The sequence below is a fragment of the Fructobacillus pseudoficulneus genome (genome assembly GCF_900108455.1).
Lineage (GTDB): Bacteria > Bacillota > Bacilli > Lactobacillales > Lactobacillaceae > Fructobacillus > Fructobacillus pseudoficulneus.
Genome location: NZ_FNWS01000002.1, coordinates 57,672 through 115,342 on the forward strand (window position 1 = coordinate 57,672; position 57,671 = coordinate 115,342).

Below are 57,671 nucleotides of genomic sequence, written 5' to 3' on the forward strand. Positions count from 1 at the left end.
TCATCAGTAAAGCTCAAACGAAGCGGCAGTTATTCCTCTTTCTGCTTTTGGCGGCCTTTTTTGGATCAATGGTGGTCACAAACGATATTGCGATTCTTTCGCTGCTCCCCCTCTTCTTTGCTATTAAAAGGAAGATTTCGCTCTCTACCCCATTAACCGCAACCCTAATTGCCGTTTATGCCAACCTTGGTTCAGCCGTTTCACCAATCGGCAACCCACAAAATCTTTACCTCATCACTTATTACCACTGGCCGCTGATTCTTTTCCTACAAAGCGCACTCGTTCTGTTGCTATTTGGCTTGGTTAGCCTTGCAATCTGGCCACTGCTCATACCAAAAACATCCATCATTGATTCAACCAAGCCAACTTTACCGCTTAGCAAAAATCGATTAATACTAATTGCACTCGGTTCGACGATTGCCCTGATTGCCTTACTAGGGCTCCTTCCAATCTGGTGTGGCCTGGCCGCCGTTCTAGTCTTAGCGCTTTTATTGGAACGGCAAGTTTTCCTGGCTGTCGATTATGGTGTGGTTCTCACAATTCTAAACTTCTTCGTACTAGTTGCCGCGATAACGACCATTCCGGCCATCCAATCCTTTCTAACGAGCGCTACCAAGACACCGGTTCAAACCTTCTTATCCGCCGTCATTAGTAGTCAGTTGCTTTCAAATGTGCCAGCAGCTGCCCTGCTGGCGCCGTTTACTAGCTGGAAAGTCGCGCTTTACCTTGGCGTCTCCATCGGTGGCTTTGGTACCCTAATCGCATCGTTAGCCAACTTATTGGCCTACCGACAGGTTCGTCTGAATGATTCCGCTCTGCCTTTTAAGTCCTTCTTTTGGGTTTTCACCACGATCAACCTAATCTTTTTGCTCAGCGGAAGTGTTTTGATATTATTCCTTCTATAAGAAGAAATAAAAAAGCTAGACATTACTGTCTAGCTTTTATTTTGCTAATATTTGCCGAACTCGGCGCTGCAAATCAGGTACAATTTTTTCTTCGAACCATGGATTCTTCTTTAACCAAATGTTATTACGTGGTGATGGATGCACAATTGGTAGGTATTTAGGCCAAAATTGTTCAAAGTTACGGACCGTCTCCGTCAACGTCGCTGACTTGGGCAAGTCCAAATAATACTTTTGCGCATATGAACCAACCAAAATGGTCAATTGGACGTCAGGCATGCCAGCCAGCAAACGTGGATGCCACTTTTCGGCCTGTCCCTTCCGCGGTGGCTTATCGCCCGACTTGGCCTTCCCTGGATAGTAAAAGTCCATCGGAATCACCGCAATGTCACCGGAATCATAAAATTCTTCTTTGGAGACACCCAGCCATTCTCGCAGCCGGTCACCTGAAGCATCGTTCCACATAATGCCACTTTGTTGAACTTTAAGCCCGGGTGCTTGCCCAATAATAACAATTTTTGCAGTTTTGGGTGCACTAAAAATTGGATTCCAACCCTGCTTTGTATAGATGGCATTGGCTGGATCTGCCTTGATTTCATCAAAGATTCCCATACAATCACTTCCCTCTACTTTGACGCACGGCTTCAATAGCCGTTGGCTTAAAATAAACTTTCTCTGCATTATTGTACAGCACATCTGCTAATTCATCATCCGTCAAAATCTGACTTTCTTCCAACCAATTTGCAAGGTGGTCATAACAATTAAAGGTGGCCGACCATGGTGAATCGGTTCCCCAGATTAATCGTTTGGCGCCCAAAACCTCTTTGGCCAAAGTAACGACCTGCTGGCTTTTAACAAAGGGGTAGGTAGTTTCGCCCAAGATATCCTGAATGGCTGCGATATCCGTATAGATGTTGGCATAAGGCTGCCACTGTTGGAGGGTAGCCTTCAGATAGTCTAAGCGGTCCACATTTGGAAAAGATAAGTGACAAACGACGAAGTCTAAATCAGGATAGCGCTGTGCCAAATGCGTCACAGCCTCCGGCTGGTGACTTACCTGCTCCTCAGCGCCGTAATCAATCGCTACTGTAAAACCTGGATACTGACTGATGATATCGAAAATCTTTGTGACCCGGGCATCCTGGTCCAATCGAAACGGTGGCTGGTGATAGCCATGCAGACCGCCACCTTCACTAATCTCAAATTTAATTGCTCGAAAGCCAAGTTCTTCAACATGGCGCTGCACAATTTCTAAGTAGTTTTTCGCAAATGGGTCAACGGCAAAAGCGCCAATAAATCGGTCTGGATAGGATTGAACTGCTTGATAAGTATAGTAATTTTGATAGCCATTCAAACTACCTTGCAGCAAAACCGCCTTGTCAATTTGGTTCTCTGTTAAGACCTTTAAGGCCGAATTAACTGTAAAGTTACTATCGCCCCAACCATCAGGAATCAGCTTGATCTTGGTCCCATCATCCCAAATGGCCTCACCATTGCCAAGTGCGTTCAAGCGGCCTTTACCATTTAAGCCTGCAATGACTTGAACCAGGTGCAGGTGTCCATCAATTTTTTTCATCAAACCGCATCCTCTCTACTATTAATCTAGGAATAGTATAGCGCAGATTTTTGTCGTCATTGGCAAAGAACAACTAAAAAAGCCAAAACCTGGAAAGATTTCGACTTTTTCATACTAAGATTGATTATCAAGGAGCTAGCGGGATTTGAACCCGCACACCGCCATACGACGGCTCGACGGATTTCGAGTCCGCTGCAGTACCAGATTGTGCCATAGCTCCAAAATAATAGTGACATGACGGTTGGTCCATGCCACTACATTTGTTTTAAATTAAAGATTACTTACGACGCTTTGCAGCTTTTTCACGCTCTGCAGTGTTCAAAATAGCCTTACGGATACGAACATTTTCAGGCGTTACTTCAACGTATTCGTCATCGTTCAAGAATTCCATTGATGCTTCCAAGTTCATCTCACGAGGAGTCTTGATTGAAGCAGTTTGGTCCTTGTTAGAAGAACGAACGTTTGACTGTGGCTTCATCTTAGTAACGTTAACTGAGATATCGTTGTCACGAGCGTTCATACCCACAACCATACCTTCATAAACGTCAACACCAGCGCCAACGAACATTTGTCCACGATCTTCAACACCCATGATGGCGTAGTTAGTCGTTTGTCCCTGATTGATTGAGACCAAGGCACCGTTACGACGACCTGGTTCCCAATTCTTAACCATTGGACGGTATTCAGCAAATGTGTGGTTATAGATACCATAACCGTGAGTTGCTGTCATAAATTCAGTGGCGTAACCAATCAAACCACGTGAAGGTGCCATATAAGTCAAACGAGTTTGACCGTTACCGACAGCTTCCATGTTTTGCATTTCACCCTTACGTTGGTTCAATGAGTCGATAACAGTTGATGAGTATTCATCAGGAGTATCGATTTGGATTGATTCGTAAGGTTCTGTGGTTTGACCATCTTCCTCACGGAAGATAACTTGTGGACGTGAAGCTTGCAATTCGAAGCCTTCACGACGCATGTTTTCAATCAAGATTGAAAGGTGCAATTCACCACGTCCTGAGACCAACCAAGCACCGGCTTGATCAGTGTCTTCAACACGCAAAGACACATCAGTGTGCAATTCGCGCAACAAACGGTCTTCGATTTGACGGGCAGTCACGAACTTTCCTTCACGACCAGCAAAGGGGCTGTCGTTTTGACGGAAAGTCATTTGCAAAGTTGGTTCATCGATACGAAGCAAAGGCAAAGCATCGTGGTGGGCAGGGTCAACAACAGTTTCCCCAACAGAGATGTCTTCCATACCAGAAACGGCAATCAAATCACCGGCCTTGGCTTCTTGGATTTCAACTTGGTCCAAAGCGATGAAACCAGAAAGCTTCGTAACACGGAAGTTTTGTGATGAACCATCAAGCTTCAAAACATCAACGTTGTCACCAACCTTGATTGTTCCACGCTTAACACGTCCAATACCAATACGACCAACGAAGTCATTATAGTCCAACATGGCAACTTGGAACTGCAATGGTTCGTCTGAGTTGTCAACTGGGGCTGGGATTGTTTCAAAGACCGTCTTAAAGATTGGGTCCATTGTGTGTTCTTGCTTTGAAACATCAGGATCAAATGATGATGTTCCGTTCATTGCTGAAGCATAGATAACTGGGAAGTCCAAATCATCTTCATCAGCACCCAATTCGATGAACAAGTCCAAGACTTCATCAACGACTTCTTCTGGGCGGGCACCAGGACGGTCAACCTTGTTGACAATCACGATTGGTGTCAAGTGTTGTTCAAAGGCCTTCTTCAAAACGAAACGAGTCTGAGGCATGGTACCTTCAAAGGCATCAACAACGAGCAAAACCCCATCAACCATTCCCATGATTCGTTCAACTTCTCCACCGAAATCGGCGTGACCTGGGGTATCCAAGATGTTGATTTGCTTGTCGCCAACACGGACAGCCGTGTTCTTTGACAAGATCGTGATTCCACGTTCCTTTTCAATATCGTTGGTATCCATCACACGGTCGCCCAAAGCTTCTTCCTTACGGGCATCCAATGTGTCAGACTGCTTTAACAGTTCGTTAACCAACGTCGTCTTTCCGTGATCGACGTGGGCGATAATAGCGATATTACGAATATCTTCGCGAAGATTTGCCAATTTTATGTGCTCCTTTGTCTTTGCTACTCACAAGAAAGACTAGGGCTTCTCTCCCTAGTCTTTCACTATCTTGACTGACTCGCGATATGTCTTGGTTGTAGCGATTAATACTGTGTTTGATGATAGCATATTTAGCGGACTTCCGTCAAGCGTTTTAACCACGTAGCCGAGCGTTTCAGCCAGGACTCGACCGGCCGCCAAATCCCATGGCGAAAGCTTCGATAAGTAACCCGTCGCCTGCTGCAAAAATAGGCGGCTAAAGGAAATTCCAGCCGACCCAACTACCCGGTATGCCAGCGCTGCTTCAGCAAGCTTTTGATAAATCATTTCTCCTGCTACAAGACGCCGGCCAGACAGAATCAAAACCGCTTCCTGCAAGGCTAAATCGTTGGCCACCGGTGCCAGCCGCTGGTCGTTTACAAATGCGCCCAAAGCAGGGCCACCATGGAAGACCTGGTTTGCCATCACTTTGATAATCCAGCCCAAAGTTGGCTGGCCATCAACATACAGGGCGACCATAATGGCAAAATCGGTTCCCTCATGGACGAAATTCATCGTCCCGTCAATTGGATCAATGAACCAAACATGGCCCGCCATTGTTTCCGGTCGGGCATCGTCCCCTTCTTCCGAAACGAAATGGGCGTCTGGATCAATCATTTGAATGTGTTCTAATAACCAGGCTTGGTTTTCAGTATCGACGTTGGTAACGAGGTTGCGGAAATCACCACCCTTCGTCTGAACATGCAAATCCTCTTGCTGGTTGGTCCGCAACTGCCGACCAAGGTCTGCTAACCAGCGGGTCATCGTCTGGTCAACTTGGGCTAATTTGTCCGTTGTCCACTCAGTCATTCACCACTACCCGTCTAGCATTACCCTGTGCCAGTTTCATTGTTTGGTAAATTGACCGCCCTGTTTGATTTTCAAAGTCACGATCAAAGGTCTTTTGTTCAGACTTAGCAGGCAGCACCTCACAAAACAAGCGGTAAGTCGTCAGCAAGTATTCCTGGTCACAACCGCCCTCATAGACCTGCAAAACAGCGTCAACTAAGTTCGAAACAGCAATGATATCGTCCTTCGTCCAATTGCCATCAATTGGAAGTTGGTATTGTTCTGACATCACGAAATCCTTTCCAAATCCATCAAGTTTATCTGCCACCATTTTAACAAGCTTTGCCTAGTCTTTCCAGTCACTCCAGCTGAATTTGCCCTTTTTCGAATCGCACACCATCTTGTAAGCAAATTTCAAGAACCAACGCCCAAAGGCCCTTTTTCTGCTATACTAGATTGGTATAGAGAAATTCTAGGAGTGTTGTTATGACCATTCGTTTTACCATGGATAAAATCACTCGTGATGGTAATCCAGTCCTGCGCCAAGTCGGTGCAGAGGTACCTTTCCCACTTAGTGAAGAGCACCAACAATTAGCAAAAGATATGATGACTTATTTAGAAGTCTCACAAGATGAAGAAGAAAATGAAAAGTACGGTCTGCGCCCAGGCGTCGGACTTGCCGCGCCACAGGTCGGTGAATCATTACAAATGACGGCCATCTTGATTCCGTCAGCGGACCCTGCCGAAGATGCTGAAGACGAGCCTTACTTTAAGGGCGTTGTTTTCAACCCAGTGATCATTTCTGAAACGGTTGGACGGGCGGCCTTGGAAACCGGTGAAGGTTGTTTGTCAGTTGACGAAGACGTTCCCGGCTTTGTTCCGCGGTCAAAGAAAATTACGGTCCGCTACCAAGACGAAACCGGTAAAACCCAACAAAAGACCTTACGCAACTACCCTGCCATCGTTTTCCAGCACGAAATCGATCATTTGCACGGTAAGCTTTACTACGACCACATTAATCAGACTGACCCTTGGGGCGTCGATGACAGTACGAAGTACATTTAACCTAAGCTCAAACATCAAACAAAAAAGCCGACTCAATCGAGTCGGCTTTTTCTTTACTTATCAAAGATTGACTTCTTCTTGTTAACTTTAGCGCCGGAAGCTTGTGCAAAGGACTCAAGCGCAGCCTTTTGTTCCTTGTTCAACTTAGTTGGTACAACCACGTTGACAATCACGTATTGGTCACCATGACCATTATTGTGCAAACGTGGTGCTCCCTTGCCAGCCAAACGGAAACGACGGCCGTTTTGCGTTCCAGCCGGAATCTTCAAATTCACTTCACCGTGAACCGTCTTAACTGGGATTTCAGCCCCCAAGGCCGCCGTGATAAAGTCGATATCTTGTTGCAAGAAGATATCAGCACCATCACGTTCAAAGCCTTCATTTGATGCCCCAACCGAGAAGACTACGTACAAGTCACCCTGTGGGCCACCATTGACTCCGTCTTCACCCTGGCCGGACAAGCGCATTTGCTGACCAGTTTCAACACCGGCTGGGACCTTGACCTTCACTTCGTGTTGGCTACGGTCGCCCTGTGAACGCGTATACTTAACGTTCTTTTCAGTTCCAAAGATAGCTTCCTCAAAGGTCAAATGCATCCGATACTGCAGGTCACGACCCTTGCGTGGTGCATTCGGATCCTGGAAGCCACCACCAAACATCTGTGAGAAAATGTCACCCAAATCAGAGAAGTCGCCAAAGCCACCTTGAGCGCCACCAAAACCACCTTGACCGCCAAAGCCGCCTTGCGCACCAGCAGCACCAAATTGGTCATACTGTTGCCGCTTTTGAGGATCACCTAAGGTTTCAAAGGCTTCTTGAACTTCCTTATACTTATCTTCCGCCCCTGGTTCATGGTTCAAATCGGGGTGGTACTTCTTTGACAGCTTACGATAAGCCTTCTTAATTTCATCTTGACTCGCAGTCTTAGATACACCAAGACGGTCATAAAATTCAGTGTTATTCACAAGCGGACTCCTTTGATTCTAGTATGTACGGACCAAGCATAGCTGGTCCATTTTATCAGTTTTACTAAGTAAAGAAAAGATTATTTCTTGTCGTCTGGGTTAACTTCTTCGAAGTCACCATCAACAGTGTTGTCATCCTTCTTTGCTTCAGCTCCTTCAGCACCGCCTTGAGCCTGTTGTGCTTGCTGGTACAACTTCGTTGCTAATTCAGTCGCAACCTTTTGCAAGTCATCAGTCTTAGCCTTCAAGTCAGTCAAATCAGCGTCAGCATCATCTGATGTATCTTCCTTGGCCTTCTTCAAAGCAGCCAAAGCGTCTTGTGTTGGCTTCTTGTCGTCATCAGACAACTTGTCCCCAACTTCTTCCAAAGTCTTTTCAGTTTGGAAAATCAATTGATCGGCGTTGTTGCGCGTTTCAACCGCTTCCTTCTTCTTGTTGTCGGCTTCTTCGTTAGCCTTGGCGTCGTTCATCATCTTTTCGATTTCTTCGTCAGACAAACCACCGGCAGCTTGGATAGTAATCTTTTGTTCCTTTTGTGTTCCCAAATCCTTAGCAGAAACGTTGACGATACCGTTACGGTCAATATCAAATGTCACTTCGATTTGTGGCACACCACGCTTTGCAGCAGGAATATCAGACAATTGGAAGCGTCCCAAAGTCTTGTTATCAGCGGCCATTGAGCGCTCACCTTGCAAAACGTGAATGTCAACGGCTGGTTGGTTGTCTTCTGCAGTTGAGAAGACTTGTGACTTTGATGTTGGGATGGTCGTGTTACGATCAATCAACTTTGTGAAGACACCACCCATGGTTTCGATACCAAGTGACAAAGGCGTAACATCCAACAAGACAACGTCCTTCACATCACCAGTAATCACACCACCTTGAACAGCGGCACCCAAGGCAACGGCTTCATCAGGGTTGATTGAGTGGTTTGGTTCCTTACCAGTCATCTTCTTCACTGATTCTTGAACAGCAGGAATACGAGTTGAACCACCATTCAAGATCACTTCATCGATGTCGTCAAATGACAAACCAGCATCCTTCAAGGCGTTCATCACAGGTGCTTCGGCCTTCTTGACCAAATCAGCTGTCAATTCGTTGAACTTTGCCCGAGTCAAAGAAGTTTGCAAGTGCAAAGGTCCTTGGTCGCCAGAAGCGATAAATGGCAAGTCGACTTGGGCTTCAGTTGCTGAAGACAAAGTCTTCTTAGCAGTTTCAGCGGCATCCTTCAAACGTTGCAAGGCCAACTTGTCTTGCTTCAAGTCGATGCCGTTTTCCTTCTTAAATTCATCAGCCAAGTAATCGATAATCTTAGCATCGAAGTCATCTCCACCAAGGTGCGTATCACCATTTGTTGACAAAACTTCAAAGACACCATCACCCAATTCAAGGACAGAAACATCAAATGTTCCTCCACCAAGGTCATAGACCAAGATCTTTTCATCCTTGTCCAACTTGTCCATTCCATAAGCCAATGAAGCGGCCGTTGGTTCGTTGATGATACGTTCGACTTCCAAACCGGCAATCTTACCAGCATCCTTGGTAGCTTGACGTTGGGCATCGTTAAAGTATGCAGGAACCGTAATGACGGCCTTGTCAACCTTTTCACCCAAGTAGTCTTCTGCATAACCCTTGATGTATTGCAAAATCATCGCTGAGATTTCTTGTGGTGTGTAATCCTTACCATCAACGGTTACCTTGTAACCTTCCTCACCCATGTGAGACTTAATTGATGAAATCGTGTCTGGGTTTGTGATTGCTTGACGCTTTGCCACGTCACCAACCTGGGTCTCCCCATTCTTAAATGAAACAACTGAAGGAGTCGTCCGACCACCATCAGGGTTTGTAATAATCTTTGGCTTGCCACCTTCCAATACGGCGACAGCTGAGTTAGTAGTTCCTAAATCGATTCCAATAATCTTTGACATAATATCGACCCTTCCTATTTTTAAATCACATTTTTAAGCTTTTTTAGGTGTGGTGCGCCAGGCTGAATCACCATCAATCTGTTCTTGAGTAGTTTATTGTGCAACCGCGACCATTGCTGGACGGATAACGCGGTCTTGTAAGACATAACCCTTTTGCAAGACTTGTGCGACCTGGTCAGCCTTAATTTCACCTTCGGCCGGCACTGATTGCACACCTTGCATGGTATTTGGATCAAAGTCATCGCCAACTTGGCCAACTTCTTGGATGCCGTTTGTTGTCAATGCTTGCTTCAAAGTCTTCAAAGTAATTTCAACACCTTTGTGGATTTGAGCCACTTGGTCGTCATCACCAACTTCAACAGCCAATGCCCGTTCCAAATTATCAACTACCGGTAAGATGGCTTCGGCCAACTTTTGGCCGTCGTACTTGCGGATATTTTGAATTTCTCGGGCATTACGAGCTTGAATATTTTGAATTTCAGCCTGTGCTCGCAGCAAGGCATCATCCTTTTCCGCCAGCTCATCCTTTAATGCTGCAGTTGGATCAGCCTCAACTTCTTGGTCAGCTTCCTGAGCCTTTTCGGTTGTCGCTGTCTCCTCAGTGTCATCCAAAACTTCTTCAGCTTCGGTTTCCTCCGTAATGTCAGCTTGCTTCAAATCTTTTTCTTCTTTAGACTTCGCCACGGGCGTTCCTCCTTTGGGTTAAACATACTCAATTAATTTGTTATCCAATGCTTTTGCAAAGGCTGACAGTAATCTGGCAACCTTTGAATACGGCAAACGGATTGGACCAACTAAGGCAATGATGCCGCCCTGACTGTCCCCTAAACGGAAGGGAGCAGATAAGATGGCATAATCTTGCAGCAGTGGTGTTGCTAATTCTTGGCCCAAACGAATCGTAACCCCATTCGTTTGTGGTACAGCCAGCTGCCTGACTGAATCTGGCGTATCAAATAACTCCAGAACAGAACGAGCTTCCTTCAAATTGAGATAAGCATCGTCTGCCACCTCCAAGAGGTTCAGTCGGCCACCGATGTGAACTTGTTCCTCCACCGAACGGGCTAGGACTTCACCAAAGAGCTGCAAGAAAGCCGCTGGGCTTTCAATATTGCGTGTCAGCATCACTGGCAACTCCTCGGAGTTCATCATCGACAACACGTCTTGCACTGGTCGGCCAACCATTTGGGCATTGATGTAAGCCACCATGTCCGATAACGAGCTCACCGCCATATCCTTTGGCAAACGGAAGGTCTGGGAAGTGACCTTCCCATCCGACGTCGCCAAAACCGCTAAGACTTGCTGCCGTTCCAGCTGAATCAACTGAAATGATGAAATCTTCAGGTTAACCACCTTCGGCTTTAATACCAAGGCAGTTAAGCCAGTCAAATCCGCCAATTGCTTGGCAGTTTGTTCGAGCAAGTCGTCTAATTCATGGAAGTTACCACGAATTTGATTGGCAATCCGAGCAATGTCGACCTCCGACACCTGGTCAGCCACCATCAAATGGTCCAAATAATACCGGTAACCCGCCTTAGATGGAATTCGGCCCGCCGACGTATGTAACTTTTTGATTAAGTCTGCCTCTTCCAAAAACATCATTTCGTTTCGGATAGTGGCCGGCGAAAATTCCAAGTCGAGTTGGTCGTGCAGCGTTTTAGACCCAACCGCGCGGGCGGTTTGAGTATATTGATAAATAATCGCCGCTAAAATCATTTGCTGTCGATCAGTTAGCATGAACTCAAACCTCCTACCTGTATTTTGTGTTAGCACTCAACATCTTCTACTGCTAACAACTATATTATACAAGATTTTTACAAGAATGCAAACCTTTTTAGCACTCTTTTATCTAGAGTGCTAAAAACCATCAGAACGGCTGCTGTTACACGTTTTATCGCTGAACACATTTGTAATGGTCAAAAGAAAAAAGATAGATTAATCATTAATCTATCTTTTCACGAAAGTATTCTAGTGTAAGTTCTTTATCGATTTGTAATTGATCAACCAGCGCTTCGACCGTCGTAAATTTGACTTCATCGCGAAGCTTCAAGTGCCATTGAACCTTGACGTTTTCACCATAGACCTGGTCATTAAAGTCAAAAAGGTTAATTTCCACCGTGACCGGTCGATTGGCTTCAAAGGTCACATTCCGACCAATGGAAGCCATCCCATCATACCAGCGGCCATCCACAAAGGCGCTCACGGCGTAGACACCAATGCCGGGCAAGGATTCAAGTTCCGGCGTCCAAATATTAATCGTTGGGAAGCCCAGGGTCCGCCCCCGCGCATCCCCATGCACAATCAAACCGGTCGTTTGATGAACTCGTCCCAAACTTTCGGTCACTTGCTCCAACCGACCATCAGTCAACTGTTGGCGAATCACCCGAGACGAAATTTTGTCATCCGTCCCCTTGAGGCTCGTCTTACCAACCGTCACAACTTGAAAACGATTTTTAGCAAAGTCTGGCAAATGAGCCATATCGGCTTGGTATTTCTTCGCCCCGTACCAGTGATCATAACCGGCCACCACCGTTTCAGCACGTAATGGCAATAAGACATCCTGAATAAAGTCTTCCGGTGCCAACTCCGAGACGTGTGAGGTTAACTGCAAGCAGTAAACACGGTCTACCCCTAATTTGCCAAGCAGCTTCACCTTTTCTTCAAGCGGTGTTAGATAATGCCAGGGTTGGTTCATTTTTTCAAACACCAAGCCTGGATATGGATTATAAGTCAAAACAACTAAGGGCAAATCCTTGCGATGAGCAACCTTAGCAGCTTCCTGAATGACCCGCTGGTGTCCAAGGTGAACCCCATCAAAGAAGCCCATCACGACCACCTGCTGAGTTGCCGGGGAGGTGAAATTATTTAATGGATAATGTAAGCGAATTAGTTCTGTCATATTGTTATTATAGCAAAATCAGTTGCCAATGCCCCTCTTAATCTTGACACTTTACGCAAAGAAATACCGTGACCGCCACAAGTCTTGGTCGGCATCAAAGGCGTAGACCGCCACCAATTGTCCCTGGTCATAGAGCTGGTAATAGCCGGTTTCCGTGGCTGGCCATTGGTCTATCGTTATCTTTTGGCCATTGCGAACGGCAAAAGCCTCTGCCTCGGTCAAATCCTTCTTTGGCCAAGTCAACACCGACTCAATCGGCTGAATTCGTTGGCAGAGACTATCAAAGTTCATTTCAAGCAGGTCGTCAAGGTCTGTTGCCTGGTCCAAGCTGTAGCCCGAACCAGCCGTGCGCTTTAAGGCCGTCATCGTCGCTGGCAAGCCCAGCTTCTGGCCCAAGTCATAGGCTAAGGTGCGAATATAGGTCCCCTTGGAGACTTGTGCCACAAAATCAAAGGCTTGGTAAGGTTGGTTTGGCAACCAGCGTAAGGGGCTAGTGGCCTCAAAGCGGTAAATTGTCGCTGGCCGCTTTGGCAGCTCAACTTCTTCCCCGGCCCGGACATACTCGTACAAACGCTTGCCGTTGACTTTAACCGCTGAATAAATTGGCGGAATTTGAATAATGTCACCAGTCAGGCTGGCCATTGCTTTTTTAATTTCAGTTTCATCCAGGCCAGTCGTCAGCGCTTGTTCCGCCACCACTGCCCCATCAGCATCCTGGGTCTCGGTTGCAAAGCCAAAGGCCACCGTACCCGTATAGGTTTTGGGCCGGCTTTGTAAGAGGTCAATCAACTTTGTTGCCTTCCCCAGGGCCACCACCAAGACACCCTCAACATTGGGATCCAAGGTACCGGCATGGCCAATCTTTTTTTGACCGGTCACGCGCCGTAACCTTGCCACGACACCAAAAGAGGTCATTTCCTTTGGTTTATTCACAACGAGTAAACCAGATAATTCCGGGTGTTTGCTTCCTGCCATTTTGGCCTCCAATTTCAAAATAAAAACCGACCAAAACGGTTTTCATCCGTCTTCAGTCGGTTATTATTTTACCGATTTGCCCGCGCCTTTTCAACGTAAGCTTTCAGCTTGGCAAAGCCTTCCGTCAATTGTTCTTGACTGGCCGCATAAGAAATTCGAATATATTGGTTAGCATCCTCGAAGTGGGAGAAGGCTGCGCGGGGAATGACGGCGACTTTTCCCTCATGGGCGAGCTTTTCAGCAAAGGCCCAGCCATCTGTGCCAAAGTCAGCCGGAATCTTAGCAAAGAGGTAAAAGGCCCCTTCCGGATCAACCACATCAAAGCCAAGTTCTTCCAACGCTTGTCTTGAAAAGTCACGACGCTCTTCATAGCTATCGGTCATATACTGCAAGTCTTGCCGCGACATCTTTAAGGCGGCCACCGCACCATCTTCAATGAAGGTTGGCGCAGAATAGGTTAATGAACCATGCACCTTTTGTACATATTGAATCACATCAGCCGAGCCCAAGATAAAGCCGAGCCGGTAGCCCGTCATAGCATGTGACTTTGACAAGCCATTCACGACCAAAGACTGTTCTGGCAACAACTTTCCAATTGAAAAGTGTTCTTGTTCGTAAGTCAGTTCCGAATAAATTTCATCAGAAATTACCCAGATACCATGCTTTTTAAAACAAGCAGCCAAGGCTGTGATTTCGGCCTCTGTATAAGTAACCCCGGTCGGATTGCTAGGATAGTTCAGCAAAACCGCTCGAACTGGGACCGTCGCTTTTGCAACGGCTTCGTCAACTAAAGCAGGTGTCAACTTAAAGCCGTTGTTCGTCGTGTCAACCGACACGGCCACTCCCCCGGCCAAACTAAGTGAGGCAAAATAAGAACCATAAGCCGGTTCAGGAATCAGCAAGCCATCGCCACGCTGAAGTAAAGTCTTGAAAATGGCTTGCATCGCTTCCGTCACGCCCAGGGTGATGACTACATTTTCAATTCCCGGATAGTCTAAGTCGTAACGGTCTTTCATATAGTCCAAGACCGCTTGGCGCACCGCTGGTTCTCCCTGAGAGTTACCATAGTGGGAACGGTTGCCATCAATGGCGGCCTTCGTCGCTTCTTTCACCACGGTTGGTGTATCAAAACCAGGTTCGCCAAAGGTCAAGAAGGTAATCCCTTCAATCCCAGCAACACTCATTTGAAAGCCCAATAACTTATCGGCCTCCAAATCTTTTACTTCGCGATTAATTGGCAACACTGGTTCTGTCATACACTCTTCCTTTCAACAGCCAAACCTGAAATTTGGCAACAATCATCTTTCAAATATTTTACAGGAAAAATTACTTTTTTTAAAGACAAATGTCAGTAAAATGAGATTGTATACATTTATTATTAATTTTTTCTATTAAAAAGCAGCAGGACTGCCGCCCCGCTGCCAATTTCATCATTATTTTTGTCGCTGTTGTTCGACATAGGTCGCAATTCGCTTGAGTCCTTCTTGCAATTGCGACATTTCTGACGCATAAGAAATGCGAATAAATTGGTTAGCTGACTCAAAGAGAGAGAACCCAGCCCCCGGAATAACCGAGACCTTGGCCTCCTGGGCCAGTTTTTCCGCAAAGGACCAACCATCCGTCCCAAAATCAGCTGGCAGCTTGGCAAAAAGGTAAAAGGCTCCCTGTGGTGCTACTAATTCAAAGCCTAAGTCTTCCAAGAACTTAACCGCATAGTCGCGTCGCTCCCGGTAGCCTTCAATCATATAGGCCAAATCAGCCTTTGGAATCTTCAAGGCCGCCGTGGCCCCATCCTGAATAAAGGTTGGGACGGCAAAAACTAAGGGTCCATGAACCTTTTGAATTTCGGCCATTAAATCCAAAGGACCTAAGATGAAGCCCAGTCGGTAACCAGTCATCGCGTGTGACTTTGACAGGCCGTTGACCACGATTGTCCGGTCTGGCAAGAGCTTGCCCATTGAAAAGTGGTCCCCATCATAAGTCAATTCGGCATAAATTTCATCCGAAATCACCCAAAGGTCATTTTCTTCAAAGCACTGAGCCAATTCGGCCAGTTCAGCCTCGTTATAAGTTACCCCAGTGGGGTTACTTGGGTAGTTAAAGAGAATTCCCTTGACTGGGACCGTTGCCTCTGCCAAAGCCTGGTTAACCATTGCCGGCGTCAACTTATAAGCATTTGCCTCGGTGTTGATGGGCACAGCCGTCCCACCAGCCAGGCTCAAAGCCGAAAAGTATGAGCCGTAGGCTGGATCTGGAATCAACAGGCCATCACCGCTAGCAAGCAGGGTCTTAAAAATTGACTGCATGGCTTCGGTGACCCCAACCGTGACCACTACATTGTCAATGCTTGGATAATCTAAGTCATAGCGGTCTTTCATGTAGTCAAGGACAGCCTGCCGCAATGCTGGCTCACCCTGTGAGTCACCATAATGGGAACGATTTGAGCGAATTGAATCAATTGTTGCTTCTTTAATAACGTCTGGGGTGGCAAAACCCGGTTCACCAAATGTTAGTGAGACCAAGCCTTCGATATTGGCGACTGCATGTTGAAAACTGAGTAGCTTATCGGGCGTTAGGTTTAAAACACTTGGGTTTAATGGTTTTGTCATGATGATTCCTCTCTGGTTGTTCTGAACAGCGGGCATTTTTGTTTCAATACCTTGTCTTTCAGTCTACACAAAGACCGAGTATTTTTGAAGATGATAAAGATGAAACTATTGTAAGTTATCGTGAGTATTACTCACCTTGATTCTAATTTTATCCCCAGGACCTTAAAATAAAATAAAAACGGGACTGCTATCGCAGTCCCGTTTTATCGCAACCAACAGCGGTTGCCCTTAATCTTTTTGATGCAATTTACGAATTAAATCTTCAATATGATCACCATATTGGATTGAATTATCCAAGATAAAATGAAGCTCTGGAATCTTATAAACAGTTAACCGAGCCCCTAATTCGCGACGAATCAGACCTGAAGCTGCTTCTAAGCCCGCTTGGGACTTCTTTCGATCAGAAGCATAGTCAGACAAAATCGAGTAGTAAATATTAGCGATTTGAAGGTCACCTGAAACTTCAACAGAAGTAACGGTCACGTCCTGCACGCGTGGATCATTTACCCGCTTTAAAATCAAATCAGTTACATCTTTTTGGATTTCCTGAGCCAAACGCCCAGCACGTTGCGCATTTGCCATGCTAACCTCCTATCCACAAAGCTTACTTAGGCTTTACTTCTTCCATAATATAGGCTTCAACAGTATCGCCAGGTTGGATATCGTTAAACTTGTTAACAGTAAATCCGAATTCATAACCAAACTTAACTTCGTTCACAGCATCCTTACCACGCTGCAATGAAGCCAAGGCACCATCATAAATCACTGTACCGTTACGAACGATTCGAACCTTAGAGTCCTTGGTAATCTTACCTTCTTCAACGCTGGCACCGGCAATGGTTCCAACCTTTGAGAACTTAAAGAGTTCCTTAACAACAATTTGTCCGATAACCTTTTCTTCGTAAACTGGTTCAAGTTGACCCTTCATAGCGGCCGTTACATCGTCAATGGCGTCATAAATGACAGAGTAGAAACGCATGTCAATCTTGTCATTATTAGCTTGTGACTTTGCAAATGGCGTTGGGCGAACGTTAAATCCTAAGATAATCGCACCAGAAGCTTCCGCCAAAGAAACATCTGATTCGTTAATCGCACCAACGGCTGAGTGAACAACATCAACCCGAACACCATCAACTTCAATCTTCTTCAATGAACCAGTCAAGGCTTCAACAGAACCCTGAACATCGGCCTTAACGATAACTGGAACCGTCTTCATGGCCTTTTCAGCCATCGTGTTGAACAAAGTATCCAAAGTAACCACTGAACCAGCGTTACGGACTTCTTCACGGGCACGCTTTGCTCGTTCTTCACCAGCAGCACGGGCAGTCTTTTCATCGGCCATCACAATAAAGCGGTCACCAGCCAAAGGTACTTCGTTCAAACCAGTAATTTGAACAGGAGTAGCTGGCTTAGCAGCATCAATATCGTGACCCTTTTCGTTAGTCATTGTTCGAACACGACCATAGGTATTTCCAACAACAATTGGATCACCCACATGCAAAGTACCTTGTTGAATCAACACAGTTGAAACCGGACCGCGGCCCTTGTCCAAACGAGCTTCGATCACTGAACCACGAGCTGGTTGTGTTGGGTCGGCCTTCAATTCCAAAACATCGGCTTCCAACAGAATCATTTCAAGCAACTGGTCAACATTCTTTCCAAACTTAGCTGAAATTTGAACGAAGATCGTGTCACCACCATATTCTTCAGGAACCAAATCATGGGCCATCAATTCGTTCATGACTTGTTCAGGGTTAGCCCCTTCCTTATCAATCTTGTTGACAGCAACAATCACAGGCGTTCCAGCGGCCTTGGCATGGTTGATTGCTTCGATTGTCTGAGGTTGAACCCCATCATCGGCCGCAACAACCAAGACCGTGATATCCGTCACGTTGGCACCACGAGCACGCATTTCAGTAAAGGCCGCGTGACCAGGGGTATCCAAGAAGGTAATCAACTTGTCATTCAAACGAGCCTGGTAGGCACCAATATGCTGGGTGATTCCACCGGCTTCACCGGCAGTCACGTTGGTCTTACGCAAGTAATCCAACAAAGTTGTCTTACCGTGATCAACGTGTCCCATGATTGTTACAACAGGAGCGCGTGGTTCCAAGGCTTCTTCGTTAATTGTTTCATCATCGAAGAAGCGATCGATATCGGCCACGTCTTCTTCTTCTTTTTGCTTAGCTTCGATTCCATAATCGGCAGCCAAGACTTCAATGGTATCTTCATCCAAAGATTGGTTTTGGTTGGTCACCACACCCAACAAGAACAACTTCTTGATGATTTCAGTGGCGTCACGGTGCAACAACTTAGCCAAGTCTTGCACGTTCATACCAACCTTATATTCCAAAACTTCTGGCAATGGCTGTTCCTTACGAACTGTTACTGGCTTCTTTGGTGCTTGCTTAGCAGCAATACGGCGAGCCTTCTTCGAACCATGTGGCTTGTCATTACGACGAGGCGTTTGTTGCCCAGTTCCGTTAGTATTACGCTTACGAGTATTGTTACGAGCTGAGTTATTGCCTGAAGCCAATGACCCACCAAAGCGACCCGTACCGGCGTTACCGTCAGTCTTCGCTTGACCAGCAGGTGCGACAGTTTGAGCCGCTGCTGGCTTAGCAGCCGGCTTCTTAGCGGCTGGCTTTTGTGCTGCTTGTTGCTTTGCCTGCTTAGCCTTGTTGTTTTCAGAAACGTATTCCTTCAAACTGTCATCTTTTTGTGCAGAATAGTTAATCTGGCCTTCACGAGGCTTCGTTGACCAAGACTTCTTTTCACGCATCATTGGACGACCGGTATTAGCGTTCGCATTGCGGTTATTGTTTTGACGACGGTTGTTGTTTTGACCGCCTTGACCGTTTGGACGGCTGCCATTGCTATTATTATTCCGGCGGGCGTTTTGTCCCCCTTCATTAACGTTTGGACGGGGACGTCCATTGGTATTGGGCTTCGCGTCATTTGACAACTTGGCGGCATGCCGACGCTGGGAAGCTGGCAATTCTTTTCGTTCAGGGACTGACTGCTTACGGGCAGGCCGGTTTGATCCTGAGAATTTCTTTTCTTCTGCCATTAATTCCGCTCCTTTTCTTCAAGTAATTGTTTCATTTTTTTAGCAAAGCCTTGATCCGTGACGGCCATAATTGAACGGTTCAGTCCAATTGCTTGGCTGAGCTCTTCTTTTGTAAAAGTTTCAACCAGGGTCACGTGATAAAAATTGGCTTTATCCCGAAATTTTTTCTGCTGACTGGCCCCGCCATCCACAGGGAAAAAGGCAATCTTTGCCTTTCGCTTTTGGATAGCTGTCAAAGTATCCCCTGTTCCAAAAACAAGGTTACCTGAACGGCGGGCTAGGCCAAGAAGTTGTAAGAATTGATCCTTACTGTTCATTTTCAAACAACTCTTTTCGGGCTTGCTGGTGATCGACATAGGCAAAAAGTTCCTCATAAAAAGCCGGATCAATCGGCTGAGAAAATGCCTTTTCAAAGACACGTTTTTCCTGTGCTTGCTTGGCCACATCACGGTCTAAGGAGATATAAGCTCCCCGACCATTCTGCTTACCGGAAGGATCTAAAAAGACCTCCCCTTCCTTATTTTTAACGACCCGGACCAGGTCCTTTTTAGCCAGCATTTCACCGGTCACAATATCTTTTCTCAAGGGTACCTTCCGTGTTTTCATGAAAGAACCTCCTTTAATTGCTTAGTCTTCTGAGTCAGTTGAAGCAACATCACCATCAACTTGGTCATCAGCTGCTTCATCTTCTGGAACAACTGCCTCATCGTCTAAGTCAGTTGCTGGATTAGCAGCCTGTGCTGCCAAATTTTGGGCTTCGCTTTCTGCCTTGATATCAATCTTAAAGCCAGTCAAGCGAGCAGCCAAACGAGCATTTTGCCCCTTCTTACCGATTGCCAATGACAATTGGTCGTCTGGAACAATCACCGTCACGGCTTGTTCATTTTCAGGATCAAAAATGACGTCAGTCACTTCGGCTGGGTTCAAAGCGTTGGCAATGTATTGCGCTTCATCTTCGACCCATTCAACGATATCCATGTGTTCGCCACCAAGTTCAGTGACAACTGCTTGCACACGGGCACCACGTTGTCCAACCAAGGCCCCAACTGGGTCAAGGTCAGCATCGTGCGTGTAAACCGCAATCTTTGACCGGTCGCCAGCTTCACGGGCAATCGAAACAATTTCGACAGTTCCATCATAAACTTCTGGTACTTCTTGTTCAAACAAACGCTTAACCAAATCAGGTGCCGTCCGTGAAACAAAAATTTGTGGCCCCTTCAAAGAGTTATCAACCTTGCTGACCAAAACCTTGATTCGATCACGCATCCGGTACGTTTCCGTTGGCATTTGGTCGGCCGGTGTCATCACCGCTTCTTGCTTACCTGGCAACATCACGTACAAGAAACGACTGTCTTGTCGTTCAACTTCACCCGTGATGATTTCATCTTGGTAATCTTGGTACTTATCATAGATGGCTTGGCGAGTAGCTTCACGCATCTTTTGTACGATGACCTGCTTAGCCGCTTGAGCAGCCATCCGGCCAAAGTCCTTTGGCGTGACGTCAAAGCGAATTTCATCGCCGGCTTCATAGGCCTTGTTAATCTTGAGGGCTTCTGTCAATGAAATTTCAGTATCAGGATCAACCAAGTCATCATCCAAGACAACCAACTTGACCTGTTTGATGGTCATTTGACCCTTCTTATCATCAAAAGTTGCTTCAACATTTTGAGCAGCGTTGTACTGCTTCTTGTAAGCAGCCTTTAGAGCGTTTTCCAAAGCTTCTACGACAACCGCCCGATCAATACCACGTTCTTGCTCTAGAGCATCTAGGGCTTGTACTAATTCTTTACTCATCTGCTTTCTCCACTTTCAATCAGATTAAAATTGGACGGCCACAATGGCCTTGGCAATTTCATCAAAGTTTACTTCTAACTTTTCTTGGTCCGTTTGCAAAGTCAAACCGGTATCACGCAAATCCGTAATTTCACCAGTCCACTTCTTTTGACCATCCTTTGCAGCAAACAGTGCTAGCGTCACCGCTAAATCGCCATCCTTTGCCCAGGCAAAGTGCCAAGGCAAAGCAAGTGATCGATCCATCCCTGGCGAAGCAATGTCTAACATATACTCACCGGGCACCGGATCAACTTCAGCACTATCCAGTGCCTCGTTGACTGCTTGGGTAAATTCAGTAATCTGGGCCATCGAAATGTTTTGATGCTCTGGTAAGTCAACCAGGACCTCAACCGTTTTTTGGCCGCCAACTTGCTTAATATTTAAGTCCCATAACAGCAAACCTTGGTCTGCAATAATTGGTTCTAAAATATCCAGCAAGGCTTGATTTTTTGCCTGTGCCATCCAAACTCCTTACTTTCTATCATAAAAAATGAGCCGGTCAAATCCCCCTGACCCGCTCACTTACAATTTCTATGTAAATTAACTTACTTCTATAATAGCCGATTTTCATTACAAAAGCAAGGTTAGCAGCCCAAAGAAAAAAACCACAGCAATGCTGTGGTTTTTCGTGGTATTTCAACTTACCAAGAAGCCTTACGAACACCAGGAATCTGGCCCTTGTGAGCTAATTGACGGAAGTTAAGACGTGACATACCAAATTCACGCATGTATCCGTGAGGGCGACCATCGATTTGGTCACGGTTGTGGACACGAACTGGTGATGAATCCTTTGGCAAAGCTGCCAAACCGATGTAATCACCTGCAGCCTTCAAAGCAGCACGCTTGTCAGCATACTTTGCTACCAAAGCTTCACGTTGCTTTGCCTTTGCAATCTTTGATTTCTTAGCCATTACTTAATCTCCTTGAATGTTACCACTTTACGAAGTTTTGGTGAGTACTTCTTCAACTCCAAACGATCAGGCGTATTACGACGGTTCTTTGACGTCAAGTAAATACGCTCTCCAGTTTCATCATTGCCTAATACGACATGAATACGCATATTCCCTGCTCCTCAGTGTTAGATTTTTTTATAAAAATTTATTTGCTTGTCAATACAAGTAAATATTATACATAGATTTCAAGCGGCTGTAAAGCCCAATTTTAAGATTTTCTTAACGAAATCGACACAAAGTCAAGTTATTAGAACTGACCCTGCAATGGTGGCACAACTTGCTTCTTTCGTGAAACCACACCTGGCAAGTCGATTACATTGTTCGTCAACTTTTGACCAAAGGCAGCTTCGATGGCTTCAGGTGCATCACCGATGTAAAGTCCCTTTGAGTTTGAGTTCAAGATATCAGTAATCACAAACAAGAAGTCTTCGTAACCAGCAGCCTTGATTGCTTCTTCCAAACCTGCTTGACGAGCCAAAACATCATCAATATCAACTGTGTTAACTTGGCCAATCCGGAATTCATGTGAACCCATGGTAAAGGACTTCGCATCCCCTTCCAACAATTCTTCATCTGTCCGCGTTGACAAATCAGTTCCAGCCTTCAACATGGCCAAACCGTATGCTTCCAAGTCATCAATCCCAGCAATCTTAGCCAATTCTGGCAAAGCCTGACGGTCAACATCAGTTGTGGTTGGGCTCTTCAACAACAAAGTATCTGAAATCAAACCAGAAGCCAACATTCCAGCTACCTTAGCAGGAATCGTCAAGCCAGCTTGCTTGTATTCAAAGTACAAGATTGTTGAAACAGAACCCCATGGCTTAGCCGTAATGTACAAAGGGGTGGCGTTTTCAAATGAAAACTTGTGGTGATCATAGATGCCGTAAACTTGAACATCTGCCAAGTTATCAACTGATTGAGCAGCTTCGTTGTGGTCAACCAAGACAACTTCTTCTGTTTCGGCCTTGTCGATCACTGGTAAGGCTTCCAGGCCAAAGTGGTCCAATGCAAATTGTGTTTCAGCATTTGGCTTTCCCTGAGCAACTGCCTGCGTTTCAAGGCCTTGTTGTGCCAACAAATCAGCAGCGCCCATTGCAGAAGCAACAGTATCTGTATCAGGGTTCTTGTGTCCAAAAACTTGAATTTTTGCCATGTTTTTAACTCCTCTAGTCCGCATTTGTAGCGGTGTTCATTACATTGATTGTAACCCGAATTGACTCATTTTGCCTAGTCATTTTCCTGCAAATTTAATGGGAAAATGGCGACTGCTTGGCCATCACTTTTAACGTCAATCAGGTTTTGTCCGTTGCTGGTTCGACTTGACACGCTGTGATCAGCCAATTGAATGTCAAAAGTCTTCAACCGGTCGGTTTCAATCCGCAGAGCTGCCTGGTCAGCACCAAGCGCCGTGGCGGCCGTAATGTGATATTCAACCGTCTTGCGGGGGCTAAGAACCTGCATCCCCTTGTTAGCACGGTGCCCAACAGAAATTTCATCAATGGCACTATACTTAAAGGTTCCCTGATTGGTGACCAAAGCCAGGTACTTATCCGTCGCAGCCAAGGCCAAAACGTTGACAACCTGGTCATCATCGCCCAACTTAATCGCCTTCACCCCGGCCGTTCGAGCACCAACAACTGGCACGTCATCCAAGGCAAAGCGTAATGCCAAACCGGTCTTGGCCAGCACCATGACCTCGGTCTGATTCGTAATTGGCTGAGCGGTCACTACCCGAGAATCAGCCGTCTTGAGCTTCATCACCACTGCGGACTTCTTCTTGTAAGACTTTGGTACGAGGTCTTTAATTTGGCTTTGCTTGATAAAGCCGTCGTTTGAGGCCAACAAGAAGTTCGCCTCACTATCAACATCATCGATAACAAAGGCTTCGATAATGCTTTCTTGACTATCCCAATTTGATAGGGCCTGGGAGAAATGCTCACCCGGTTCCTTCCACTTGTACTCTTCCAATTCAAAGATTGGTCGATAAATCAAGTTCCCCAAGTTGGTAAAGAGCAAGAGATGCTGCGTTGTGTTGGCCGTTTGGTTCAAGATGATTGGGTCATCATCGGCCAAGCCATTGTCAGCAGCTGAGGCCTTGTATGACCGAAGCGATGACCGCTTGGCATAACCATTCCTTGAGACCAAGATGCGCACATCTTCATCTGGTACCGTCACCGCCGTATCGATGACCAAAGACTCAATTTCGTCTTCGATCACCGTCAACCGTGGCGTTGCATATTCCTTGGTAATTGCCTTTAACTCTGTCCGGATGACTTCATGTAAGGCTTCTTCTTCGTTCAAAATCTTTTGCAAAGCCGCAATTTTTTCGGCCAAAGCCTTGTGCTCGTCTTCCAACTGTGTCACATCGGTATTGGTCAAGCGGTACAACTGCAAGGCCACAATGGCTTCTGCCTGTTCCTTGGTAAAGTCATACTGGTCAACCAAATTTTCCGTGGCGTCCTTGCGGTTCTTTGACGCCCGGATTGTTGCCACCACTTCATCCAGGATGGACAACATCCGAATTAGCCCTTCGACAATGTGCTGACGGGCCTGGGCCTTCTTCAAATCATAGGCCGACCGCTTCAAAACCACTTCCTTACGGAAATCGATAAAGGCCTGCAAACCATCCTTCAACGTTACCAAAACTGGGCGTTGATCGTGGATGGCCACCATATTGAAGTTATAAGAGATCTGCAAATCAGTCTTCTTGAACAAATAAGTCAAAATGCCATCAGCAGAGGCATCGCGAGCCAATTCAATGACAATCGACATTCCTTCACGGTCCGATTCATCACGAACTTCCGTGATGCCGGCAACTTCCTTATTGACGCGGATGGCATCAATCTTAGCAACCAAGGTTGACTTAACCACCTCATAAGGTAGTTCTGTAATCTCAATTTTTTGCTTGCCACCCTTAAGGTCTGAGACTTCTGTCTTGGCCCGAACAACAACCCGGCCACGACCCGTTTCATAGGCCTGCTTAATCCCATCAATTCCCTGGATGATACCACCAGTTGGAAAATCTGGTCCCTTAACGTACTTCATCAACGCTGACAAAGAAGCATCGGGATGGTCAAGCAAGTAAACCAAGGCCTGGTTGATTTCTTTTAGGTTGTGCGGTGGAATATCCGTGGCATAACCAGCAGAGATCCCCGTGGCCCCGTTAACAAAGAGGTTGGGCACTCGTGATGGTAAGACTGTTGGTTCATAAGTCGTATCATCAAAGTTCAAAACCATTTCGACCGTGTCTTGGGCCAAATCCTTTAAGATTTCACCAGACAGCTTGGTCAACCGTGATTCCGTATACCGCATCGCGGCAGCTGGATCGTTATCGATTGAACCATTGTTCCCGTTCATATCGATTAATGGTTCGCGGACCTTCCAATCCTGCGACAAACGAACCATCGCCTCATAAATTGAGGAATCCCCGTGGGGGTGGAAGTTACCCATGACGTTTCCGACTGACTTAGCCGACTTACGGTATGGATGGTCATAGGTGTTTGAATCCTGGTCCATGGCGTACAAAATCCGCCGTTGGACCGGCTTCAAGCCATCGCGAATATCTGGAAGAGCTCGTTCTTGGATGATATATTTCGAATATCGACCAAAACGCTCCCCCATCACAGCTTCCAGTGAAAGCTCTGTAATGCGGTCTGCCATAACGACAATCCCCAACCTTTCCTAATAATTTTTTTTGAACAAATCCAAATTTTCAAAGTGGTCAGCGGCTGATTCATCATCAGCGGCACCATTTGTCGATTGTTTCTTTTTTGAACTAGCAGCCTGCTTTTCGTCGGCCCCATCGGCATCATCTGCTGGTTGTTGACCAGCCATCGCCTGTTCAAAGACTTGAGCGTTGGCTTCATCACCACCGGCAACATTGTCCAAGATTGACCCATCTTCTTCTAGGGTAAATTGAACGTTGCTTTCAATCCATTGGCGACGTGGGTCAACTTTATCACCCATCAAAGTAGTCACGCGCTTTTCAGCCAAAACGGCATCATCAATCTTAACGCGAATCAATGTCCGTGCCTCTGGATCCATCGTTGTTTCCCAAAGCAAAGGAGCATTCATTTCACCTAACCCCTTGAATCGCGTTAATTCATACTTAGTCTTTGACTTTGATGTTACTTGTGCCAATTCATCGTTGGTCCAAGCAAAATCATCATCTTTTTTACCACGGTACTTAACCCGGTAGAGTGGTGGCAAAGCAATGTAAACTCGGCCATCCTCAATCAAGGGGCGCATGTACTTATAGAAGAAAGTCAAAAGTAAGGTTTGAATGTGAGCTCCATCATCATCGGCATCGGTCATGATAATGATTTTATCAAATGCGGCATTCTTCAAATTAAAGTCAGGACCAACACCAGCACCGATGGCATAAATCAGTGTTGATAATTCCTCATTTTTCAAAATGTCAGCCAGCTTGGCCTTCTGTGTATTCAAGACCTTCCCACGCAAAGGCAAGATGGCCTGGAACTTACGGTCACGACCTTGCTTAGCCGAACCGCCGGCCGAATCACCCTCGACCAAAAACAATTCGTTTTTATCGGCATTCTTTGATTGTGCTGGCGCCAACTTACCAGAAAGCAAGCGATCGCGCTTTCCCTTTGACTTACCAGTCCGGGATTCCTCACGGGCCTTACGGGCTGCCTCTCTGGCTTCCCGAGCGCGCAACGCCTTGCGGACAATCTTTTGACCAAAGTCCCCATTTTCAAGCAAGAACCGTGACAGCGTTTCATTCACCACGCCATCAACGGCAGCTCTGGCTTCGGTCGTTCCTAACTTGTCCTTAGTCTGCCCTTCAAACTGAAGCAGTTTTTCTGGCACACGCAAAGAAATCACGGCCGACAAACCTTCACGGACGTCTGACCCTTCCAAGTTTTTATCTTTTTCCTTTAACAAGTTGACCCGACGGGCATATTCGTTAAAGGCCTTCGTCCAAGCAGAGCGGAAGCCCATTTCATGGGTTCCACCATCCTGTGTCCGAACGTTGTTAACAAAGGACAACAGCGTTTCAGAATAACCATCGTTATATTGAGCCGCCACATCAACCAAGATACCGTCTTGCGTTCCTTCAAAGGTCATTACTGGACCGAGGGCTTCCTTCTCTTCGTTTAAGAAGCCAACAAATGATTGCAGACCATGTTCGTAGTGGTAAACCTCTTCATGAACTGGGTCAACTCGTTTGTCAGTCAAAGTGAACTTAACCCCAGACATCAAGAAGGCTGCTTCACGCAAGCGTTCTGCTAGGGTATCAAACTTAAAGACCGTCGTTGAAAAGATGCTTGCATCCGGCTTAAAGGTCACCGTTGTACCGGTACTGTCTTTGGTAGCGCCCAAATCAATCAACGTCCCGACTGGCTTTCCACCATTTTCAAAAGTCTCTTCAAAACGGTGACCATCGCGAACAATCGTCACCTTCAAGTTTTCAGATAGGGCATTGACCACGGAAGAACCAACCCCGTGCAAACCTCCAGAAGTAGCATAGCCTCCCTGGCCAAACTTTCCACCGGCGTGCAGAACAGTCAAGATAACTTCTGGCGTTGGTTTTCCAGATGAGTGCATTCCCACTGGCATCCCCCGCCCAAAATCTTGAACAGTAATGGCATTATTTTCTTCAATTGTGACCCGAATATCGTTTCCAAAGCCACCCAATGCTTCATCGACAGCGTTGTCAACAATTTCATAGACCAAGTGGTGGAGTCCTCGTCCATCCGTCGAACCAATGTACATTCCAGGTCGCTTGCGGACGGCTTCTAGCCCTTCGAGGATTTTAATTGAATCTGAGTCGTAGTGTGTTTGCTTTGCCACGGTCTTCTTCCTTAATCGTCATTTCATCTAAACATCAACCAACTATCTCCTCGGTTCATGTTAGACAATCAATAATTATCATAGATTAAAATTTTCAAACTGACAATAGGAAAAATGAAACTTTGCCAGACCAGCAAAAATAATATCGGGCACATTTTCAGTCATGGTAGTAAGATTAACCTAGTCAAAATAAAATCCTATGGTAGAATAAATATTGCTGTTTCTTGTTTACTTAAAGGAGTTTAAATTCTCATGATCAAAATCATTTTCATCTTGGTCTTGGCCTACCTCTTAGGGTCATTGATGCCAGGATATTGGTTAGGAAAACTTTTCTACCATAAAGACATCCGGACTGAAGGTTCCGGTAACATTGGTACCACCAACGCCTTTCGAATTCTTGGACCAGTTCCTGGTACCATCGTCTTATTCATGGATATCTTCAAGGGAGCCTTGGCCGCTCTCTTACCAACTATCTTTGGTTGGGAACACGTGAACGTCATGCTCGTTGGTTTAGCCGCTATCCTCGGTCACACCTTCTCAATTTGGATTGGCTTCAAGGGTGGTAAGGCCGTGGCAACCTCAGCCGGTGTTCTTTCGGTTTACAACACGCCACTCTTCTTAATGGTCTGTGCCGTTTTCATCACCTGCTTAATTCTCTTTTCAATGGTTTCGGTTGCCTCAATGGTTGGCTTTAGTTTTGCGACCGTGATGTCCGTCTTCTATTACCAAGACATCATCTTATCAATCGTTGCCATTGTTTTGACGGTTTTTGTCTTTTACCGCCACCGCAACAATATCGGTCGAATCTTTGCTGGAACCGAGTCCACGATTCCCTTTGGACTGGTTTACTGGTTTGGTCGTAAAAATTAATTGATAACAAAATAAAAAGCGAGCAGCTGTCTGAGACAGTTGTTCGCTTTTTTGCTGTTGTTTGAAAGATTTTCAGTCGCTACCAATTAGTGAATCGTTCGCTTAACATCATAAACCGACCGGTCAGATGATAAGGAATCGATGATGCCATTTAACTGGGCCACATTTGATACACCAATCGAAGCCTGAACCTGCACCATGCCGCCCTTCGTTACGTGACCATTAATGCCCTTAATGAAACGAGTCCGGGCATTTAACGACCGTAGAATGGCATTTAAGATACCAGGTTCGTTTTCCGCATGAATGGTTAAATCGGCGGTGTAGTCGGGGCGCTGACCGTTTTCATCGGCCCAAACGACGTCAACTAGGCGACGGCCGTTTTGCTGAGCCGCATGAATGTTTGGGCAATCAAAGCGGTGAACGGCAATTCCACGTCCCTGTGAAATATAGCCCGTCACCGGATCACCTGGTACAGGCGTGCAGCAGCCAGAGAGGCGGACAAGTAAGTTATCCACACCGGCAATGACCACGTCCGACTGCTTATCACGGTCACGTGCCTTTTGCTTTGGCACCTGTGGCTCTTTTTTAATCGCCTGACCATTTTCGAGCATGCTCTTTTGCAGCTCTTCAGCTTGCGCAGCTTCTTGCTGTTCACGAACATGGCGGGTTAATTCCTTAGCAACGCCCAAGCGAGAAATGTCACCATAACCAACGGCGGCCAACAAATCCTCTCGTGTCCCAGCCTGCATTGCTTCTGCCACCGCGGTAATTTGGTCGTCGGTTAAGAAATCGGCCGGGTTAAAGTGGGCATCAATCAAGGCCTGCGAGATGGCATCCAAACCATTTTGAATATTGTCCTCGCGGTCCTGGGTTTTCAAGAAATGCTTAATCTTATGCCGGGCTTTTCGCGTTGAAACGAGGTCTAACCAGTCCCGTGAAGGAGTGGCGTTTGAACTCGTTAGGATTTCCATAATGTCGCCGTTTTGGATCTTATAATCGAGCGGCACAATCCGACCGTTCGCCTTCGCCCCAGTCGTTTTAATGCCGACGTTTGAGTGAATGGCAAAGGCCATATCAAGTGGACCAGCCCCCTTTGGCAACTCATAGACGTCGCCAGCGGGTGAAAAAGCATAGACCCGGTCGACAAAGAGGTCGGCCTGGACGGAATCCATAAAGTCTTGGGCATCTGTTGCGGATTCCTGCAGTTCCAAAATTCCTTGAATCACGTTTAGAGCGCGTTCGTTTTGGTCTTCTACATCCGCGGACTGGTTCGATGTGCCGTGATGTTGCTTATAGGCCCAGTGGGCCGCAACCCCGTATTCCGCCACTTGGTGCATCGCGTGGGTCCGAATTTGCACTTCTAAAGGTCGACCAGAAGGGCCAATCACCGTCGTGTGCAGTGACTGATAGCCGTTTGGCTTTGGCAAAGCAATATAGTCCTTAAAGCGGCCTGGAATTGGCGTCCAGTGGGCGTGAATGGCCCCCAAAACGGCATAGGTATCCGGAATTGAATTGGTCAAAACTCGGATAGCCGACAAGTCATAAATTTCGCCAAACGACTTATGCTTGTCAACTAATTTGCGATAAATTGAATAGATGTGCTTAGGACGACCGTAAACAACGACGTTTTCCAATCCTAATTCATGGATGCTATCCTCAATCTTATCGACAGCGACCTGGATTGACTTGATGCGCTCGTCACGCTTCATGTCCATTAGGCCGGCAATCTTGTGATAGGCATCAGGTTCCAACACGGCCAAAGAGAGGTCTTCTAGTTCCCATTTGATGGCAGAAATTCCCAGCCGGTCGGCTAGTGGCGCGTAGATGGACAAAGTTTCATGGGCAATCCGCCGCTGCTTTTCAGGACGTAAAGCATCCAATGTGCGCATATTATGCAGACGATCGGCCAATTTGACAATAATCACGCGGATATCTTTGGCCATCGCCAAAAGCAACTTGCGGTGATTTTCGGCTAGTTGCACCTTGGAATCTTGGTACTTAATTTTGGAAATCTTCGTCACGCCATCGACAATCCGGGCGACGACCGGGTCAAAGTGTTCCGTGACGTCTTCCAAACTAACCGGTGTGTCTTCCACGATGTCGTGCAGAAAACCAGCAACGATAGTTGGTCCATCCATCTTTAGTTCGGCTAAAATCCCAGCCACTTGAATTGGATGAATAATGTAGGGTTCACCCGAATGGCGGCGCTGCTTAGCATGCAAATTCTTTGCCCAATCATAGGCAGCTTGCACCTGAACTACTTGGTCATCCGGCAAATAACCCTTGACCATGTCTAACACTTGATTGGCTGTATATTCGTGATACTTAGGCATCGCACCAACCTTCCTTTAATCAAAAATAGCCTAGCAGCAGCCTAGGCGTAAGAAAACAGTCACCCAGCTTGGCAACGCATTATGAAACGAATTTAGGTACTTTCTATTATAGTGTAGTTTAACATTCTGAACAAGTTTTTTGCCTCCAGAACGGCATTTTCAGCAATATCAATACTATTTTTCACAAATATGTCTTTGTACATCAAAATGATATATTGCTTTCGTGCATATTCTAAAAAAAAGTAGTAAACTATCTCTTTAGCATATTAAAATTCTCTCATTTCAGGAGGCACTAAATGACCGACACCGATCAAGATGAAAATAGTTGGAAACGCAATGTCTGGATTGTCTGGATTGCCGTTTTCATGACTGGAATCGCCTTTTCAGAAGTTTTACCCTTCATGCCGCTTTACATCGACACTCTGGGTAATTTTTCCAAAACAGAATTAACCTTTTACTCTGGCGCCGCCTTTGCCATTAACTTTTTGGTAACCGCCTTTGTCTCACCCATTTGGGGTAAAGTCGCTGACACGAAGGGCCGCAAGCTAATGATGATGCGGGCAGCCTTAGGGCTATCCGTTAGTCTGTTTTTGATGGGCTTCATTCAAAACGTTTGGGAACTGTTAGCCCTACGGGCAATCCAAGGAGCCTTAGGTGGTTTCGTTTCAAACGCCAATGCGCTGATTGCCACACAAACGCCAAAGGAATCCGTTGGCCGGGCACTGGGCGTCATCGTCACTGGCTTTACCGGTGGACAGCTCATTGGTCCTCTGTTCGGTGGTGCGATGGCAACCGTCGTTTCCTATCGAACCCTCTTTCATCTAACCGGTGTCATCTTCTTAGTTGTTTTCATCTTTATCTGGCTCTTTGTTACGGAGCATAAGGTCGATCCCGTTGTCGCTCAAAAAAAGCAGGCAAATGTGACCTGGAAAACTTTGCCAAAAAAGCCATTACTCGTTTCCCTCTTTATCACGACGATGCTGATTCAAACGGTTAACATGTCAATTAGTCCGATTGTCTCTCTGTTTGTCCGGGAAGTTCTCCATAACCATGGTAGCGTCACCTTCTTCGCTGGGATTGTAGCTTCCATGCCTGGTCTAGCAACCGTGATTTTTGCACCAGTCTTTGGTCGCTTAGGCGATAAAATTGGGACCAAATATCTCATTCAAGCCGGCTTTGTGATGGCCGTTTTGGCTTTCGTACCAACCGCCTTTGTTACCTCAATTGTCTTTTTGATTCTTCTACGTTTTGCGGTTGGAATTTCGGATTCAACGATGTTGCCATCCATTCAAACGTTGTTGACGAGAAACTCCCCCGAGGGAATGGTTTCACGAGTCTTTTCTTATAACCAATCTTTCCAGGCGGTTGGTTCCGTGATGGGCCCAATGCTTGGGGCTGCCGTTGCCAACCTCTTTGATTACCGGGCAATCTTCTTAGTCTCGGCTGCCATCATCGCTTTAAACGGTTTGCTCTTTTTCTTTAACGTTAACCGTAAATATGATTTGAACTAAAAAAGGACCTGCAAGCAGGTCCTTTTTATTATGCTTTTATCATTCAAATTGTTCTAATGAGAGCGTCTCACTGGTAAACCGACTCATTGGCTGGTAGTCGTGACGCTTTTTAAAGGAGAGTGGTTCCGTCTTGACCAGCAAAACCCGTTGATTTTGCTCGGTCAAAAAAATTTGTCCCGGACCAATTAATTTGCCCTTGGTGTGCTTACCAATCCGCCAGGGGTGTGGACTACTGTCCTTTTTTACCTGGTAATTACCAGAAGCATCCTCTTGCAGCATCAGGCCGTATAAGATTACCGTATCGTATTGATTACTTTTCCCCATCAGCTTGCTCACTTTCAAATGGGACTAACTTGGCCCCCATTTCAAACCGGGTCATGTCTAATGACTTGTCCGGCTGCAGGTGCAAAGCGTAATCCGTGTCTGAAGTCACCATCGCCAGTGATGCCCCTTCATGGTTAGCGGCCATCTTTGCCAAGAACTTTCGATCAGCCTCGTTTAACTTGTCAACCCAAGCCCGGACAACCATCCGGCCAAGCGGCATGCCAAGCGCCTTCGTCAGGTAAGCAATATGCCCATATGGCATTGGCCGTAACCAGGTATCAACTGTCAAATTAGGCAGGGAGACTTGGTCAACCCAAGTATCAATATCTGCTCGCCAAATGACTTGATACAAACCTGGGCTAGACAAGTCTAAGTCGTCAATAAAGTCAGAATTGATTTTTTGCTTCAACAGTCGGCTTTCACCTGGCCGCTGTTGCAAAATCACCAATGGATGCTTCGTTTGTCCATCATAAAAGAAATTTAGGCAAAATTCAGACTGACCAGCTTCTGGTCTTGCTGGATGGTGCTTTTCTTTCGGAAAGACAATCACGTTTTGATTCAAATCGGTCAAAGCCGCAATCAACTTTTTCCGGTTTCCCGGTACTAAGATGGCGTGTGGCTTTTCCAAATCAACAACGGACATCACATCGGAAGTTTCCAGCGGTTCCAGATACTGCTTATCCGACAAATGTGGTAACAGAGTCGAATCAGCAGCGTTGTTATTCATGATAATCGTTTGATAATCCAAGCGATGCAACTCTGACAAGGTAATACTCGTCATGTAGCCCGCTGAGACCCCATCACCCATTCGAAAGGCTCCCGGACCGATAATCAAAACTGATTGGTTATCAACTGGTTCCGACTCATTTTCTTCCTCAAATGTGGCAAAGAATTGCCGCTCATGCTCTGGAAATTCTCCGGCCGAAGGTTCGAGCGCCTTATAAGTTGGTATCACATCGTGAGACCGAGCTAATTGACGCACTTCTTGAAAGTCTGTATCCCAAAAGCGGGCAATTAAACCATCCGAAAACCCTGACTTCTTAGCCATTCGCAGTGACTGAGCATCCTTGTTACTTTGATCAACCGAACGTTCAATCTCAATCAGTCGTTTCAACTGATAAAAATAAAATTCATCAATGTTAGTCAATTCCGCTAATTCGTCAACCTCATAACCGCGACGAAGTGCTTCAATCAGCAGCAAAACCCGGTTATCTTGAGGGTGAATCAACTGCTGGATTAACTCATCATCAGAAACATCCGCCATATACTTTGGTGAAAACGACCGGTTGTTAAAGTGCGCCGACCGAATCGCCTTTTCCATGGCTTCGACAAACGTCCGGCCAAACCCGAGGGCGGACCCGACCGACTTCTGAACAGAATTCAATTGCCGGTTAACCGTGATGTTGGAGGCGTCTAAGTCCCCAAATGGAAAGACCGGCAACTTAACGACAATATGGTCCATCACCGGCTCCATAATCGCCGTCTTCTGGTGAAAGGCATTTGGTAGGTAGACATTAGTCAAACGAATGCCCATTGCCAGCTGCGCAGCAACCAGCATCACGGGATAACCCGTCATGACAGCCATCCGGTTAGCCAATTGGTCCAAATAAGGAGAAACCTTGATGACATAGATTTTGCCAGTCTTTTCGTCATAAGCAAACTGGACGTGCATGACCCCTTTTAGGCCAATCATATTGGCAATCAAAAAGGCTTGGGCCCGCATTTTTTGCATCACCGGATCTGAAATGGTTAGCACCGGTGCCACGGACAAAGAATCAGCCGTATGGATTCCAATTGGGTCCATATCTTCGGCTGCCCCAACCTGCAGGCAGTTGCCATCGCGGTCGCGGACAACTAAGACAGAAATTTCCTTCAAACCATTGATTGCCTTAGCAATCAAAACCTCATTGGTTAATGACTGATCCATTACCTGCTGAACCACTCGGTCAAAGTCATCCAAACGGTCAACAATTTGTCGTGTTGTTCCTTGGATGGGCTTTTGAGCCCGGACAACCAGCGGCAATTCCAATTCACGGAGTAACTCATTGGCTTCATCTTGCGTCTGAATGACGGCCGAGGCGGTTACCCCTAAGCCTGCTTCATCTAAGCGCTGAAACAGCTGGGTCCCGTTGTTAATTTGATGTAAGTCAGCAGCTGCGAGGCCTAAACTTTGCGGAATCTGACCATCTTCCAGCCGCCATTCAGCCACCACTTGGTCCCACAAGCGAATAGCTCGAATGCCACCAAAAAGTGGGTAAACAGCATCAATCTGCTGATCTTGAATAATTTTTTTAATATTGGCCACAGTTAGGGTCTTTAAAATCCCGGTAGCCGCTGGCGATTCTAATGCCAGTGAATACGGGTTATCATCAACCACTGTGATTGTATAACCAAGTCCATTCAAAATTGGCAGGACTTGATAAATTGCGGCATCACTTTCACCCTGCAGGCCAAAGTCTGTTTCGCCACCACCGATAAACAATACTTTTTCAACCGGTGTTTCAGTTATTTTTTTGTACATAATCTGCTACCGTTTCAAAAAAGTCTGCGAAAATGCCGTTAGCCTCTAACGGTCCCGGTGCCCCATCTGGGAAAAACTGAACCGAAAAGGCCGGATAGTCTCGTAAACGAATACCCTGAGCGGAGTTATCCACCAAGTCTCGGTGAGTCACAAAGAGCTTCTTGTTATCCAACGAATCCATATCGATGACATAACCCCGTCCCTGCCGAGCGTAAAAAATTTGTTGGGAAATAATTTCTTGAATTGGGTGGTTCATCCCGTGGTATTCGGCTGGCAAAGCCTGCAAGGCCGCCCCATTGGTTAAAGCAAGCAACTCGTGCCCCAGACCAATTCCTAATAATGGCACCTTGGTCTGCAAAACTCGAATCAAAGTCAGCACAGAATCTGGCAAATCTTCAGGGTTTCCAGGACCAGTCGACAAGATAATGCCGTCTGGATCAAGGGTTAAGACCTCATCAACCGTCGTGGTGTAAGGCAAAACCGTGACGTTCGCGTCATAGTCACCCAGAACCCGTAAAATTCCATTTTTTAAACCAAAATCAATCACGATGATATGAAAACCATGGCCAGGATTAGCATAGGCCTTTGGTGTCGCCGTATTTTGTACCTGCTTATTGGTCAAAACCGTAGCGACCAGTTGGTCAACCGCATGGTCATCAACCACATCAACAATCGTGGCCTTCTGTGGACCAGTTTCACGGAGATGACGGATTAACTTACGCGTATCGACCTCATAAAGACCGGGAATATTATGATGCTGTAAAAAACGGTCCAAATTCATCCGTCGTTGCCGGTTGGTTGAGACCTCCGCCAAATCATGGACAATTACCCCACGCACAGTCGGAGCCGTCGATTCATATGCCTCCGCGTGAATTCCATCGGCACCAACAACGGGCATCGCAAAAACAATCATTTGACCATCGTAAATTGGATTTGTGATGGTCTCTTGATAACCAGATGTCGCTGTATCAAAAATGATTTCACCAAAGGTTGTTGCCGGAGCGCCAAATCCTTGGCCAGAAAAAACTGTACCATCTTCTAAGATAAGATGCCGTTCCATATAATCCCTTCTCACTCATTTTAATTTGAACTTTAAGCCCAATATTACCCCAATACCGATTCAAAGGCGGGGAAGCCAAGTAACCAGGACAATGCTAGTGAACGATTTCAACAGAATCTTCACCGTCAAATTCCTTAACCTTGACCTTAATCTTTTCATTCTGGGCCGTTGGAATGTTCTTACCAACAAAGTCCGCCCGAATTGGTAGTTCACGGTGACCACGGTCAACCAAAACTGCCAAAGCAATCGCTTGGGGACGGCCAATTTGAATCAAGGCGTCCAAGGCGGCCCGAGTTGTTCGGCCAGTAAACAAAACATCATCAACCAAGACAATGTTTTGGTTGGCAATGTTCAACTTTTCATCTGGTTCAAGGCCCAAATCATCCTTGGCATCCAAATGATCATCACGATAATTCGTGACATCAATGGCCATCACTGGAATTTGTACCTGTTCCAACTGTTCCAGTCGGTCCGCAATTCGGTGGGCCAAATATTCGCCCCGCGTTTTAATTCCAACTAGAATCAGGTTTTGACCACCCTTATTTCGTTCCAAAATTTCATAAGTGATTCGCGTCAAAGCACGTTGCATTGAGTCTTGGTCTAAAACAACTTTATTTGCCATCAAGAATCCTTTCTAAACGGTCATGACCGTCTTTTTGCAATTAGTTATCGAGCTTTCCTGCCTGGTTAGCCCGCAGCCCTTCTAAGACTTTTTCAAATAAGTCGGGCAATTCTGAATCAAAACGTAATTCTTCATGAGTCGTTGGCTGCGTCAGAACTAAAGTCTTGGCATGCAGCAATTGACCCGGTAATTTAATATTCACAATGCGGTCTTGGTGGCCATAAACGGCGTCCCCCACGACCGGATGGCCGATGTAGGCCAAGTGAACACGAATTTGATGCGTCCGACCCGTTTCCAAGGCCAACTGCAGTAATGTGTAACCATTAAAGCGTTCCAAAACCTTAAAATGGGTCACGGCATCGCGGCCACCAGCAACGACGGCCTGCTTCTTACGGTCCTTTGGATGACGACCAATTGGTGCATCAACCGTTCCTTCATTTTCGTTAAAGTTTCCCTTAACCAAGGCATAGTAAATTCGCTGAGTCTTATGGGCCTTCAGCTCTTCGGCTAAAGCGTGATGGGCCTGATCATTTTTAGCCACCATCAACAAACCGGATGTATCACGGTCAATTCGGTGGACAATTCCTGGACGGAATTCTCCGTTAATCGTTGAAAGCGGTGCGTGATACATCAAGGCGTTGACCAAGGTGCCCCCGAAATGTCCCGGAGCTGGGTGAACCACCATCCCCTGCGGCTTATTGACCACCAAGAGATCATCATCTTCATAGACAATGTCTAGCGGAATGTTTTCGGCCTCCAGGGCGGTTTCTTGAACAGCCGGTGGGTTAATCGTAATGACATCACCGGCCTTCACGGTATAAGAACGCTTAACCTTCTTATCGTTAACCAATACCGCGCCATCTTTAATCCAAGCAGATAAGGTTGACCGCGAGTATGGCAAATTAGCTTGACCCAAAACGGCATCCAAACGACCACTTTCTTGGTCAATCGTCAATGTGATTTGCTCTTCTGCAGCCATTTAGGCGATTCCTTTCAAGGCAGCAGCTAACTTTTTGTTAAGAGAAAAACGCCGTGTTTTTCCAGCAACCGTTAGGGTTAACCATTTCTTTTCAATTGACCAAGTCACATCACTGGCAGACAAATCAACCGTTTCTTGGCGTAAACGCAAGGCACGGGTAATCTCCAAAGTTGTTCCGGTCAAACGCATTTGCCGGCGGAACCAAGTCAAAACCCCGACCAGAATAATGAACAGGGTAAAGGCCAGCCAGCGAAAGTTCAAATTATAAAAAAGTTCACTCGCCCAAATGGGGCTCCTCAATAGGACAGAAGACCATAAAATCCAAAAGATTTTATTTCCATCTGTTTTGGGTTGGTAAAAACCACGTGTTACACCCATAAAAATTCTCCTTCAGCTTATCTAGACATCTTTTATTTTACCATTTACTGCCGCATTCTGGTATCGTTAGAATTAAAGAAAAAGAGTGAGGAACAAAAACGTCATGCGATTAGCCATCGATGCCGCCTATCAAAGTGATAGTCACCGCGCTAGTGCGGGACTAGTCTTAGTTCAAAACGGTCAACAAAGACAAGAAAAAACGCGACTAGCCGACTGCCAAAGTAACCATGGGGCAGAATTTTTAGCATTGATTTGGGCCATCAAATTAGAGCTGGACCAATTGAAAACCGCCCCCATTTTAGAGGTTGTTTCAGATTCTAAAATTCTCGTTTCTTCACTCCAAAAACAATATGCCAAGCATTATCAAAAAGAAGTCGACTTAATTTTTGCACTGCTACCAAAGCCAGAACTAACCTTTTTCACCTGGGTGCCAGACCGTAAAAATCTTGGGCCACACCACTTGGCCATGCAAGCCCTACAAGAATAAGGACTAACCCTAATTTAAACAGACAATTTTAAATCGAGATTATAAAAAAGGTTATCAGCTGTTTGCTGATAACCTTTTTATTAATCATTAATAATGAGTTGGTATGCCCAACGTTCCGTTGAAATGTGATCTGCTTCCATCATGTGAATTGAACCACGCTTTTCAAAGCCGTTATTGGCAATTACTTTTTGCATTGGCATATTGCCCGGGTGGGTATCAATCCGGAAGTCGCGTGCCCCGCGAGCATAGAAAAATGAAATCAATGCTGTAAAGAAGCGCGGCGTTAACCGTTGGCCCCGGAAATCATCGGACATTGCTACCCGATGCAACGAAGCATAATCGTGGGAGTGACCACTATCGGCCCATTGCCCATCATAAATATCTGTATATAATGGGTCTTCCCCTTCAAAAGCAGCGGCATAACCCGCAACCCGATCATCAACCACCAAGACAAAACCTTGTTGTGCATCGAGGTCCGCTTGTACTGTGGCTTCATTTGGATAATCGGATTGCCATTGGTCAATCCCCTGTTCCTTCAAATAACCTTTGGCGGTCTGCAAAATCGTGACGATTTCAGAGACATCACGAGCCTGTGCTCGCCGCATAAATACTGCTGGCATATGCGTTACCTGTATACTAGTCCAATTAGTATACTTTTCCTTTCCAAATTGTCATCAGCCACCAATTATAGCACAGCAATTTCAGAAATAAAGCCTCTCCCAGCAATTCTTTTCAAACAAAATAAAAAAGCCCAATTGACCAATTGGTCAATTGAACTCTTTAGCCTAAAGTGTCTGATAGTAAAAACACTAATTGGCAGTTGCATTCAAAAACTTTTTACCTAGTTACAATTCGTTTACTGGAACTTCTTTTGCAATTTTTGATATAGCTTCTGGCCAAAAACGACCACCACTAACCATGAAAGCAAGAGAACTGTCATTAACCGCCACCATGCGCCGCGAATGGCATGATCAGTTCCTGGCAGTTGTTGTTTTACCGACGAGTCTGTCTGCAAAGCAACCGCCTGGTCAACTTGACTAACCACAGCTTTCGGCTGGCCATTGTACGTTTCTGGCAAGACAATTTTTGTAACTGTTACATCGTTTTGATCTTCAACACTTGCATCAGTCTTTTGTGACCTTGGCACCTTAACTTCATCAAAATCCAAGTCCTTTAATTTTGTAGAGTCGCTAATCAGCGACTTCGCTGCTGGTTCGACTACCACTTTTCCTGCTACAGCCGTAGTATCATCTGCTGGTTCAGCAATCCGAAAAAGATCCGGGTCAGCTACTGCTTCAATCGCTGTCACCACCTGATTGGCCGCTGCTAAGGCCCCTAAATTCATCGTACTTTGGTCGATTTGATTGTAGCTTTGCTGAACAGCTTGGTTAACCGCTACTCTTTGCAAGATTAGGGAGCTCACATCAGCACCATCAATTCGATCAAAGTGAGTATGCTTGGCAAAGCTGGCTAAGCGCACTTGACTTTTGGCTGCCTGCTTATCATCGGCAGAGGGTGTTCTGAAAATCCACAAAGCCTTTGGTAATGTCACCGCCCCAATCTTAGCCTTGTAGTAAGCCACAACTTGTTGCAGGTCATGACGGTTTGGCGTTACAGCAGCCATCACTAAGCCTTCATTAAGAATCTTTTGCAGCTCTGCTTCCTGCTGGACTAGTTCAGTCATATCAACACCGGCAACCGCTTGGAAGGCCTGCTTTCTTTGATCAGCCGCCGTCTGAATTTCTGCTTGACCGGCTGCTATCTCAGCTGCTGTCGCTGGTTGGTAATCGGCTTGAACCACTGGATTAGGTACTTGCAAAATAGCTGCTATACCAGCTGCCAGCGCCAGGCGCAGGTCACCAACTGTCCGAGCTTTGGCAAGGTTATCAAAAGCTGTTTGACCTGCCTGATTCAGGGATTGAACCTGTTTTGCCAGGCTGGCATCATCAACATGGTCAATCTGATTAAACGCTTGTTCTCGAGTCGTTAAGGCATTTTCAATCTGCTGCTTTGCTAACCAGTGACCTTTTTCATCTGCTGGTTGGAAATCTGCTAAGATTGCCGGCGATGAAACTAACTGAATGGCCTGAACAGCCGACAGGAATGCCGCGTTCAATTCGCCTTGGTTTTGACTCGCTTGAATACCGCCTTGCCCGGCTGCTAGGGCCTGGTCAAGCGCTTGGTTTTGTTCCTTCAAACTCTGTCCATCAACATGGCTAATGGCCGCAAAGTCTCGTTTTTGCTGTGCAGCAAGTTGGGTCAAAGACTGAATGGCCTGGTCCTTGTCGGCTTCGCTAACTGGTTGATAATTCGCTAGCAAAGTCGGATTGCTCACCACGGCAACTTTATCCATGACAGCTAGGACCAATTGATTCAGTTCACCCTTAACCTGGATTCCGGCAAGGTCTTGTTGAGCTTGTCGTTCAATGGCATTCAGTTGATCAATTTGCTTCTGTAAACTACTAGGATCAACATGATTAATCGTCCGGAACGCTTCTTTTTGCCGGTCAACAATCAAGGCAATCGCCTTGGCGGCCTTTTCGCGGTCCGCTCCGCTGACTGGTTGGAACGGTTCTTGCACAACCGGTGCAGCAACTTCATTGACCACCGTCAACCCATTTTGGTAGGCGTCTTTTAATTCTTGATTGGTCTTTGCCAAAGCAACCGAGGCAATGGCAATTTGCAAGGCTTGGTCTAATTGTTGGTTTTGCTGGGCCAAGCTGCTTGGGTCAACCCCAATCAAATTTGCAAAGCTTAAACGTTTCTTTTCGACCGCTACTTGCAACAACCGCTGCGCATCAGCTACATCGCTTGGGTTGGGCTGTTGATAGTCAATTGCCTTTACCGGCTCGGCCACCTGTTGCATCTGCTCTAAAATCTTCTTCAAAGCAGCTGCCAATTCACCCTTATTTTGTGATATTAGCAGTGCTTGTTGCCCATTGGTCTTGATTTGCAGCAAGAGAGCTAATTGCTGGGCCAGGCTATTCTTATCGACATGGTCAATTGCCCGAAAATCAGTGACTTTGCCTTTGTACAAATCGTCAATAATTCCCTCTGTTTGATCTTTTTCTGCCTGGCTAATGGGCTGAAAGTCTTCTTGAATTACTGGGTCAGCAACACTATCAATCTGTGCGATGCCATCATCCATTGCTTTTTTCAGCTCACCCTGATTTTTTGCTTGCTTCACTTGTTCTTTAGCCTGACTAATGGCGATTTCCACCGCAGCTTCTTGCTGCTTTAAGCTAGCCGCATCAGCATGGTTAACGGCATGAATTGCATCCTTTTTGTATTGACCAATTCTGTCAACCATTCCTAAGGCCATTTCGCGATCATCATTTGTAACCGGCTGGTAGTCAAATTCAAGAATCGGATCACTAACTTGGTCAAGTGCTACTAATCCTTGTTGCAAAGCAGCATTAAATTGGCTGATGAGCTTTGTTTGGCGAACCTGGAACTGGCTGTTCTTCAGCAGTCGGTCAACCACCGCCACCTGCTCTTTCAAGCTAGTTGCATCCACATGGACAATCGCCGCAAAATGCTGCTTTTTCTTTTCTGCCGCCCCACGCAAAATCTGGTCAGACTGCTCGAAATCAGCTGCCGTCGTGGACTGGAAGTCACGTAGCACGGTTGGCTCGGTCACTGCCTCAATAGCCGTCATGCCGTGGTCGAGTGCTTCTGTTAAGTCAGCCTGAATAACGTTTTGGTTAACTGCTCGTTGAGCTGCCGTTAAGGCCTGATCAACAATCAATTGCTGGCGAACCAAGCTAATCGGATCGACATGGCTGATATCAGCAAATGCCGCCTTCTTTGCGCTCGCCTGCTGCGCCAATTTTTGGTTAGCAATCAACTTATCCTGTGCCGTCACCAGTTGGTAGGCTCTTTCTAATTTTGGCTCGGTAATGCTCGTTAATTGATTCAAGCTTCCTTTCATGGCCAAAACAACCTGTCCCTTAGTCTTTGACTGGTCAATTGCTTGGTGAGCCTTGTCCACCACTGCTTGAATGCTTGCCAATTGCTGCGACAAACTGGCGCCATCAACATGAGCAATCTTGTTAAAGCGATTTTCTTTTAGCGCTGCAGCCGCTTCGATAATTTTCTTAGCCTGGGCAATTTCGGCCGTGCTTGGCGCTTGCAACTCTTCTCTGATACTTGGCTCATCAACTTGATTAATGGCCGCTAAACCTGTTGCGACAGCATCATCCAAGTTTTGATAAGTATCAGCTTGGCTAACTGCGTTAATCGCCTTGGCCACTGCTTGATCCACTAACTGACTTTGCTTTGATAGGCTCTCAGGATCAACACCGATAATCTGTTGAAAATCCGTTTGGCGGTCAAGACCGGCCCGACGTAATTCCGCCTGGGCTTGGTCTTTACTGGTTTGACTAGCCATCTGATAGTCTCGCTGCAAGTCAGGTAAGGCCACGGCATAGACAGCTGCTTGTCCCTGATTGATTGCTTCTCGCAAATCTTTTTTGATTTGTGCCTCGCGAATGGCTAATTTGGCCTGGCTGACTGCTTGTTCAACCAGGGCCGTTTGAATTGCCAGGCTATTTTCGTCGGCATGCTGCGTTTGATTCAACAGCTCTTGGCGGTCAGAACCAGCCTGGTCAATGACTTTAGCTGCACTTTGCTTATCTTCTTCAGTGACAGCCCGATAATCTTTTTGCAAATCAGGATTGGCCAGACCGTCAATATTGGCCAGACCATCTTGCAACTGGTGCAAAACCTCGCCCTGTGTTTTAGACCGATCAATGCCTTGATTTGCCTCTGAAAGCATTTGATCAACCACAGTCAGTTGTTGCTTGAGACTTGTTTGATCAACATGGTCTAAGTGGGTAAAGTCCTTTTTCTTGGCCTCCGCCTTGGTAGCGATTGCTTGCTTGGCGAGCGCCTTATCTTCAGTTGTTGCTGGTCGATAAGCGGCCTGCAGCACAGGATTCTTAACCCGGTTGATTTCTTGCAATCCTTCCGTCAACACCTTACTAAGTTCAGCACTTGTCTTAACTCGGCTGACGGTCGCCTGATAACGCTTAACCAAACGATCAACTTCTTGCTGTCGCTTCACCAATGAATCCGCATCAACCAAGTCAATTTGGGCAAAACCAGCTTTCTTTTCATCGCCAGCCTGTTGCAAGGTCGCTAAGGCTTCATCCTTACTATTTTGACTTAAGAAGAGTTTTTGCAAGTCTTGAATACTCTGTTGTAAGGCCTTTTCTGCTTGCCCCGCATCAGTTGCTTGGCCAATCTGCTGCTTCCCATTATCAACAATCGTCACAATTCTTTTCTTTAACAGTAACTTCTGTTGTGGGCTGAGCTCAATGGCATCGTCAACTGCAACCGTCACTTCCAGGGCCTTTTGTTCTAATTGCTGATAACCATGGTCACGACTGGCATTTAAAATAGCGATTGCTAAGTCTCGACCTTGACCAGCCTCATTTTGTAGAAACAGCAGCCGAGTGCTCTGCTCTTTTTGCACCTGCTGAATGGCTGTCGAATCGTCAGCCAAATTCAGCTTCTGATTGGTTTCAACAACAATTTCATCAATCTTTTGCCCGTAAGAAGCGATATCACTATCCAATAATTTAGGCTGCAAACGCTGGATAATTTGCTTGATGTAATCACCCTGGTTCTGAATAATTTGAAAGGCATCCGTCTTTGCTTGGTCGACATTTGAAGCGACGGACTGATTCTTTTGCAAAACCTTCAACTGAGTTGGTCGCAGTGGGATAACCTGACCGTCCGCTAGGGTCATTTCACCTTGATAGTAAACCGTGAAGGGACGATTATAGATGGCAAAGTCTTCTCGACTGGTCTTGTGACCAGCCGGGTCAACGGACCGAACTAGCCGAACGGACTTAACCGCTTGGCTTGGGTGTTGTCCCTGACCGTCCAGCAAAACGCTGTGGTCAAAGTAATCAATGACACGATCAAAACGGTCAAGCTGATCATAAAAGTTTTCACCATCAGCAAGGACCACCATCCGATGATCTAAATCACGACCTGCCAGAACATGGTCTTGGCCCAAGGCCTCCACCTACTCCTCTGAGTGGCCGGCGACCGGCTTGGTATTCAGCACTTTCTGCTGGTCAAACAGCGAAATATAGGCGCGCCAAGTGTTCACCCTTGATAAAGCAAGCGGATGCTCGTGCTGACTTCCCCGCCGCAGAGCAATGTCTTCCCCTAAGTCACCTTCTTTGCCATAGTCATGGCTAAAGCGCGATAGCATATTGTCAGCATCCATCGTGTTCAATGACAAGAAGGCGTGCCCATTGGCTGTGGTGGTAAATGGTACTTAGTCAACACCTTATAAGGACTATCATCCGCATAGTCGACCATGTCCTTGACCAAGGTCGCATGCTGACCATCTTGGTTATACAACTCCTTCATTTCGGCACTGGAGAGGTTACCAGGATAGCGGTTCAAATCAAAGTTCAAATAGCCATAGGCCCCACCCTGAATATTTCCAGCCCAGGAGAGGCTTTCCATAAAGAACTTCGTCAACAAAATTTTAGCCTGCAAAATGGCACTGTTATAGTGCGACAAATCATCACCACGAACCAAAAGATAGGCGCCATAGGGATCTTCCGCCAAGTTCACCTTCGTTGCTTGTGGATAAAGCGTAATCGGATAAAACGGGCTATCAGAATTTCTCGCCGTTAAATTCGTGCCATATTTCTGGTTGAGCTGCTCAATCGTCTTCCCTAAGACCAAATCCACCACGCCACCGATATTACCGGAAACTGGCACACCCAGCCCCTTCGACAACAAGTTTCCCAAACCTGGAATTTGATTAATCAAACGATCCAAACCCAAACCAATGGTCGCATTAAAATTCATTTCGGCAGCAAAGCGGCTATTATCAAGGTTCAAGGTCTGAATAAATTGATTTGGGTCAACTCCCTTTGGTACAGCTACCCGCAAATAAATCCCATACTGTCCCTGTTGGTAGTTAGCCGACATCTTATCCTCAATCATCCCGATACTAATAATATTCGCCACGGAATCGATTGTTGACCGCAACATCTTAAAGTAATAAAGCGGGTTTAAAGCGGAATCATTAGACGAATAAATATTAGCCGTAAAGGGAACACCACCACCAAGGCTCAGTGTGTTTTGACTTTGATAGTAATGGGTCTCTGACCCCTTGTCATCGGTAACAACCAACGACTTAACCTTGTCAGCCACCTTTTTACTAAAGGCATTATCAACAACTAAACGCATTTCCGAAACATTGGAATAATCATTTTTAGTACCGGCAATCCCGAATAAACGTTTATCTGGTTCACCAAAAATCATCTGTCCAGGTTGGGCAATATAGCGTTTGTCACTCGTCAAAGTCGCATCGCCCTTTGGGCTTAAATTAGCATCATGGCTACCTAACTGGTTCACTAATCGTTCATAAGACAAGGCAGTCTGATCATAAAGAGAATTCAATGGCAGGTTGGTCGTAGTCGCTTCATTGCCTTGCTTGGCCGCAGTTCCTGCATCCGTACCCTTGGCAACCGATTGCTTACTATCAGTTTCTGCCTGCTGGTCATGCTCACCAGCACTTGCGATCGGCTGGCCATTAGTTACTGAATGTTGGTCAGTAGACCGAGCCACCCGACTATTATTTGGTGATTCCACCCCCTGCTGGACCGTCTCAATACTAGTTTGGGTTGCGACAGCTTCAATCTGTCCCTGCCCTGTTTTTTCTGTCACACCGCCATCATTAGGCGGAACTTTTTCATGTCCATCTACTACTGGTCCGACCTCGGTCGATTGAGTGACACGGTCTGCCTGTGCGACATATGACCGCTGATGATCAATGACCGCTAAGCCACTAGAAACGAAAAAGGTCGTTGCCAGCAGCCAAGTTCTTCTTGGTTGGTAAACCTTATACTTTTTCATACAATTGTTACTCATTTCATTCACATTCCTTTACTTTTATTTCCTATGTTGCAAATTTAGTATAAATGATGTGGATGAAAAAGACAATTTTACAAAGAAAGCGTTTACTTTCTTACTTTTTAAACAAAATATATCGAAGCGTATATCAACAGTCAATCATGTTAGAAAAGATAACTCGTTCTTTTTACTTTTTATTAAAAAAATGAACTTTTTTAATAAAAATAAACAAATAAAAAAGATTGCTTGCGCAATCTTTTTTACTGAAATTATATTCCGATTCGTGATATTTAATCTTTTGGTAGTCGTTTAGCCCAGTACTGGAAATAATCAACCCGCAATTGTCCGTTAAAGAGCTTCCGCTTCTTAGTGGCTTGCTGACCAAAGGCCTTTTCAAAGGACAAATCAGAGGTCAAAATGTACTTTGACCAGTATGGTAACTGTTTATAAATTGCCCCCATTTGTGCGTACAAGCCTTCGGCTTCTTCAACCTCACCCAAACGCTGCCCGTATGGTGGGTTTGACACCAAGACCCCCTGCTGACTAGTGGGTTGCCAGTCTCCGGCGGCCAAAGTTTCAAAGTGAACATCCTTGGATAAACCAGCGTGGCGGGCATTTTCCTTGGCGATAGCAACCATTTGCGGGTCAATATCATAGCCGGTAATGTCTAACTCTGAGTCATAATCGGCCTTTTCCTCTGCTTCGTCACGAATTGCATCCGACAAGGCATGGTCGAACCAGTCCATCTGCTCGATGTCAAAGTCGCGGGTCAATCCAGGAGCCAAATTTCGTCCAATCAAGGCCGCTTCAATCGGAATCGTCCCAGAACCACAAGTTGGATCAACAAAAGGTAGGTCCTTATTCCAATTGGTCAATAAAATCAAAGCCGCCGCAAAGTTTTCCTTCAAAGGCGCTGGCCCCTTTTGGACCCGGTAACCGCGCTTAAAAAGCGATGGCCCAGTGGTATCCAAGGTCAACATGACTTCATCCTTGGCAATCATCACCTCTAATTGAGCAAAAAAACCAGTTTCTGGCAAGCGCGTCCTCACGTGAAAGGCCTCTTGCAAGCGCGAAACAATCGCTTTTTTCGTGATTGATTGGACATCTGGTACCGAATGCAGGGCCGACTTTTGTGACCGACCCGCGACAGGAAATTCTGAATCATAGTTCAGGTAATCTTCCATTGGCAATGCCTTGATGCCCTCAAAAAGTTCATCAAAAGTCGTGGCATGGAACTGGCCAATCACAATTTTCACTCGATCAGCTGTCCGTAACCAGAGGTTTGCCCGTAAAATATCGGCTTGAGTCCCTTCAAAAAAGACCCGGTAGTTTTCTACCTGGGGTTCAAAACCCAGGTTTTTCAATTCTTGGCCCACTACGGATTCAAGTCCCGCAGCAACTGTTGCCATTAAACGATATTTCTTTTCCATCTTTTTCCTTTATAATAAAAACACTATGAAACTAAGAGATTTTTTCGCCTTAACCGAATACATGCCCGGCCAGACCTTACTCTACGGGCAAATTGGCACTGACCGTACCCAAATTGTACCACTGAGCCAACTGACTTTTCTAACAGGGCAAGACGAAATTGCCCTGGTTGCCGGCAACCGGCCCCTAACCTTGGACCAGGTGCAAACCAGAACCAGTCAGGTCAGCCCCAATGCCATCCTCTTTTGCCAAGTCAGCCAAGAGCCAGCGAAAGCCTTACTCGGCTTTCACCAAGATGACCAGGGACGGCTTGTCTTACAATAAGCCAAAGTCGGCTGAATCAATCGAGCCATTAAAAATCATCCAACTTGAAAGTTGGCACACTTGGTTGCTGACCCTTTGGACTAGCCTCATTTCCCTTAGCCTGGTAAACCACGCCCCGGCGCTTTTCCTTCGAAATTTGGACGGCTTGCGGCGAGGTCAGGTTATCCCGCTGCCAGTTCACTAAGATGGCTTCGATATAGCGAAGGCTACGAGCATTATTGGCAACCGCTTCTTGAATGGCTAAGGCCATCATGTTGGGGTCAAAGTGGTCTTGATCAAACCACTGTGACACCGTCTGCATTTCCAAAGGTGATAGGTCTCGGCCAAATTCACCTTGAAGGATTCGAACCACTTCTCGGCGACTCTTTTCCCCGACCGAAACAACCGTGGTTGCCGGTCGGACCCCCTTACCTTCTAACAACCGGTTATAAAGGGGCAAAAAGTCATAGCTTTCACCCTGCCGGCCCTGACCAGTAATCTGCATTAAGCCACGGTCTACCAAAGAGGTCAACCGTTCAATCACCGTCTTTTCCGTCACCTTCATAATCCGGGCCACCACGGCTGGATCTGCTTGGTCCCCTTGTTGCTGCAAGCGGTTAACCTCCAAAAAAAGGACGAGATCATCATTATCTAGACCAAGATCACGATAATGTATTAATAAATCATTTTCAATGCTTGTTTGCCCAGCTTGCAAAAAGTCTTGTAATCGTTGTTCCATGATTTCTCCCCGCTGTCCTTCGTGCAAAAGCGCCCAAGTTCCCTTGGGCGCTTTTTAATCATGTTTACTTATGGACGCAAACGGTGCGTCATCCGTGGGAATGGAATGGCTTCACGAATGTGTTCTTCACCCGTGACAAAGGTCACCATCCGTTCCAAACCAAGGCCAAAGCCTGAGTGTGGCACAGAACCGTACTTACGCAAGTCCAAGTACCAACCATATTCCTCAAGGTCTAGTCCTTCTTCTTCCAAACGAGACTTCAAGTAGTCATAATCGGTATCACGTTCTGAACCACCAATGATTTCACCATAACCCTCAGGAGCCAACAAATCAGCTGAAATAACAACATCATCACGACTTGGGTGGCGCTTCATGTAAAAGGCCTTAATTGCCTTAGGGAAGTTGGTGATGAAGACCGGCTTTTCAAAGTGGTTAGCCAAGAATGTTTCTTCGGGTGAACCAAAATCGATACCCCATTCAACGTCAAAGTCGTTTTCTTGCAACAGCTTAATCGCATCATCGTAAGAAACACGAGGGAATGGCAATTTCGTGTATGAACGAAGCAAGTCCTTATCACGACCCAACATGTCTAATTCTTGTTCGTTTCGTTCCAAAACTTTTTCAATCAAAAAGGCAATATAGCGTTCTTGCAATTCCAAAGATTCTTCTTGGTGCATGAAGGCCATTTCCGGCTCAATCATCCAGAATTCCGTCAAGTGACGGCGAGTCTTCGACTTTTCAGCTCGGAAAGCTGGTCCAAAGGTAAAGACCCGTGAAAAGGCCATGGCCCCTGCTTCAGCGTACAACTGTCCCGTCTGTGACAAGTAGGCGGATTGGCCAAAGTAATCTGTTTCAAACAAGTCCGTTGTTCCTTCAGGAGCCGAACCAGTCAATAGTGGTGCATCCAACTTAATGAAGTTTTCCTTATTGAAAAATTCATAAGTAGCCGCAATCAAAGTATTACGAATCTTTAAGGTTGCAAAGGGCTTGATGTGACGCAAGTAGAGGTGGCGTTCATCAAACAAAAATTCCGTTCCGTGTTCCTTTGGCGTGATTGGATAATCATGGCTTTCACCAATTACTTCCAAGCCAGTCACGGAAATTTCAAAGCCAAATGAAGAGCGATCGTCGGCATGAATTTCACCAGTCACATACAACGATGTTTCCTGCTTCAATTCCTTAGCTAAATCAAAGAGCTCTTCAGAAACCTCAGCTTTGGCAACAACTCCTTGGAAAAAGGCGGTACCATCACGCAATTGCAAGAAAACCATCTTCCCTGAACCACGCTTTTGTCGTAACCAGGCACCAATTTTGACCGTTTGCCCAACATACTTAGGGGCATCAACAATTTGTATTGTTGGAATAGTTGTTTCACTCATAGATTTCTCGGGCAAGCTGCCCTACTCCTATCATTTTACTCAATCTTACTCTTCTAGTTTATCAGAAAATCAAGCCTTTGTGACAAAGGACTGAATTCGCTTTAAGGCTTCATCCAATTCTGCTTGATTTTTAGCATAAGAAAGTCGTAAATAACCGGGCATCCCAAAGCCTTCACCGGCCGGAATTGAAACGTGAGCATCCTCCAATAGTGCCGTCGCAAATTCAACCGTATTGGCTAGGCCTAGGCGCTGAAGCACCTCGTCATCAACCTTAAAGAAGAGATAAAATGCGCCTTCGGGTTTCACCGGTACTGACAGGCCAGGAATGGCTTGTAAGTTGGCATAAGTGGCATTTAACCGCTCTTCGAACTTTTGACGCATCTGTTCAACTGGATCTTGACTGCCGGTCAAAGCAGTCAAAGCCGCATACTGACTGACTGCAGCCGGATTGGAGGTCATGTGACCCAGCAATTTGTTCATTTGCGCAATCACTTGTTCATCAGCAATCACCCAGCCTAGGCGCCAACCAGTCATTGAGTATGATTTGGAAACCCCGTCAACGATAATTAATTTGGAGTCAGCCACTTGCTGCAAGGACATTGCTGAAGTAAATTCAGCCCCATTGTAGACAAGTTGACCATAAATTTCATCCGCAATAATGAAACTATCATGCTCTTTGGCCCAGTCCAGAATCGACTGAACTTCAGCCTTGGAATAAACTTGACCGGTCGGATTAGTTGGGTTGTTAAAGACAACCAATTTAACGGGCCCGTCAACCTGATCCAGGTCGGCCACCGTTAGCTTCATGTCAGCAGCTGCTGGTCGAACTGTGACTAATTTCCCCTCGGCCAAGCGAACTTGTTCGGCGTAAGAAACCCAATAGGGTTCTGCCATAACAACCTGGTCGCCCGGGTTTAAAATGCTTTGCATCAAGGCATACAGTGCCATCTTAGCACCAGTTGTGACCGTGACTTGATTTGGACTAATTACTTGTCCCGTTAATTCTTTGGTCCGGTCAACGATGGCTTGTCGTAGTGGCAAAATGCCACCAACAGGGGTATAAAAGGAAGTCTTTCCCGCTTCGATAGCAGCCTTAGCTCCAGCAGCGATTGCGTCAGGTGTGGCAAAATCGGGTTCACCAACACCAAGATTGATCACATCAATCCCATCTGCTGCCATCTGTTTGGCTTTTTTGGAAGCTGCCAAAGTCGCCGAAGGATGCACGGCTAAAGCCCGCTTGGAAAAGTCACTTGCTTCTAACATGATTTACCTCTATATTCCGTTAATTGTGCGATAAACTGCTCCAGTACGATAGTCCATTGTCACGTAGTTCAAATGGCCATCTTGGTCCTCAAAACTGATTTCCCAGACCAAGGTCTTTTGGTAAATTGACAAATTGGCTGAGTAAATCTTTTTTAGTTGGTATTTACTTTTAATCTTATCCAGTAAGTCGGACTTTGAAATGCCGTTACCATAATTAAAAGTCTGAACCGAGCCCTTTTTGCCCTGGATAATCGCTACCTTTTGCTGTCCTGAAGGTGTTTGCCCCAAGACTGCGTACGTAGCGCCGTCACGATAATCAACCGTGAGATCATGCAAGTTGGTTAAATCAGTCTGCTGTTTAACAATCGTTTGCACATTCTTTTCAGCAGTAGCCATTGGCTTTAGGGCCAAGGTTGCATAGGCGTAAAGTGCCCCACCAATCAGCAAAACAACTAAAATCAACAGCATGAAAAACTTGACCCAAGAGAACCGTTTGGGCCGAGCCATTCTGATGCGTAAATTATCGTGGACTTCCATAGTAAGTAATTTCTCCGATTTATCATGTTATTACTTATTATAGCAAAAAAGGCTAAGAGACGAGTTTGAAATCCACCGCCTCTCAGCTTTAATCAGGGTTTAGGCTAAGTTTTTTTGTTTCAAATCTTGAGCTCGTTGGCTATAAGCTTGTATGCGAGACATGGCTTCTGTCAAATCCTCGGTTGAAGCAGCATAAGAAATCCGAATATGTCCCTCACCACCAGCGCCAAAGACAGAGCCAGGAATGGTCCCAACATGGGCTTTTTCACCAAGTTCATAGACAAAGGCATGGTCGTCTGCTGTGAAGAAGTCTGGAATCTTAGCAAAAACGTAAAAGGCACCGTTTGGAGTTGGTGCGGTAAAGCCGGCCTTTTTCAAGCCATCCATCACCAAGTCACGCCGCTTTTGATAGATGTCACGCATGGCAAATGGTGCATCTTTGGCCGTGGTAACGGCCGCCAAAGCGCCCGCCATCATTGGGCTTGGGGCGGTGGTCACCACACCGGAGTGGGCCAGGCCAATTTGCTTCATCAAGGCAGCTGGACCGGCAACAAAACCAAGCCGGTAACCGGTCAACGCATGTGACTTTGACAAACCAGTAATCAAAATTGTTTGTGCTGGCAAATAGCTTGTTAACGACCGGTGCTTGTTTTCGTAGCTTAATTCGGCATAAATTTCATCCGAAAGCACCAAAACATCACTTTCTCCAATGGCAGCAGCCAATTTCTCAAGCTCTGCTGGCTCGTAAGTCACCCCAGTTGGGTTGCCAGGAAAGTTCAGAATCATCCCCTTAATTTCAGGATGGTCCTGCAAGGCCTGCTTGAACATCGCCGCCGTAAACTTATAAGTTGGAGCGGTGTTGACTTCCACCACTTTTAGCCCCAGCCGTAAGGCTTCGGCTTGGTACAGAGAAAAGGCCGGTGTTGGAATCAAAATGGTTTCACCCTGATTAAACAAAGACGAAAATGCATCATGAATCGCTTCTGAAGCACCCACGGTAATTGAAATCTCACTTTCGGGATCATAGGCTGGTGCATCATAGCGTTCCTGCAGATATTTCGCTACGGCCTGACGCAAAGCTAAAGTTCCCTGAGAGGGTGCATAGTGGGAATCATCATGATCAATGGCTGCTTTAACCGCTTCTTTAACGGCAGTTGGTGCCGGCAAATCCGGTTCACCAATCGTCAGTTTAATGATATCTGGAACTGATGATAATTTAACATCAATCTCTCGAATTGCTGCTGGCGGCACCGCCGCAAATAAATGATTATATTGTTCTTTCAGGCTCGCTTTTACCTCGACCATTGGCTAACTCCAATCTTTTATGAGAATTCACATAACTATTTTCCAATCAATTCTCCGTTAATATTAAAAAAAAATTAGAGAACTTTGTCTAATCCTACAGCAAGTCCGGTGATTTTGTCAACATTTTTGATAGCTTCTCTAACACCAGTCATAAATGCCGAACGATTGTTGGTCGATTGCTTAATCGTTAAGGTTTCACCAGTAGAACCAAAGATAACCGTTTCTTCAGCCAAAATTCCCGGTAAGCGCATGGCATGAATTGGCACGCCCTGACTTTGGTCGCCACGCGCCAGGGCATCACTTGCAGGAATGTCTGGCAAACTCTGACGCGCTTCAGCAATCAAAGCGGCCGTTGCCACGGCGGTTCCTGAAGGAGCATCCACCTTATCTTCATGATGTGCTTCAATGATTTCTGCTGCCGGCAAATAAGCTGCCGCTTCAGCCGCATATTTCATTAAGAGGACTGCCGTGATTGAAAAGTTTGGCACGATTAACGCCGACTGGCCCTGTTCTTCGGCCAATTGACGCAACTGGTCAACTTCTGTTTCTTTGAGCCCAGAAGTCCCCATTACCAAGTCATAACCGTGGGTCAAGGCATACTTCCCATTGGCAAAGGCCACGTGGGGCTTGGTCACATCGACCCAGACATCCGCCTTTGTATTAATGCTTTCCAAAGTGGTGAAGATAGCTGCCAGTCCAGCTAAGCCGTGGCCGTCTTCTATTGCTGCAAGAGACCGGTGCGTGGTTAACATCCCCACCAGCGAAAAGTCAGCTTGCTTCTCGATCATGTCTTGAATGGCCAGCCCCATTTTCCCGTGGGCGCCTGCTAAAAAGATGGTTTTCATGCCACAACTCCTTGATGTCCTAAAACTGCCTTAATTTCCAACATTTGTGCCGAATTCAATGGCAACAATGGTAAACGAACCTGGTTTTCAATCAGGCCCTGGTCAGCCAAAATTGCCTTTACTGGACTTGGTGAAGGATGAGAGAACAACACGTTCATCCTTGGTGTCAAATAGCGCTGATAACGTCCTGCCAATTCGATATTGCCCTCATCTAGGGCTTGGTAAAGCCCCCGCATTTCGCGACTATAAAGGTGTGAGGCAACCGAAATCGTTCCAGCACAGCCAATCGCCTTGGCTGCTAATGTCTGGCTATCCTCACCGGTATAAATGGCAAAGTCAGCCGGTGCTTGGTCGACTAGCTCAGCCAAATCATCAATCGAAGTGACCTGCTTGACCGCATTAATATTGGGGTGGTTGGCCAAGAACAGAACAGAATCATTGGTCAAGAAAACCGTTGACCGACCCGGAATGTTGTAAAGCATCAAGGGAACCTGACTGGCATTGGCAATCGCCGTAAAGTGGGCAATCATCCCCGCCTGGTCCGGCTTATTGTAATAAGGCGTAACGGCCAGCAAACCAGTAACACCTTCAATCTGGCTCACCGTCTTGGCCAAAGCCACTGATTCAGCCGTATTATTCGTCCCAACGTTAGCAATCATTGGGCAACGGCCAGCCACATAGGCAGCAAAATGGCGGTACAAAGCCATCCGTTCCTCTTCTGTTAAGGTTGGTGACTCACCGGTGGTCCCACCGATAACAAAGCCTTCTGTCCCCTCAGCTAATAGCTTATCGGTTAAACGGTCCAAGGCCGGATAGTCAATCTGATCATCACTGGTAAATGGTGTTATTAAGGCGGTAATTAAACTTGCTGGTGTTGTCATCATCTTTCCCCTTTATTCTCAATTTTCACATCGCAACCGATTGGTTTTGCTGGTTCTCAGCCATCCGCCACTCAAGGTAGGCAATCATTGCTTTAACGCCGGCGTCTAAGGCACCCTCGTCTGGGTTAAGCCGGGCATCATGGAGGCTGTGGTCAGGATCACCAACCCCAAGCCAAAACATCGTTCCTGGAATTTTTTGCAACAAATAACCAAAGTCTTCCCCCGTCATCGCTGGCTCTGCTTCCGCAAAGTCGATATCCGGGTTTTCGGCCATAAAGTTGATGAAATCAGCGGTAATCGCCGGATCATTTTCAACAGGGTAATAGCCACCCTGTTCTAATTCCAAGTCCATCGTGACGCCGTAACTTAAAGCAATCCCATCAGAAATGGCCTGGACGCGTTCTTGCATCATCGTTAAGTCAACTTGGGTAAAGGCCCGAATCGTTCCTTCAAGCTGGGCCTCACCGGCAATAACATTGCCAATCGTGCCGGCATGGAAAGAACCAATCGTCACCACCCCACCATGGATGGGGTTGACGCTGCGTGAGACAACGCTTTGCACTTGGCTAACAAAGGCCGCTGCAGCGACCACAGCATCCTTGGCTTGGTGCGGATAAGCAGCATGGCCACCTTGACCACGCACAGTCAAATGAATCTCAGTCGTCCCGGCAAACAGAGTTCCTTGCAGGGTTGCGACCTGGCCACTTGGCAGGGCCGGCTGGTCGTGTAAGGCGTAAATTTCATCTGGCAAAAAGTCCCCAGACAAAGCGCCCGACTCGTAGAGCTGTTTGCCACCGGCATGTTCTTCTTCGGCCGGTTGAAAGACAAAGACCAGGTTATCGTTTGGTTGATGACTGGCAAAGTAGGCTAAAATTCCCAGTGCGACCGTCATATGAATATCATGGCCACAGGCGTGCATCTGGCCTGGGTGCGATGAAGCAAAGGGCAAACCAGTTTTTTCTTCAATTGGTAAGGCATCAATATCGGCCCGGTAACCAATTGTTTTTTTGGGATTTTTTCCCTTTAATCGGACAAGTAAAGCAGTTGGTAAAGCGGGCACTTCTCTCGTTTCTAAAAAGGAACAGCCCAAAGATTCAATCAGCTTCTTCAGATAGGCCTTGGTTTTGACTTCATGTAATGATAATTCCGGAATGGCGTGTAAATCACGTCTTACCTGCTGTAAATCAATTGTTTGTTCAACCATTTCTGTGCCTCCTCAGCCGCTGAATTGCTCTTTGCTAGCGTGCTCTCAAACCGCTACTTTTTACTTATAGGTCACGTAAAGCCGATACGAGGGCCGTTTTTTGTTCCGTCTGTGCATCAATTTCCTTAATCACACGGGCAGGCACACCGGCAACAACCGTATGGGCTGGCACGTCTTGGGTGACAATCGCCCCTGCGGCCACAACCGCGCCCTCACCAACTTGAACACCCTCAATCACGACGGCATTGGCACCAACCAGGGCCCCATCACCGACGCGAACGGGTTCAGCGGAAGCGGGCTCAATCACACCGGCTAACACAGCGCCGGCCCCGATGTGGCAATTTGCCCCAACTTCAGCTCGGCCACCGAGAACGGCGCCCATATCAATCATCGAACCAGCCCCAATCTTAGCGCCAATATTGATAACAGCTCCCATCATCACCACGGCTTGTTGACCAATTTCAACACGGTCACGAATCAAGGCCCCCGGCTCAATTCGAGCCTGCAAGCTTTGCGTGTCTAAGAGCGGTACACCAGAATTTCGAGCAATTAGTTCGACATGGTAGTCACTAATTTCACCTTCATGTGCATCCAAGACCGGCTGCAAATCCGTCATATCACCAAAGACGATTCCCGTCTTGTTTTCAATAAAGGCCTGGGCATCGGCTGGCCAAGTAATCGCCGCCAAATTAGTGCCGGCAATCGTCACCTTTGCTGGTGTTTTCTTTTTGGAAGTAGCTAGGTAGTTGATAATTGCCTCAGTGTCCATTTCAGTCATGTTTTTTCCTTTTCGTTCGATTGATTACTTACGTTCTATTAATTTTGCTGTACTGAATTGATTTGCTTCTTTACCCGCCGGACTATGCCAGCACGGCCGTGAATCACAAATCAATTAGCGACCAGTTGGTAGGCCCGGTCATGGCTCGTTAGGTCAGCCAAGGTCTCACCCTCAACCACTACCTGAGAACAACCATTTTCGGCAAAGACAACGGTTGGTACCGGATTACGGTTATAGCGTGAGGCCATTGAGTAGCCATAGGCGCCGGTATTCAAAACCGCAATGATGTCACCGGGTTTTGTCTGTGGCAGGGCCTGCTCATCAATCAAGACATCCCCTGACTCACAGTACTTACCAACCAAGCGGACCGTTTCTGCTACCTGGCCGTGCACCTGGTTGGCCAAGACTGCCTGATACTTGGCCTGGTATAGAGCTGGGCGAATATTATCCCCCATGCCCCCATCAACGGCTAGGTAATTCCGTACGCCAGGAATATCCTTGCGTGAG

At 46.4% G+C, this 57,671-nt stretch carries 52 protein-coding genes and 1 tRNA gene (2 of these 53 cut by a window edge); 6 read left to right on the plus strand and 47 right to left on the minus strand.

Going from position 1 to position 57,671, the window contains the following annotated elements; all coding sequences use genetic code 11:
- Positions 1 to 905: the 3' portion of an SLC13 family permease gene (locus BLW39_RS02340; RefSeq protein WP_059376858.1), read on the plus strand. The gene continues 205 nt to the left of window position 1, outside the view; only the last 905 of its 1,110 coding nucleotides appear in the window; the start codon falls outside the window, past its left edge; its stop codon occupies positions 903 to 905.
- 36 nt (positions 906 to 941) lie between these two features.
- On the opposite strand, the gene BLW39_RS02345 is transcribed toward BLW39_RS02340, so the two are convergent.
- From BLW39_RS02345 to BLW39_RS02370, 6 genes are all read right to left on the minus strand, one after another.
- Positions 942 to 1,514: a uracil-DNA glycosylase family protein gene (locus tag BLW39_RS02345; protein WP_059376864.1), complete on the minus strand. Its 573-nt coding sequence runs from the start codon at positions 1,512 to 1,514 to the stop codon at positions 942 to 944.
- Between the two features lie 4 nt (positions 1,515 to 1,518).
- Complete coding sequence (locus tag BLW39_RS02350) at positions 1,519 to 2,478, minus strand: amidohydrolase family protein (protein ID WP_059376870.1); 960 nt, start codon at positions 2,476 to 2,478, stop codon at positions 1,519 to 1,521.
- Between the two features lie 130 nt (positions 2,479 to 2,608).
- Positions 2,609 to 2,698 (minus strand) — tRNA-Ser (locus tag BLW39_RS02355).
- A gap of 57 nt (positions 2,699 to 2,755) precedes the next feature.
- On the minus strand, positions 2,756 to 4,594 hold the full coding sequence (gene typA / locus BLW39_RS02360) for a translational GTPase TypA (protein ID WP_059376877.1): 1,839 nt from the start codon (positions 4,592 to 4,594) through the stop codon (positions 2,756 to 2,758).
- 54 nt (positions 4,595 to 4,648) lie between these two features.
- Positions 4,649 to 5,443, minus strand: coding sequence for an inositol monophosphatase family protein (locus tag BLW39_RS02365; protein WP_059376886.1), 795 nt, complete (start codon positions 5,441 to 5,443; stop codon positions 4,649 to 4,651).
- Positions 5,436 to 5,711 carry a UPF0223 family protein gene (locus BLW39_RS02370; protein WP_059376907.1) on the minus strand — a complete coding sequence of 92 codons (276 nt, stop codon included), beginning with the start codon at positions 5,709 to 5,711 and terminating at the stop codon, positions 5,436 to 5,438. Before BLW39_RS02370 ends, BLW39_RS02365 begins: the two co-directional genes overlap by 8 nt.
- 197 nt (positions 5,712 to 5,908) lie before the next feature.
- On the opposite strand from BLW39_RS02370, the gene def reads away from it, so the two are divergent.
- Positions 5,909 to 6,487 (plus strand): peptide deformylase, encoded by a 579-nt coding sequence (gene def / locus BLW39_RS02375; RefSeq protein ID WP_059376893.1) that lies wholly within the window; start codon positions 5,909 to 5,911, stop codon positions 6,485 to 6,487.
- A gap of 53 nt (positions 6,488 to 6,540) precedes the next feature.
- Here def and BLW39_RS02380 read toward each other — a convergent pair whose 3' ends face one another.
- From BLW39_RS02380 to parE, 19 genes are all read right to left on the minus strand, one after another.
- Positions 6,541 to 7,452 (minus strand): DnaJ C-terminal domain-containing protein, encoded by a 912-nt coding sequence (locus tag BLW39_RS02380; protein ID WP_074717721.1) that lies wholly within the window; start codon positions 7,450 to 7,452, stop codon positions 6,541 to 6,543.
- A gap of 80 nt (positions 7,453 to 7,532) precedes the next feature.
- A complete protein-coding gene (dnaK, locus tag BLW39_RS02385) occupies positions 7,533 to 9,380 on the minus strand; it encodes a molecular chaperone DnaK (RefSeq protein WP_059376925.1) in 1,848 nt (615 codons plus the stop codon).
- 93 nt (positions 9,381 to 9,473) lie between these two features.
- A complete protein-coding gene (gene grpE, locus BLW39_RS02390) occupies positions 9,474 to 10,064 on the minus strand; it encodes a nucleotide exchange factor GrpE (protein WP_059376930.1) in 591 nt (196 codons plus the stop codon).
- A gap of 18 nt (positions 10,065 to 10,082) precedes the next feature.
- Positions 10,083 to 11,114 carry a heat-inducible transcriptional repressor HrcA gene (gene hrcA / locus BLW39_RS02395; protein ID WP_059376939.1) on the minus strand — a complete coding sequence of 344 codons (1,032 nt, stop codon included), beginning with the start codon at positions 11,112 to 11,114 and terminating at the stop codon, positions 10,083 to 10,085.
- A 205-nt stretch (positions 11,115 to 11,319) separates the two neighbouring features.
- Positions 11,320 to 12,276: a riboflavin biosynthesis protein RibF gene (ribF, locus tag BLW39_RS02400; RefSeq protein ID WP_059376946.1), complete on the minus strand. Its 957-nt coding sequence runs from the start codon at positions 12,274 to 12,276 to the stop codon at positions 11,320 to 11,322.
- 51 nt (positions 12,277 to 12,327) lie between these two features.
- Positions 12,328 to 13,251, minus strand: coding sequence for a tRNA pseudouridine(55) synthase TruB (truB, locus tag BLW39_RS02405; RefSeq protein WP_059376949.1), 924 nt, complete (start codon positions 13,249 to 13,251; stop codon positions 12,328 to 12,330).
- A 68-nt stretch (positions 13,252 to 13,319) separates the two neighbouring features.
- A complete protein-coding gene (locus BLW39_RS02410; protein ID WP_059376951.1) occupies positions 13,320 to 14,507 on the minus strand; it encodes an aminotransferase class I/II-fold pyridoxal phosphate-dependent enzyme in 1,188 nt (395 codons plus the stop codon).
- A 177-nt stretch (positions 14,508 to 14,684) separates the two neighbouring features.
- Positions 14,685 to 15,860 (minus strand): aminotransferase class I/II-fold pyridoxal phosphate-dependent enzyme, encoded by a 1,176-nt coding sequence (locus tag BLW39_RS02415; RefSeq protein WP_059376954.1) that lies wholly within the window; start codon positions 15,858 to 15,860, stop codon positions 14,685 to 14,687.
- Between the two features lie 228 nt (positions 15,861 to 16,088).
- On the minus strand, positions 16,089 to 16,442 hold the full coding sequence (rbfA, locus tag BLW39_RS02420; protein ID WP_059376957.1) for a 30S ribosome-binding factor RbfA: 354 nt from the start codon (positions 16,440 to 16,442) through the stop codon (positions 16,089 to 16,091).
- A 22-nt stretch (positions 16,443 to 16,464) separates the two neighbouring features.
- Positions 16,465 to 18,930 carry a translation initiation factor IF-2 gene (gene infB / locus BLW39_RS02425; protein ID WP_059376960.1) on the minus strand — a complete coding sequence of 822 codons (2,466 nt, stop codon included), beginning with the start codon at positions 18,928 to 18,930 and terminating at the stop codon, positions 16,465 to 16,467.
- Positions 18,930 to 19,247, minus strand: a complete 318-nt coding sequence (locus BLW39_RS02430) for a L7Ae/L30e/S12e/Gadd45 family ribosomal protein (protein WP_059376963.1) — start codon at positions 19,245 to 19,247, stop codon at positions 18,930 to 18,932. The genes infB and BLW39_RS02430 overlap by 1 nt, the downstream gene beginning before the upstream one ends.
- A complete protein-coding gene (rnpM, locus tag BLW39_RS02435; protein ID WP_059376966.1) occupies positions 19,237 to 19,536 on the minus strand; it encodes an RNase P modulator RnpM in 300 nt (99 codons plus the stop codon). Before rnpM ends, BLW39_RS02430 begins: the two co-directional genes overlap by 11 nt.
- A gap of 21 nt (positions 19,537 to 19,557) precedes the next feature.
- Positions 19,558 to 20,724, minus strand: coding sequence for a transcription termination factor NusA (gene nusA, locus BLW39_RS02440; protein ID WP_059376969.1), 1,167 nt, complete (start codon positions 20,722 to 20,724; stop codon positions 19,558 to 19,560).
- A gap of 24 nt (positions 20,725 to 20,748) precedes the next feature.
- A complete protein-coding gene (locus BLW39_RS02445) occupies positions 20,749 to 21,225 on the minus strand; it encodes a ribosome maturation factor RimP (RefSeq protein WP_059376972.1) in 477 nt (158 codons plus the stop codon).
- Positions 21,226 to 21,404: 179 nt separating this feature from the next.
- Positions 21,405 to 21,674 (minus strand): 30S ribosomal protein S14, encoded by a 270-nt coding sequence (gene rpsN / locus BLW39_RS02450; RefSeq protein ID WP_059376981.1) that lies wholly within the window; start codon positions 21,672 to 21,674, stop codon positions 21,405 to 21,407.
- Complete coding sequence (gene rpmG, locus BLW39_RS02455; protein ID WP_002815032.1) at positions 21,674 to 21,823, minus strand: 50S ribosomal protein L33; 150 nt, start codon at positions 21,821 to 21,823, stop codon at positions 21,674 to 21,676. The genes rpsN and rpmG overlap by 1 nt, the downstream gene beginning before the upstream one ends.
- 140 nt (positions 21,824 to 21,963) lie before the next feature.
- On the minus strand, positions 21,964 to 22,869 hold the full coding sequence (locus BLW39_RS02460) for a manganese-dependent inorganic pyrophosphatase (protein ID WP_059376988.1): 906 nt from the start codon (positions 22,867 to 22,869) through the stop codon (positions 21,964 to 21,966).
- Between the two features lie 74 nt (positions 22,870 to 22,943).
- Entirely contained in the window at positions 22,944 to 25,376 is a 2,433-nt protein-coding gene (gene parC, locus BLW39_RS02465; protein WP_059376996.1) for a DNA topoisomerase IV subunit A, read from the minus strand.
- A 21-nt stretch (positions 25,377 to 25,397) separates the two neighbouring features.
- Positions 25,398 to 27,530, minus strand: a complete 2,133-nt coding sequence (gene parE / locus BLW39_RS02470) for a DNA topoisomerase IV subunit B (RefSeq protein WP_074717724.1) — start codon at positions 27,528 to 27,530, stop codon at positions 25,398 to 25,400.
- 252 nt (positions 27,531 to 27,782) lie between these two features.
- Here parE and plsY point away from each other — a divergent pair, with 252 nt between their 5' ends.
- Positions 27,783 to 28,400 (plus strand): glycerol-3-phosphate 1-O-acyltransferase PlsY, encoded by a 618-nt coding sequence (plsY, locus tag BLW39_RS02475; RefSeq protein WP_059377006.1) that lies wholly within the window; start codon positions 27,783 to 27,785, stop codon positions 28,398 to 28,400.
- Between the two features lie 86 nt (positions 28,401 to 28,486).
- Here the strand turns inward: plsY and BLW39_RS02480 are convergent, their stop codons facing one another.
- The gene (locus tag BLW39_RS02480) at positions 28,487 to 30,733 is read right to left on the minus strand and encodes a RelA/SpoT family protein (RefSeq protein ID WP_059377013.1); all 2,247 of its coding nucleotides are present in this window, start codon (positions 30,731 to 30,733) and stop codon (positions 28,487 to 28,489) included.
- A 296-nt stretch (positions 30,734 to 31,029) separates the two neighbouring features.
- Here BLW39_RS02480 and BLW39_RS02485 point away from each other — a divergent pair, with 296 nt between their 5' ends.
- Positions 31,030 to 32,244: an MFS transporter gene (locus tag BLW39_RS02485; protein ID WP_059377018.1), complete on the plus strand. Its 1,215-nt coding sequence runs from the start codon at positions 31,030 to 31,032 to the stop codon at positions 32,242 to 32,244.
- A 39-nt stretch (positions 32,245 to 32,283) separates the two neighbouring features.
- Here the strand turns inward: BLW39_RS02485 and BLW39_RS02490 are convergent, their stop codons facing one another.
- From BLW39_RS02490 to BLW39_RS02515, 6 genes are all read right to left on the minus strand, one after another.
- Positions 32,284 to 32,568 (minus strand): DUF7671 family protein, encoded by a 285-nt coding sequence (locus tag BLW39_RS02490; protein WP_059377023.1) that lies wholly within the window; start codon positions 32,566 to 32,568, stop codon positions 32,284 to 32,286.
- Positions 32,555 to 35,089 (minus strand): ATP-binding protein, encoded by a 2,535-nt coding sequence (locus BLW39_RS02495; protein WP_059377028.1) that lies wholly within the window; start codon positions 35,087 to 35,089, stop codon positions 32,555 to 32,557. The genes BLW39_RS02490 and BLW39_RS02495 overlap by 14 nt, the downstream gene beginning before the upstream one ends.
- Positions 35,070 to 36,149 carry a carbamoyl phosphate synthase small subunit gene (locus tag BLW39_RS02500; RefSeq protein WP_059377030.1) on the minus strand — a complete coding sequence of 360 codons (1,080 nt, stop codon included), beginning with the start codon at positions 36,147 to 36,149 and terminating at the stop codon, positions 35,070 to 35,072. The genes BLW39_RS02495 and BLW39_RS02500 overlap by 20 nt, the downstream gene beginning before the upstream one ends.
- 94 nt (positions 36,150 to 36,243) lie before the next feature.
- On the minus strand, positions 36,244 to 36,771 hold the full coding sequence (pyrR, locus tag BLW39_RS02505) for a bifunctional pyr operon transcriptional regulator/uracil phosphoribosyltransferase PyrR (RefSeq protein WP_059377032.1): 528 nt from the start codon (positions 36,769 to 36,771) through the stop codon (positions 36,244 to 36,246).
- A 40-nt stretch (positions 36,772 to 36,811) separates the two neighbouring features.
- Positions 36,812 to 37,750 (minus strand): RluA family pseudouridine synthase, encoded by a 939-nt coding sequence (locus BLW39_RS02510; protein ID WP_059377034.1) that lies wholly within the window; start codon positions 37,748 to 37,750, stop codon positions 36,812 to 36,814.
- Complete coding sequence (locus BLW39_RS02515; RefSeq protein ID WP_059377036.1) at positions 37,751 to 38,128, minus strand: EbsA family protein; 378 nt, start codon at positions 38,126 to 38,128, stop codon at positions 37,751 to 37,753.
- Between the two features lie 103 nt (positions 38,129 to 38,231).
- Here BLW39_RS02515 and BLW39_RS02520 point away from each other — a divergent pair, with 103 nt between their 5' ends.
- Positions 38,232 to 38,615 (plus strand): reverse transcriptase-like protein, encoded by a 384-nt coding sequence (locus tag BLW39_RS02520; RefSeq protein ID WP_059377037.1) that lies wholly within the window; start codon positions 38,232 to 38,234, stop codon positions 38,613 to 38,615.
- 80 nt (positions 38,616 to 38,695) lie between these two features.
- On the opposite strand, the gene BLW39_RS02525 is transcribed toward BLW39_RS02520, so the two are convergent.
- The 5 genes from BLW39_RS02525 to BLW39_RS02545 all read right to left on the minus strand — a co-directional run bounded on the left by BLW39_RS02525 (position 38,696) and on the right by BLW39_RS02545 (position 47,932).
- Complete coding sequence (locus BLW39_RS02525) at positions 38,696 to 39,235, minus strand: GNAT family N-acetyltransferase (protein WP_082138819.1); 540 nt, start codon at positions 39,233 to 39,235, stop codon at positions 38,696 to 38,698.
- Between the two features lie 236 nt (positions 39,236 to 39,471).
- Positions 39,472 to 44,649: a coiled-coil domain-containing protein gene (locus BLW39_RS02530; RefSeq protein ID WP_059377040.1), complete on the minus strand. Its 5,178-nt coding sequence runs from the start codon at positions 44,647 to 44,649 to the stop codon at positions 39,472 to 39,474.
- A complete protein-coding gene (locus BLW39_RS02535) occupies positions 44,650 to 44,871 on the minus strand; it encodes a hypothetical protein (protein WP_143404249.1) in 222 nt (73 codons plus the stop codon).
- Positions 44,862 to 46,505, minus strand: a complete 1,644-nt coding sequence (locus BLW39_RS02540) for a hypothetical protein (protein WP_059377044.1) — start codon at positions 46,503 to 46,505, stop codon at positions 44,862 to 44,864. Before BLW39_RS02540 ends, BLW39_RS02535 begins: the two co-directional genes overlap by 10 nt.
- Positions 46,506 to 46,792: 287 nt before the next feature.
- Positions 46,793 to 47,932, minus strand: coding sequence for a THUMP domain-containing class I SAM-dependent RNA methyltransferase (locus tag BLW39_RS02545; protein ID WP_059377047.1), 1,140 nt, complete (start codon positions 47,930 to 47,932; stop codon positions 46,793 to 46,795).
- Positions 47,933 to 47,957: 25 nt separating this feature from the next.
- Between BLW39_RS02545 and BLW39_RS02550 the strand changes: the two genes are divergently transcribed.
- Positions 47,958 to 48,254: a hypothetical protein gene (locus BLW39_RS02550; protein ID WP_143404250.1), complete on the plus strand. Its 297-nt coding sequence runs from the start codon at positions 47,958 to 47,960 to the stop codon at positions 48,252 to 48,254.
- A gap of 28 nt (positions 48,255 to 48,282) precedes the next feature.
- On the opposite strand, the gene BLW39_RS02555 is transcribed toward BLW39_RS02550, so the two are convergent.
- From BLW39_RS02555 to lysA, 10 genes are all read right to left on the minus strand, one after another.
- Positions 48,283 to 48,972, minus strand: a complete 690-nt coding sequence (locus BLW39_RS02555; RefSeq protein ID WP_059377051.1) for a DnaD domain-containing protein — start codon at positions 48,970 to 48,972, stop codon at positions 48,283 to 48,285.
- 68 nt (positions 48,973 to 49,040) lie between these two features.
- A complete protein-coding gene (gene asnS, locus BLW39_RS02560; RefSeq protein WP_059377053.1) occupies positions 49,041 to 50,351 on the minus strand; it encodes an asparagine--tRNA ligase in 1,311 nt (436 codons plus the stop codon).
- Between the two features lie 69 nt (positions 50,352 to 50,420).
- Positions 50,421 to 51,614 (minus strand): pyridoxal phosphate-dependent aminotransferase, encoded by a 1,194-nt coding sequence (locus BLW39_RS02565; protein ID WP_059377058.1) that lies wholly within the window; start codon positions 51,612 to 51,614, stop codon positions 50,421 to 50,423.
- Positions 51,615 to 51,623: 9 nt separating this feature from the next.
- Complete coding sequence (locus BLW39_RS02570) at positions 51,624 to 52,082, minus strand: hypothetical protein (RefSeq protein ID WP_143404251.1); 459 nt, start codon at positions 52,080 to 52,082, stop codon at positions 51,624 to 51,626.
- Positions 52,083 to 52,250: 168 nt separating this feature from the next.
- Positions 52,251 to 53,456 (minus strand): pyridoxal phosphate-dependent aminotransferase, encoded by a 1,206-nt coding sequence (locus BLW39_RS02575; RefSeq protein ID WP_059377072.1) that lies wholly within the window; start codon positions 53,454 to 53,456, stop codon positions 52,251 to 52,253.
- Between the two features lie 74 nt (positions 53,457 to 53,530).
- Positions 53,531 to 54,301: a 4-hydroxy-tetrahydrodipicolinate reductase gene (gene dapB, locus BLW39_RS02580; protein WP_059377081.1), complete on the minus strand. Its 771-nt coding sequence runs from the start codon at positions 54,299 to 54,301 to the stop codon at positions 53,531 to 53,533.
- On the minus strand, positions 54,298 to 55,182 hold the full coding sequence (gene dapA, locus BLW39_RS02585; RefSeq protein ID WP_059377084.1) for a 4-hydroxy-tetrahydrodipicolinate synthase: 885 nt from the start codon (positions 55,180 to 55,182) through the stop codon (positions 54,298 to 54,300). Before dapA ends, dapB begins: the two co-directional genes overlap by 4 nt.
- A gap of 25 nt (positions 55,183 to 55,207) precedes the next feature.
- Positions 55,208 to 56,386: an N-acetyldiaminopimelate deacetylase gene (locus BLW39_RS02590; RefSeq protein ID WP_059377092.1), complete on the minus strand. Its 1,179-nt coding sequence runs from the start codon at positions 56,384 to 56,386 to the stop codon at positions 55,208 to 55,210.
- Positions 56,387 to 56,450: 64 nt separating this feature from the next.
- Entirely contained in the window at positions 56,451 to 57,164 is a 714-nt protein-coding gene (gene dapD, locus BLW39_RS02595) for a 2,3,4,5-tetrahydropyridine-2,6-dicarboxylate N-acetyltransferase (RefSeq protein ID WP_059377094.1), read from the minus strand.
- Positions 57,165 to 57,274: 110 nt separating this feature from the next.
- Positions 57,275 to 57,671: the 3' end of a diaminopimelate decarboxylase gene (lysA, locus tag BLW39_RS02600; RefSeq protein ID WP_059377098.1), read on the minus strand. It continues 902 nt past the right edge of the window; 397 of the gene's 1,299 nt are visible here — the last part of the coding sequence; its start codon lies beyond the right edge, outside the window — the gene reads right to left on this strand; its stop codon occupies positions 57,275 to 57,277.

What these genes read in the sequence shown, in the direction of transcription:
- BLW39_RS02345 (WP_059376864.1), bottom strand. Translation starts at nt 1,514, where the DNA reads ATGGGAATCTTTGATGAAATCAAGGCAGATCCAGCCAATGCCATCTAT.
- BLW39_RS02350 (WP_059376870.1), bottom strand. Translation starts at nt 2,478, where the DNA reads ATGAAAAAAATTGATGGACACCTGCACCTGGTTCAAGTCATTGCAGGC.
- BLW39_RS02365 (WP_059376886.1), bottom strand. Translation starts at nt 5,443, where the DNA reads ATGACTGAGTGGACAACGGACAAATTAGCCCAAGTTGACCAGACGATG.
- BLW39_RS02370 (WP_059376907.1), bottom strand. Translation starts at nt 5,711, where the DNA reads ATGTCAGAACAATACCAACTTCCAATTGATGGCAATTGGACGAAGGAC.
- def (WP_059376893.1), top strand. Translation starts at nt 5,909, where the DNA reads ATGACCATTCGTTTTACCATGGATAAAATCACTCGTGATGGTAATCCA.
- dnaK (WP_059376925.1), bottom strand. Translation starts at nt 9,380, where the DNA reads ATGTCAAAGATTATTGGAATCGATTTAGGAACTACTAACTCAGCTGTC.
- hrcA (WP_059376939.1), bottom strand. Translation starts at nt 11,114, where the DNA reads ATGCTAACTGATCGACAGCAAATGATTTTAGCGGCGATTATTTATCAA.
- ribF (WP_059376946.1), bottom strand. Translation starts at nt 12,276, where the DNA reads ATGACAGAACTAATTCGCTTACATTATCCATTAAATAATTTCACCTCC.
- truB (WP_059376949.1), bottom strand. Translation starts at nt 13,251, where the DNA reads ATGGCAGGAAGCAAACACCCGGAATTATCTGGTTTACTCGTTGTGAAT.
- BLW39_RS02410 (WP_059376951.1), bottom strand. Translation starts at nt 14,507, where the DNA reads ATGACAGAACCAGTGTTGCCAATTAATCGCGAAGTAAAAGATTTGGAG.
- BLW39_RS02415 (WP_059376954.1), bottom strand. Translation starts at nt 15,860, where the DNA reads ATGACAAAACCATTAAACCCAAGTGTTTTAAACCTAACGCCCGATAAG.
- rbfA (WP_059376957.1), bottom strand. Translation starts at nt 16,442, where the DNA reads ATGGCAAATGCGCAACGTGCTGGGCGTTTGGCTCAGGAAATCCAAAAA.
- infB (WP_059376960.1), bottom strand. Translation starts at nt 18,930, where the DNA reads ATGGCAGAAGAAAAGAAATTCTCAGGATCAAACCGGCCTGCCCGTAAG.
- BLW39_RS02430 (WP_059376963.1), bottom strand. Translation starts at nt 19,247, where the DNA reads ATGAACAGTAAGGATCAATTCTTACAACTTCTTGGCCTAGCCCGCCGT.
- rnpM (WP_059376966.1), bottom strand. Translation starts at nt 19,536, where the DNA reads ATGAAAACACGGAAGGTACCCTTGAGAAAAGATATTGTGACCGGTGAA.
- nusA (WP_059376969.1), bottom strand. Translation starts at nt 20,724, where the DNA reads ATGAGTAAAGAATTAGTACAAGCCCTAGATGCTCTAGAGCAAGAACGT.
- BLW39_RS02445 (WP_059376972.1), bottom strand. Translation starts at nt 21,225, where the DNA reads ATGGCACAGGCAAAAAATCAAGCCTTGCTGGATATTTTAGAACCAATT.
- rpsN (WP_059376981.1), bottom strand. Translation starts at nt 21,674, where the DNA reads ATGGCTAAGAAATCAAAGATTGCAAAGGCAAAGCAACGTGAAGCTTTG.
- rpmG (WP_002815032.1), bottom strand. Translation starts at nt 21,823, where the DNA reads ATGCGTATTCATGTCGTATTAGGCAATGATGAAACTGGAGAGCGTATT.
- BLW39_RS02460 (WP_059376988.1), bottom strand. Translation starts at nt 22,869, where the DNA reads ATGGCAAAAATTCAAGTTTTTGGACACAAGAACCCTGATACAGATACT.
- parC (WP_059376996.1), bottom strand. Translation starts at nt 25,376, where the DNA reads ATGGCAGACCGCATTACAGAGCTTTCACTGGAAGCTGTGATGGGGGAG.
- plsY (WP_059377006.1), top strand. Translation starts at nt 27,783, where the DNA reads ATGATCAAAATCATTTTCATCTTGGTCTTGGCCTACCTCTTAGGGTCA.
- BLW39_RS02480 (WP_059377013.1), bottom strand. Translation starts at nt 30,733, where the DNA reads ATGCCTAAGTATCACGAATATACAGCCAATCAAGTGTTAGACATGGTC.
- BLW39_RS02485 (WP_059377018.1), top strand. Translation starts at nt 31,030, where the DNA reads ATGACCGACACCGATCAAGATGAAAATAGTTGGAAACGCAATGTCTGG.
- BLW39_RS02490 (WP_059377023.1), bottom strand. Translation starts at nt 32,568, where the DNA reads ATGGGGAAAAGTAATCAATACGATACGGTAATCTTATACGGCCTGATG.
- BLW39_RS02495 (WP_059377028.1), bottom strand. Translation starts at nt 35,089, where the DNA reads ATGTACAAAAAAATAACTGAAACACCGGTTGAAAAAGTATTGTTTATC.
- BLW39_RS02500 (WP_059377030.1), bottom strand. Translation starts at nt 36,149, where the DNA reads ATGGAACGGCATCTTATCTTAGAAGATGGTACAGTTTTTTCTGGCCAA.
- pyrR (WP_059377032.1), bottom strand. Translation starts at nt 36,771, where the DNA reads ATGGCAAATAAAGTTGTTTTAGACCAAGACTCAATGCAACGTGCTTTG.
- BLW39_RS02510 (WP_059377034.1), bottom strand. Translation starts at nt 37,750, where the DNA reads ATGGCTGCAGAAGAGCAAATCACATTGACGATTGACCAAGAAAGTGGT.
- BLW39_RS02515 (WP_059377036.1), bottom strand. Translation starts at nt 38,128, where the DNA reads ATGGGTGTAACACGTGGTTTTTACCAACCCAAAACAGATGGAAATAAA.
- BLW39_RS02520 (WP_059377037.1), top strand. Translation starts at nt 38,232, where the DNA reads ATGCGATTAGCCATCGATGCCGCCTATCAAAGTGATAGTCACCGCGCT.
- BLW39_RS02525 (WP_082138819.1), bottom strand. Translation starts at nt 39,235, where the DNA reads ATGCCAGCAGTATTTATGCGGCGAGCACAGGCTCGTGATGTCTCTGAA.
- BLW39_RS02540 (WP_059377044.1), bottom strand. Translation starts at nt 46,505, where the DNA reads ATGAAAAAGTATAAGGTTTACCAACCAAGAAGAACTTGGCTGCTGGCA.
- BLW39_RS02545 (WP_059377047.1), bottom strand. Translation starts at nt 47,932, where the DNA reads ATGGAAAAGAAATATCGTTTAATGGCAACAGTTGCTGCGGGACTTGAA.
- BLW39_RS02550 (WP_143404250.1), top strand. Translation starts at nt 47,958, where the DNA reads ATGAAACTAAGAGATTTTTTCGCCTTAACCGAATACATGCCCGGCCAG.
- BLW39_RS02555 (WP_059377051.1), bottom strand. Translation starts at nt 48,972, where the DNA reads ATGGAACAACGATTACAAGACTTTTTGCAAGCTGGGCAAACAAGCATT.
- asnS (WP_059377053.1), bottom strand. Translation starts at nt 50,351, where the DNA reads ATGAGTGAAACAACTATTCCAACAATACAAATTGTTGATGCCCCTAAG.
- BLW39_RS02565 (WP_059377058.1), bottom strand. Translation starts at nt 51,614, where the DNA reads ATGTTAGAAGCAAGTGACTTTTCCAAGCGGGCTTTAGCCGTGCATCCT.
- BLW39_RS02570 (WP_143404251.1), bottom strand. Translation starts at nt 52,082, where the DNA reads ATGCTGTTGATTTTAGTTGTTTTGCTGATTGGTGGGGCACTTTACGCC.
- BLW39_RS02575 (WP_059377072.1), bottom strand. Translation starts at nt 53,456, where the DNA reads ATGGTCGAGGTAAAAGCGAGCCTGAAAGAACAATATAATCATTTATTT.
- dapB (WP_059377081.1), bottom strand. Translation starts at nt 54,301, where the DNA reads ATGAAAACCATCTTTTTAGCAGGCGCCCACGGGAAAATGGGGCTGGCC.
- dapA (WP_059377084.1), bottom strand. Translation starts at nt 55,182, where the DNA reads ATGACAACACCAGCAAGTTTAATTACCGCCTTAATAACACCATTTACC.
- BLW39_RS02590 (WP_059377092.1), bottom strand. Translation starts at nt 56,386, where the DNA reads ATGGTTGAACAAACAATTGATTTACAGCAGGTAAGACGTGATTTACAC.
- dapD (WP_059377094.1), bottom strand. Translation starts at nt 57,164, where the DNA reads ATGACTGAAATGGACACTGAGGCAATTATCAACTACCTAGCTACTTCC.